Origin of the sequence: Streptomyces sp. NPDC020731, assembly GCF_044334705.1 — a bacterium.
Lineage (GTDB): Bacteria > Actinomycetota > Actinomycetes > Streptomycetales > Streptomycetaceae > Streptomyces.
In genome coordinates this window covers 115,020-161,128 of sequence record NZ_JBIRTN010000005.1, presented here as the reverse complement: position 1 = coordinate 161,128, position 46,109 = coordinate 115,020, and the positions used below count along the sequence as shown (strand labels likewise).

Here is a 46,109-nt window from a genome sequence, read left to right as displayed (position 1 = left end):
GGCGGGCGGCAGCCGTTGTGCGGGGTCGGGGTGACGTCCTGGATGGAGCCGACCTCGAGGCCCGTGGCCTGCAGGGAGCGGATCGCGGTCTCACGACCGGAGCCCGGGCCCTTGACGAACACGTCGACCTTGCGCATGCCGTGCTCCTGGGCGCGGCGGGCAGCCGACTCGGCGGCCATCTGCGCGGCGAACGGCGTGGACTTCCGGGAACCCTTGAAGCCGACGTGGCCGGCGGAGGCCCAGGAGATCACGTTGCCGGACGGGTCCGTGATCGACACGATCGTGTTGTTGAACGTGCTCTTGATGTGCGCGTGGCCGTGAGCGACGTTCTTCTTTTCCTTGCGGCGCACCTTCTTGGCAGCGCCCTGACGACCCTTGGGGGGCATCTATTACTCCTACGGGAGGTGGTCGGTCCTGCAGCAAGACCGCTGGATGAGCGTCCGCTGAGGACTACTTCTTGCCCGGCTTCTTCTTGCCGGCGATGGCGCGACGCGGGCCCTTGCGGGTACGCGCGTTGGTGCTGGTGCGCTGACCGCGGACAGGCAGACCGCGACGGTGACGGAGACCCTGGTAGGTACCGATCTCGACCTTGCGGCGGATGTCGGCCTGGATCTCGCGACGGAGGTCACCCTCGGTCTTGATGTTGCTGTCCACGAACTCACGGATCGCGACGAGCTGCTCCTCGGAGAGGTCGCGAACGCGGGTGTTCGGGTCGATGCCGGTGGCGGCCAGCGTCTGCTGCGAAAGGGTCCGGCCGATGCCGAACACGTAGGTGAGGGCGATCTCCACGCGCTTTTCGCGCGGGATGTCAACACCGGAAACGCGTGCCATTCAATGGCTCCAGTTGATTGTCGGAGGTCTTCCACAGGACCGGATCCCAGCCCGCCGTACCAGGTACGGACCGGGTCCCCGGCCTCCGAGCCGGGGGTGTCGAGCCGTGCGGCTCGGGACCTGCGTATGAACATGTACTGCTCGCGTCGCGCGAAGTTCTGCGAAAGTCGCAGAGGGTCGATCGTGCTGCGGTCAGCCCTGGCGCTGCTTGTGGCGCGGGTTCTCGCAGATGACCATGACCCGGCCGTGACGGCGGATCACCCTGCACTTGTCGCAGATCTTCTTGACGCTCGGCTTGACCTTCATGGGTGTGAGGTTCTCCGGGTCAGTGCCATCACCCCGGCGGACCGGGGAGCGGGCAAGATCTACTTGTACCGGTAGACGATCCGGCCACGCGTCAGGTCGTACGGAGACAGCTCCACCACGACCCGGTCGTCAGGGAGGATGCGGATGTAGTGCATACGCATCTTGCCGCTGATGTGTGCCAGGACCTGGTGGCCGTTCTGGAGCTCAACCTTGAACATGGCGTTCGGAAGAGACTCGACGACAGTGCCCTCGATCTCGATGGCACCTTGCTTCTTGGCCACGCTTCGCCCTTCGAATCGACTACCTTGATCGACTCTGGCGTACACCGTGTGTCATACATGCGGACATGCGGGTGCACGAGAGCCGACGAGTCAGTCTACGTCAGCGCACCCGGAAACACGAATCGAGAGATCCTGCCCCGCAGCGGCGATCCTTAACCGAGGGGATCGGGCGCGGCCGTGATCCCCATCTCCGCGAGCTTCGCCTTGCCGCCGTCGGGCGCCGTCAGGACCAGCGGTCCCTGCTCGGTGAGGGCGACCGAGTGCTCCCAGTGGGAGGACCAGGTGCCGTCGGTGGTGATGACCGTCCAGTCGTCGGAGAGGACCTTCGTCCTCGGGGTGCCCAGGGAGACCATCGGCTCGATGGCGAGGCAGAAGCCCGGGACCAGCTTGGGACCCTTGCCCCGCTTGCGGTCGACGTAGTTCAGCAGATGCGGGTCCATGTGCATCTCGGTGCCGATGCCGTGGCCGCCGTAGTCCTCGATGATCCCGTACTTGCCGCCGCCCGGCTTGGGCTGGCGGCGGATGTACGTCTCGACCGCGCGGGAGATGTCGACGAGCCGGTTGCCCTGCTTCATGGCCGCGATGCCGGCCCACATCGACTCCTCGGTCACCCGGGACAGCTCGACCAGCTCCGGGGAGTGGCCGGACCCGACGAACGCGGTGTACGCGGCGTCGCCGTGCCAGCCGTCGATGACCGCGCCGCAGTCGATGGAGATGACGTCGCCGTCCTTGAGGACGACGTCGTCGGAGGGGATGCCGTGGACGACGACGTCGTTCACCGAGGTGCAGATCGTCGCGGGGAAGCCGCCGTAGCCGAGGAAGTTCGGCTTGGCGTCGTGCTCCGCGAGCACCTTGCGGGCGACCTGGTCCAGATCCTTCGTCGTGGCGCCGGGCACGGCGGCCTCACGGGTGGCCGCGTGAATGGCGGCGACCACCAACCCCGCCTCACGCATCTTGGCGATCTGCTCAGGGCTCTTGATCTGCACCATGGGGACGACGGCCTTTCTAGGACCAGAAGGAGTACGAACGCTTCCAACGATACGGGGCCGCACCCCCGCGACCGCGGGCAGTCGCGCCTCCCGGAGCCCGAAGGGCCTGGGAAGGCACCCCGTGAGCGCCGGGCTGCGCGAACCCGCCCCCGTCAAGCCACAGCCGCGGCCCCCAGAACAGGGGAACCGCGGCTGCGACCGACAAAACGAACTACTTACCGCTCTTCAGCGCCTCCAGCGCACGACCCGTGACCTCGTCGACGGGCCCCATCGCGGAGATGGTCACCACCAGCCCCTGCGCCCGGTAGTAGCCGATGATCGGCTCGGTCTGCGTGTGGTAGACCTCCAGCCGGGTCCGCACGGTGTCCTCGGAGTCGTCGTCCCGCTGGTACAGCTCACCACCACAGACGTCGCACACACCCTCCTGCTTCGGCGGGTTGTACGTCACATGGAACACGTGCGCGGATTCCTTGCGGCAGGTGCGCCGCCCGGCGATCCGCTTGACGACCTCGTCCTCGGGGGCCTCTAGGTCGAGGACCGCGTCCAGCTTGATGCCCTCGGTCTGCAGCAGCTCGTCCAGCGCCTCGGCCTGCGACACATTGCGCGGGAAGCCGTCCAGCAGGAAGCCGCCCTCGGCGTCGGGCTGCTCCATGCGGTCCTTGGCCATGGCGATGGTGACCTCGTCGGGAACGAGGTTGCCCGCGTCCATGTAGGACTTGGCGAGCTTCCCGAGCTCGGTCTGCCGGCTGATGTTGGCGCGGAACAGGTCGCCCGTGGAGATGTGCGGGATGCGCAGTTTCTCGGCAAGTCGGGTGGCCTGCGTACCCTTACCGGCACCCGGCGGCCCGACGAGGACGATTCGCATCAGCGGAGGAACCCTTCGTAATTGCGCTGCTGGAGCTGGCTCTCGATCTGCCTCACCGTCTCGAGACCGACACCCACGATGATCAGGATGCTGGTCCCGCCGAACGGGAAGTTCTGGTTTGCCCCGAAACCAGCCAACGCCATTGTCGGCACGAGAGAGATCAGGCCCAAGTACAGCGAACCCGGCCAGGTGATCCGGTTGAGTACGTAGCTGAGGTACTCAGCGGTCGGTCGGCCAGCCCGGATGCCCGGGATGAAGCCACCATACTTCTTCATGTTGTCGGCGACTTCTTCGGGGTTGAAGGTGATCGCCACGTAGAAGAAAGCGAAGAACACGATGAGGAAGAAGTACAGGATGATGTGCGGCGTCGCGCCCGTGTCGGCGAGGTTCTTCTGGATCCAGGTCGCCCAGCCGGCCGTCGAGCTGGAGAACTGGACGATCAGCGCCGGGATGTAGAGCAGCGACGAGGCGAAGATGACGGGGATGACGCCCGCCTGGTTCACCTTGAGCGGGATGTAGGTGGACGTGCCGCCGTACGACCGGCGGCCGATCATGCGCTTGGCGTACTGCACCGGGATCCGGCGCTGGGCCTGCTCGACGAAGACGACCAGGCCGACCATGACGAACCCGACGAGCATGACGGTGCCGAACTCGATCCAGCCGTCCGCCAGGGTGCCCTCCTGCTTGATGGCCCACAGGGCGGAGGGGAAGGTCGCGGCGATCGAGATGAACATCAGGATCGACATGCCGTTGCCGATGCCGCGGTCGGTGATGAGCTCACCGAGCCACATGACGACGGCCGTACCGGCGGTCATGGTGACGACCATGGTGATGGTCACGAACATCGACCGGTCCGGGACGATCTGGCCGCCCACCGAGCAGCCCTGGAAGAGGGAGCCGCTGCGCGCGGTGGCCACCAGGCCGGTGCCCTGCAGGATGGCCAGCGCGACCGTCAGATAACGGGTGTACTGCGTGATCTTCGCCGTGCCGGCCTGGCCCTCCTTCTTCAGGGCTTCCAGGCGCGGGATCACGACGGTCAGCAGCTGCAGGATGATGCTCGCCGTGATGTACGGCATGATGCCCAGCGCGAAGATCGTGATCTGGAGCAGTGCGCCGCCGCTGAACATGTTCACCAGACCGAACAGGCCCTGGTTCGCCTCGGCCTGATCGAGACAGATCTGGACGTTCCGGTAGTCGACACCCGGAATCGGGACGTGTGTACCGAGCCGGTACACCACGATGATGCCGAGCGTGAAGAGCAGCTTCTTGCGCAGGTCGGGCGTCTTGAACGCCCGGGCGAACGCGGTGAGCACGGTGCCTCCTGCGACCCCCCGCGCGACTGCGTCAAGGGTGACGGTTTTGAGATTCCGACTAAGGACGAATACGTAACGGTCAACTGCCGCCCTGAGTGCCCGCACGGGCCCCCGAGGTCAGTGGGCAGCGCAGGCCACCTTACCGGCGACCATGCCGCCCTAGGAACGACCAACCGGGGATACCCCAAATGTGGGGTATCCCCGGTCGGGATCGCTCTACGTCATCGAGACACCTGAAAGGGTCAGACGAGCTCGGTGACGGTACCGCCGGCGGCGGTGATCTTCTCCTTGGCGGAGCCGGAGACGGCGTCGACCGTCACCTGCAGCGCCACGGAGATCTCGCCCTGGCCGAGGACCTTGACGAGGCTGTTCTTGCGCACGGCACCCTTGGCCACGAGACCCTCGACGGTGACCTCGCCACCCTCGGGGTAGAGCGCGGCCAGCTTGTCGAGGTTCACGACCTGGAACTCGGTCTTGAACGGGTTCTTGAAGCCCTTCAGCTTCGGGAGACGCATGTGGAGGGGCATCTGGCCACCCTCGAAGCGCTCCGGAACCTGGTAACGGGCCTTGGTGCCCTTCGTACCACGACCGGCCGTCTTACCCTTCGACGCCTCACCACGACCGACACGGGTCTTGGCGGTCTTGGCGCCGGGGGCGGGACGGAGGTTGTGGATCTTGAGCGGGTTGTTCTCCGCCATGATCAGTCGACCTCCTCGACCGTCACGAGGTGGCGGACGGTGTGCACCATTCCGCGGAACTCGGGGCGGTCCTCCTTGACGACCACGTCGTTGAGCCTCTTCAGGCCGAGCGAGCGCAGCGTGTCACGGTGGTTCTGCTTGCTACCGATGTAGGACTTGACCTGCGTAATCTTGAGCTGCGCCATGATTACGCACCCGCCCCGGCACGCGCACGCAGCAGGGCCGCGGGAGCGACGTCCTCGAGCGGCAGACCACGGCGGGCCGCGATCTCCTCGGGACGCTGCAGGCCCTTCAGGGCCGCCACGGTCGCGTGCACGATGTTGATCGCGTTGTCGGAGCCGAGCGACTTCGACAGCACGTCGTGGATACCGGCGCACTCGAGCACGGCACGCACCGGACCACCGGCGATAACGCCGGTACCCGGGGACGCGGGCTTGAGCAGGACGACGCCGGCAGCCTTCTCACCCTGGATGGGGTGGGGGATGGTGCCCTGGATGCGGGGGACCTTGAAGAAGTGCTTCTTGGCCTCCTCAACGCCCTTGGCGATGGCGGCCGGCACCTCCTTGGCCTTGCCGTATCCGACACCCACGGTGCCGTCACCGTCGCCCACCACGACCAGCGCGGTGAAGCTGAAGCGACGACCACCCTTCACAACCTTGGCGACGCGGTTGATCGCGACAACGCGCTCAACGTACGCGGTCTTCTCGGCGGCAGCTGCGCCGCCGTCACGGCCCTTCCGGTCCCGCCGCTCGCCGCCACCGGCACCGCCACCGCGGCGCTGGGGTCCAGCCATTGGAATTACCTCTCTCTGTTTCCGCTAGCTACGGAACCGGCTCAGAACTTCAGTCCGGCTTCGCGGGCGGCGTCCGCCAGGGCGGCGATGCGCCCCGCGTACTGGTTGCCACCGCGGTCGAATACGACAGCCTCGACACCGGCGGCCTTGGCGCGCTCCGCGACCAGGGCACCGACCTGCTTGGCCTGCGAGGACTTGTCGCCCTCGCCACCACGGACCGACGCGTCCAGAGTGGAGGCCGACGCCAGGGTGTGCCCCTTCAGGTCGTCGATCACCTGCGCCACGATGTGGCGGTTGGAACGGGTCACGACCAGGCGGGGACGCTCGGCGGTACCAGAGACATTCTTGCGGATCCGGATGTGACGACGCTTGATAGCAGCACGCTTGTAGGCGTCGCCCTTGAGGATCTTCTGCCCGTATGCCATGGCTTACTTACCCGCCTTTCCGACCTTGCGCCGGATGACTTCGCCCTCGTACTTGACGCCCTTGGCCTTGTACGGGTCGGGCTTGCGCAGCTTGCGGATGTTGGCCGCAACCTCGCCGACCTTCTGCTTGTCGATGCCCTCGACCGAGAAGTGCGTCGGGTTCTCGACCTTGAAGGTGATGCCCTCGGGGGCCTCGACCGTGATCGAGTGGCTGTAACCGAGGGAGAACTCCAGGTTCGAACCCTTGGCGAGCACGCGGTAACCGACACCGCTGATCTCGAGCTTCTTCACGTAACCCTGGGTCACGCCGGTGATCATGTTCGCCACCAGCGTGCGGGACAGGCCGTGCAGGGCCTTGTTCTGACGCTCGTCGTTGGGGCGGGTGACGTTCAGAACGCCGTCCTCACCCTTGGCGATCTCGATCGGCGCCACGACGGTGTGGGTCAGCGAGCCCTTGGGGCCCTTGACCGAAACCGTACGGCCGTCGATGGTGACGTCCACGCCGGCGGGAACCGCGATGGGGAGCTTGCCGATGCGCGACATAGCTGTTTCCTCCGTTCCCTTCCGCTACCAGACGTAGGCGAGGACTTCTCCGCCTACGCCCTTCTTGCCGGCCTGCTGTCCAGTGAGGAGCCCGTGCGACGTGGAGATGATCGCCACGCCGAGGCCGCCCAGCACCTTCGGCAGGTTGGTGGACTTCGCGTACACCCGGAGACCGGGCTTGGAGATCCGCTTGATGCCCGCGATGGAGCGCTCACGGTTCGGGCCGAACTTCAGCTCGAGGACGAGGTTCTTGCCGACCTCGGCGTCCTCGGTCTTCCAGCCCGTGATGAAGCCCTCCTGCTGGAGGATCTCCGCGATGTGCGACTTGATCTTCGAGTGCGGCATCGCCACGGTGTCGTGGTACGCCGAGTTCGCGTTCCGCAGACGCGTAAGCATGTCTGCGATCGGATCAGTCATGGTCATGAATTGGCCTTCGGCCTCTCTCGCCGGGGTTTCCTGGTGCGCCATCCCTCTCCCCGATCCGAGACGGGACGGGTGCGGCGCGGTGGACCTACGGCGTAGTAAGCAAACATGAGCGGGCGTTGCCCGCGTGCGTACGGGCACGGCAGGTGCCCAACCCCGCAAGCCTAAGCCATACGGAGCGGGCCTCCTGCCGTTCCCATTGCTTACCGAGAGCCCTGGGAGTCCGGAATTACCCGGATTACCAGGAGCTCTTGGTCACGCCCGGCAGCTCGCCACGGTGAGCCATCTCACGAAGGCACACGCGGCACAGGCCGAACTTGCGGTACACGGAGTGCGGGCGGCCACAGCGCTGGCAGCGGGTGTAGCCACGCACACCGAACTTGGGCTTGCGAGCAGCCTTCGCGATCAGAGCCTTCTTCGCCATCTCGCTCACGCCTCCTTGAAGGGGAAGCCGAGGTGACGGAGAAGGGCGCGGCCCTCTTCGTCGTTGGTCGCCGTGGTCACCACGGTGATGTCCATACCCCGGGTGCGGTCGATCTTGTCCTGGTCGATCTCGTGGAACATGACCTGCTCCGTGAGACCGAAGGTGTAGTTGCCACGGCCGTCGAACTGCTTGGGGGACAGACCACGGAAGTCGCGGATGCGCGGCAGCGCGAGCGACAGGGTGCGGTCCAGGAACTCCCACATGCGGTCGCCACGGAGCGTGACGTGGGCACCGATCGGCTGGCCCTCACGCAGCTTGAACTGCGCGATGGACTTGCGGGCCTTGGTGACGGCCGGCTTCTGACCGGTGATCGTGGTGAGGTCGCGGATGGCGCCCTCGATCAGCTTGGAGTCGCGGGCTGCGTCGCCCACACCCATGTTGACCACGATCTTGACGAGGCCGGGAACCTGCATGACGTTCTCGTAGGAGAACTGCTCGCGCAGCTTGCCCGCGATCTCCTCGCGGTACTTCGTCTTCAGACGCGGGCTGGTGGTGGTCGTCATCAGATGTCCTCACCCGTCCGCTTGGCAACGCGGATCTTGTTGCCTTCGTCGTCGAAGCGGTAACCGACGCGCGTGACGACCTTGTTGCCGTCCTTCTCCACGACCAGCTGGACGTTGGAGACGTGGACCGGGGCCTCGGTGGTCACGATGCCACCGGCCTGCGAACCACCGGCGGTGGGGCCGGCCTTGGTGTGCTTCTTGACCCGGTTGACACCCTCGACCAGGACACGGTCCTCACGGGGGAAGGCCGCGATGACCTTGCCCTGCTTGCCCTTGTCCTTACCGGTGATGACCTGGACCAGGTCGCCCTTCTTGATCTTCATGCTCACAGCACCTCCGGCGCGAGGGAGATGATCTTCATGAACTTCTTCTCGCGCAGCTCACGGCCCACGGGGCCGAAGATACGGGTGCCGCGAGGGTCGCCGTCGTTCTTCAGAATGACGGCGGCGTTCTCGTCGAAGCGGATGTACGAGCCGTCCGGACGGCGGCGCTCCTTGACGGTGCGAACGATGACCGCCTTGACGACGTCACCCTTCTTCACGTTGCCACCGGGGATCGCGTCCTTGACGGTGGCGACGATGACGTCACCGATGCCCGCGTAGCGGCGGCCCGAGCCGCCGAGCACACGGATGCAGAGGACTTCCTTCGCACCCGTGTTGTCGGCGACACGCAGCCGCGACTCCTGCTGGATCACGTCTATCTCCTGTTTGTCTGCCGGTTCCCCGGGAGCCGCTCAACCGCTTGAGCGGCTCCCGGAGCCTGGCGGAACTGCCCTGCGAGGGATGCCCCGCAGGAACGTACTTTTGGAATTCCCTCGCGGGAATTACCTACTTGGCCTTCTCGAGGATCTCGACGACGCGCCAGTGCTTCGTGGCGGACAGCGGCCGGGTCTCCATCAGGAGGACGCGGTCGCCGACGCCGGCGGCGTTCTGCTCGTCGTGGGCCTTGAGCTTGCTCGTGCTGCGGATGACCTTGCCGTACAGCGCGTGCTTCTTGCGGTCCTCGACGGCGACGACGACGGTCTTGTCCATCTTGTCGCTGACCACGATGCCCTCGCGGGTCTTGCGGTCGCCACGAACCTCGGGGTTGGTCTCAGTCACGTTGTTCTCGCTCATCAGGCGTTCTCCACCGTTTCGATGCCCAGCTCACGCTCGCGCATCAGGGTGTAGATCCGCGCGATGTCCTTGCGGACCGCCTTCAGACGGCCATGGTTCTCGAGCTGCCCCGTCGCCGCCTGGAAGCGGAGGTTGAACAGCTCTTCCTTGGCTTCGCGGAGCTTCGCCAGAAGCTCCTCGTCACCCAGCTCGCGCAGCTCGGACGCCTTGGTACCGGCCGACATCACGCTTCACCTGCCTCGCGCTTGACGATCCGGCACTTCATCGGCAGCTTGTGCGCTGCGCGAGTGAGGGCCTCACGGGCGATCTTCTCGTTGGGGTAGGACAGCTCGAACATGACCCGGCCCGGGTGCACGTTCGCGATCCACCACTCCGGCGAACCCTTACCGGAACCCATGCGGGTCTCGGCAGGCTTCTTCGTGAGCGGGCGGTCCGGGTAGATGTTGATCCAGACCTTGCCACCACGCTTGATGTGGCGGGTCATCGCGATACGGGCCGCCTCGATCTGGCGGTTGGTCACGTACGCCGGCGTGAGGGCCTGGATGCCGTACTCGCCGAACGCGACCGTCGTACCGCCCTTGGCCTGGCCACGGCGCTTCGGGTGGTGCTGCTTGCGGTGCTTGACCCTACGGGGGATCAGCATGTCGGTCAGGCCTCCGTTCCGGTGCTCTCAGCCGGAGCGGCAGCCGGAGCCTCGGCCTTGGGGGCCTCGGCAGCGGGAGCCTGCTGCGGCTTGCGGCCGCGACCGCCACGCTCGCCACCGCGGCCACCACGGGCCGGGCGGTCGGCGCCGCCGCCACCACGGGCCGGGCGGTTGCCGGCGCGGGCAGCGGCGTTCTCGGCGCGGACCTCGGCGATGTTCTTGACGTCGCCCTTGTAGATCCAGACCTTCACACCGATGCGGCCGAAGGTCGTCTTGGCCTCGAAGAAGCCGTAGTCCACGTTCGCGCGGAGCGTGTGCAGGGGCACACGGCCCTCGCGGTAGAACTCCGAGCGGGACATCTCGGCGCCACCGAGGCGGCCACCGCACTGGATCTTGATGCCCTTGGCGCCGGCCTTCATCGTGCCCTGCATGCTCTTGCGCATGGCACGACGGAAGGAGACGCGGGAGGAGAGCTGCTCGGCGACGGCCTGGGCCACCAGCTGAGCGTCCGTCTCCGGGCTCTTGACCTCGAGGATGTTCAGCTGGACCTGCTTGCCGGTCAGCTTCTCCAGGTCACCGCGGATGCGGTCGGCCTCGGCGCCGCGGCGGCCGATGACGATGCCGGGACGGGCGGTGTGGATGTCCACACGCACGCGGTCACGGGTGCGCTCGATCTCCACCTTCGAGATGCCGGCGCGCTCCATGCCGGACGTCATCATCCGACGGATGGCGACGTCTTCCTTGACGTAGTCCTTGTACAGCTTGTCGGCGTACCAACGCGACTTGAAGTCGGTGGTGATGCCGAGCCGGAACCCATGCGGGTTAACCTTCTGGCCCATTACCGGGTTCCTTCCTTGCTGCTGACGACCACGGTGATGTGGCTGGTCCGCTTGCGGATCCGGTAGGCGCGGCCCTGGGCACGCGGACGGAACCGCTTCAGGGTCGGGCCCTCGTCGACGTACGCCTCGGAAATGACGAGGCTGCCGGCGTCGGTGTGGTCGTAGTTGTGCGCGGCGTTGGCGATGGCGCTGTCCAGCACCTTGCCGACCGGCACGCTCGCGGCCTGCGGGGCGAAACGCAGGACCGCCTGAGCCTCCGTGGCATTCATGCCACGGATGAGGTCCACCACGCGGCGGGCCTTCATGGGCGTGACGCGGATGTACCGCGCCTGGGCCCTGGCTTCCATGGTTGTCCCTTCAGTGTCTGTCATGGTCGATTGCACCCCGCCGACTAGCGGCGCTTCGACTTCCGGTCGTCCTTGACGTGGCCCCGGAAGGTGCGGGTCGGCGAGAACTCGCCGAGCTTGTGGCCGACCATCGACTCGGTGACAAACACCGGGATGTGGGTCTTGCCGTTGTGCACCGCGATCGTGTGGCCCAGCATCGCCGGGACGATCATCGAGCGACGGGACCAGGTCTTGATGACGTTCTTGGTACCGGCTTCGTTCTGGACGTCCACCTTCTTGATCAGGTGGTCGTCGACGAAGGGTCCCTTCTTCAAGCTACGAGGCATCTCAACCCGTCCTTAGCGCTTCTTGTTCGTCTTGCGGCGGCGGACGATGTACTTGTTCGACGCCTTCTTGGGCGAACGAGTACGGCCTTCCTTCTTGCCCCAGGGGGACACGGGGTGACGGCCACCGGAGGTCCGGCCCTCACCACCACCGTGCGGGTGGTCGACCGGGTTCATCACGACACCACGGACGGTCGGGCGGACGCCCAGCCACCGCTTACGGCCGGCCTTGCCCCAGTTGATGTTGCTCTGCTCGGCGTTGCCGACCTCGCCGACCGTGGCGCGGCAGCGCTGGTCGACCAGGCGGATCTCTCCGGACGGCATGCGGAGGTGGGCCATCGTGCCCTCCTTCGCGAGCAGCTGCACGGAGGCACCGGCGGAGCGGGCGAACTTGGCACCGCCACCGGGACGGAGCTCGATCGCGTGGATCGTGGTACCGACCGGGATGTTGCGGAGGGCCAGGTTGTTGCCCGGCTTGATGTCGGCCCCGGGGCCGTTCTCGACGCGGTCGCCCTGCTGCAGGTTGCGCGGGGCGAGGATGTAGCGCTTCTCGCCGTCGGCGTAGTGCAGCAGCGCGATGCGCGCGGTGCGGTTGGGGTCGTACTCGATGTGCGCGACCTTCGCCGGCACGCCGTCCTTGTCGTGACGACGGAAGTCGATCACGCGGTAGGCGCGCTTGTGGCCACCACCCTGGTGGCGCACGGTCACACGACCGGAATTGTTACGGCCGCCCTTGCTGTGCAGGGGACGGACCAGCGACTTCTCCGGCGTGGACCGCGTGACCTCGACGAAGTCGGCGACGCTGGAGCCACGACGGCCCGGAGTCGTCGGCTTGTACTTGCGGATACCCATTGTCTCTCAGTCCTCGGAAGTGATCCCGAAATCTGGACGATCCCGACCGCTTACGCGGTCGGACCGCCGAAGATGTCGATACGGTCGCCCTCGGCGAGGGTCACGATCGCGCGCTTGGTCGCCGCACGCTGACCGAAGCCGGTCTTGGTGCGCTTGCGCTTGCCGATGCGGTTGATCGTGTTGACCCCGGTGACCTTGACCTCGAAGACCGCCTGGACGGCCTGCTTGATCTGGGTCTTGTTCGCGTTGGGGTCGACGATGAACGTGTACTTGTTCTCGTCGATGAGCGCGTAGCTCTTCTCCGACACGACCGGCTTCAGCAGGACGTCACGGTGGTCCGTGTACGCCTTGCTCGCCGGGGTGACGACGGTGTTCTTGCCTTCGGCCTCGTGGCGGCGCGCCTTGGCGACGCGTACGGCCTTGGCCTTCTTGGCCGCCTTGGAGGCGATGGAGGGGTGACGGGCAGCCATCAGACCTCGCTCCCTTCGTTGTCGTTGGCCTTGTTCGGGCCGGCGACGAAGGACTCGAAAGCGGCCTTGGTGAAGACCACGTCGTCCGAGACGAGAACGTCGTACGTGTTCAGCTGGCCCGGCTCCAGAATGTGGATCTGGGGCAGGTTGCGGGCGGACAGCCACGCGGCCTCGTCGGCGCGGTCGACGACCAGGAGCAGGTTCTTGCGCTCCGAGATCTTGCCGAACAGCGTCCGAGCGGCCTTCGTGGAGGGCGTCTCACCCTCGATCACGCCGGTGACGACGTGAATGCGGTTGTGGCGGGCCCGGTCGGTGAGGGCGTGGCGCAGGGCCGCGGCCTTCATCTTCTTCGGGGTCCGCTGCGAGTAGTCACGCGGCTGCGGGCCGTGGACGACGCCACCGCCGGCGAACTGCGGGGCGCGGGTCGAGCCCTGACGGGCGCGGCCGGTGCCCTTCTGGCGGTACGGCTTGCGGCCGCCACCACGGACCTCACCGCGACGCTTGGTCTTGTGCGTGCCCTGGCGGGCAGCGGCGTTCTGCGCGACGACGACCTGGTGGATCAGCGGAATGCTGATCTTCTCCACGCCGAAGATCTCCGCGGGGAGCTCGACGCTTCCGGTCTTCTCGCCGGCAGGCGAAAGGATGTCAACAGTGCTCATCGGTTACCTCAGGCCCCCTTGGCCGCGGTGCGGACCAGGACGAGGCCGCCGTTCGGACCGGGAACCGCGCCCTTGATGAGCAGCAGACCCTTCTCCGCGTCAACGGCGTGGACGGTCAGGTTCTGGGTGGTGACCCGCTCGTTGCCCATGCGACCCGCCATGCGGAGGCCCTTGAACACGCGGCCCGGGGTGGCGCAGCCACCGATGGAGCCCGGCGAGCGGTGCTTGCGCTGGGTGCCGTGACCGGCGCCGAGGCCCTTGAAGTTGTGACGCTTCATGACACCGGCGAAGCCCTTGCCCTTGCTCTTGCCGGTGACGTCGACCTTCACGCCGGACTCGAAGACCTCGGCGGTGACTTCCTGGCCGAGCGTGTACTCGGCGGCGTCGGCCGTGCGGATCTCGACGAGGTGACGACGGGGGGTGACGTCGGCCTTGGCGAAGTGGCCCTTGAGGGGCTTGTTCACCTTGCGCGGGTCGATCTCGCCGAAGGCGATCTGGACCGACTCGTAGCCGTCGACGTCGTTCGTACGGACCTGGGTGACGACGTTGGGGCCGGCCTTGACGACGGTGACCGGAACAACACGGTTGTTCTCGTCCCACACCTGCGTCATGCCGAGCTTCTCGCCCAGGATGCCCTTGATCTGCTTGGTCATCTTCAGATCACCGCCCTCAGAGCTTGATCTCGATGTCGACACCGGCCGGGAGGTCGAGTCGCATCAGAGAGTCAACGGTCTTGGGGGTCGGGTCGAGGATGTCGATCAGGCGCTTGTGCGTGCGCATCTCGAAGTGCTCGCGCGAGTCCTTGTACTTGTGCGGCGACTTGATGACGCAGTACACGTTCTTCTCAGTGGGCAGCGGCACCGGGCCCGCGACCGACGCACCAGTGCGAGTCACCGTCTCGACGATCTTCTTCGCCGAAGAGTCGATGACCTCGTGGTCGTAGGCCTTGAGCCGGATGCGGATCTTCTGTCCCGCCATGGCTACTCCGTAGTCCTGTCTCTCTTTACGCTCTGGAACCCGGCGTTCCAGGTCTCGTCCTCCGACCCACGCGGTCGGGCGTGTCGCACTCCCGCTGACATGAATGTCCCCTGTTCGAACATCCCTGCGGGATTGACACGGCCCTACCAGAACCGCGGACCGGGGGCGAAAGGCCCACCGGGTGCCTGGCCTGCGCTGCACATACGCTTCCCGAAAGATTCCCGTACGTCCGCCCCTCATCAGGGACGACGAGTACTGTGGGACTCGCTTCCGGTCCTCCCGACGGGAGGCGCGCAGCATCAACACTCGACCGAGCAACTCCGACAGTTTGCCATACGGGGGCCGGGGCTGGCCAATCGGGCGGAAGAGATTACCCCGCGAGTGACCTGAATCAAACGCGGAAGCGCCCGTAGCCCGGCCCGCTGGCGTGATGCCCCGCCGGACAACTCGTGGATCCATTGGCTGCCGGACCGTTCTCCCCTCGGGTGATCTCACCGGGTTGCGGCACGCAGCTGGGGACGAACAGGGCGGACCGCCCCCACGGATCACGAATGCCGAGAGGGCCCATCATGGTCGGAGTGAGACCGGGGACCAGCCGTGAGCATGTCGCCGAACCAGCACGTCTGAGGGATCCGGTCGGCGCGGTCGAAGAGCTGTTGTGGAATGCCCTCGACGGCGTATGCGTCGTCGTCACCCTGGAACGCAATGACCTTGGCGGCGTGGACCGTGTCCGGATTCAGGACGACGGCTACGGCATGTCCGCCGAGGACTGCGAAGAATACTTTCGCCACCTACCTGGAGAAGTACCCGGACGTCTGTATCGAGTACGACGGCCGTGCCCTCGACCCCGCGGCGGAACAGCTGCACGCCGGCGACTACCTCCTCGACGCGCCCTCCAGCAGGAGCGATGGGCCCGCGAGGCTCAGAGTCGTCGAGTGGCGCAGGCCGGTCCCCCGGGCCCTCTTTCTGTGTGACGCCGAGGGCATGTCCCGTGCGTCAGCCCCGCGGTCCTCAGTCCACGAACCGGAACGTCGACGTGATCGCGTCGAAGATGTCGAAGAAGGAGTCCGCGAGGTCGAGAACCTGGCTGCTGCCGGCGACCAGGGCGACCTTGCCCTCCTGGCCGGGCACGGGGACGAAGGTCTGCATCAGTACGGCGCGGACGGTCCGGTTGAGCTCGTCGCCCGGGACGGGGATGTCCTCGATGCCGTACGTCCGCGCGGCCGGGCCCACGCCGGGGATGTCGACGGTGGTGACCTTGCGCCAGGAGTCGCCCGCCCTCTTCGCCTCCTTCACGGCGAGCTGGGCGACCACGGCGGCCGGGTCGGTGGGCAGCGGGTCGCCCTTGCTCGTCCGGCCGCCGACCAGGGACACCGTCACCGAGCCGGTGATGGGGGTGTCGCCGCCGAAGCTCTCCGCCATGCAGCCGCAGTACAGCGCGCCGGACTTCCAGGCGTCCGCGGCGGCCTTCCGCAGGAAGGAGATGTACGTGTCCCGGTGCGGGGACAGCTCCGGGTGCTCGCGCAGTCGTTCGTTCACCATCCGGTGGATGGAGTCGTCGCGCGACTCCGGCCGCACGTCGAACTCCCACCACGACTCCGGCACCTTGATCCGGAAACCGCCCCGTTCGACGGTCAGCGCCTCCATGTAGCGGGCCATGACGCCGGTGTCCCCCTTCGGTCGATGACTCGATCATCTGTTCCGCCATCGTCCCACTGGGCGACACCGCCTCGTTCAACCGGGCGGCTTTCCTCAGCCCGTCTTGGCCACCGTGAGGAGTACCGCCGCGTCCTCCAGGGCCTCCAGGCCGTGGCGGGCGGGAGGGATGACGACGAGGTCGCCGGTGCGGCCCTCCCACTCGGTGTCGCCGCTGGTGAGGCGGACGCGGCCGCGCAGGACCAGCAGGGTGGCCTCGCCGGGGCTGTCGTGGTCGGCGAGGGACGTGCCGGCGGTCAGCGCGAGGAGGGTCTGGCGCAGGGTGTGCTCGTGGCCGCCGTGGACGGTGGTGGCACTGCGGCCGTTGGAGGCGGCGGCGCGTTCCAGGTGCTCGCGGGCGAGGGCGTCGAGGGAGAGCTTCTGCATGGCATCGAGCTTTCCCGAGGGGCCTCGCGGTCACCAGGGCCATGTGGGCTACATCGTGGCGTCCGTGGGGCCCGTGGTGTCCGCCACGTCCACTCGTGGTGCCGTACCGCTGTCGGTGCCCTCCGCGATACTGGCGCGGTGCCGCCGACACCGCCGCCCCCGCAGCCCATAACGCCCGACCCGCCGGAGGCGATCGCGCGTCCGCTGCTCACCCAGTCGTGGCTGGACCTGACGTTCGTCCACTGGGCGGTGGACCCGGCCGACGTGGCCCCGCTGCTGCCGCCGGGCACCGTGCCGGACACGCTGGACGGTGTCACGTACGTCGGTCTCGTCGCGTTCCGGATGCACCGGGTGGGGTGGCTGCGCCTGCCGGGCGTCCCTTATCTCGGCGACTTCCCGGAGACCAACGTCCGCCTCTACTCGGTGGACGCGCACGGGCGGCGCGGGGTCGTCTTCCTGTCCTTGGACGCCTCCCGGCTGATCCCGGTGGCGGTCGGCCGCCTCGGGTTCCGGATGCCGTACCTCTGGTCCCGGATGAGCGTCGACCATCTCGACGGCGGCACGGTGACGTACACCGCTTCCCGGCGCTGGCCCGGACCGCGGGGCGCCGGCGGCCGTATCACCGTGCGCAGGGGCGAGCGGATCGAGGAGCCGACCGGGCTGGAGCACTTCCTCACCGCCCGCTGGGGCATGCACGGCGCCTTCTTCGGGCGGTCGATGTACCTGCCCAACGCGCATCCGCGCTGGCCCCTGCACCGGGCCGAGCTGCTGGAGTGCGAGGAGGACCTGGTCACCGCGGCCGGTCTGCCGAGGCCGGCCGGGGAGCCGGTGAGCGTGCTGTACTCACCGGGCGTCCCCGCCCGCTTCGGACGGCCGGCCCGTCCGGCCGGCATCCCCACTCCGTGACGGCGTGACGGTGTGACGACGGGGGCGCCGTAGCGCTCGGCGGTTTCGTGGCAGGTGGTGTGGATGCCGGTCAGGATGTCTGCGGCCTCCGGGCTCGTCAGGCGCCGCCGTTCAGCATCGCAGCCGTGAGGACGTTGCCGGCGACGCCCCAGCCGCCATCGGGGACCTCGTCGACGAGGACGACGGTGGTGGGGCGGGCCCGCTCCCCGTAGATCTCCGCGTAGAGGTCGGTGGTGCGTTCGACGAGCTTCTTCTTGTCCTCGGCGGTGAGGGTGCCCGCGGGAACCTTGAACTGGGCGAAAGGCATGGGTGTCTCCTGACAAGGGGGTACTGGTGGGTTTGCCGTCGTGCCGTCGTGCCGTCGTGCCGTCGTCAGACCATGCCGCCGTTGGCGCGCAGGACCTGGCCGTTCACCCAGTGCCCGGCGGGGCTGCCGAGGAAGGCGACCACGGCGGCGATGTCGTCCGGTGTGCCCAGTCGCTCCAGCGGCGGCGTCTTGGCCAACTGGTCGATCTGCTCGGGGCTCTTGCCCGTGAGGAACAGGTCCGTGGCCGTCGGGCCGGGGGCCACGGTGTTCACGGTGACGTCCCGGCCGCGCAGCTCACGGGCCAGGATCAGCGTCATCGCCTCCACTGCGCCCTTGCTCGCCGCGTACGCACCGTAGGCGGGGAACTGCGTGCCCACCACGGAGGTCGAGAACCCCACGAACGAGCCTCCCGCCCGCACGCGCCGCGCGGCCTGCTGGGCGACCACGAAGGTGCCTCGGATGTTGGTGCGGTGCATGGCGTCGAGCGCCGCCAGGTCCAGGTCGGCGATGGGCGACAGGGTCATCCGCCCGGCCGCGTTCACGACCACGTCGACACCTCCGAACTCCGCCTCCGCCCGGTCGAACAGCGCGGCAACCTCCTTCTCCTCCGCCACGTCCGCCTGTACGGCGATCGCCCGCCCGCCGGCCTCGGTGATCGCCGCCACCGTCTCGTCGGCGGCCGAGGCGTCGCGGGCGTAGTTCACGACGACGGCCAGGCCGTCCTCGGCGAGCTTCCGTGAGACCGCCCGGCCGATACCGCGGGATCCGCCGGTGACGACGGCGACCCGTGCGGCCTCCGGTGCGGGGGTGTGCTGGTGCTTGTTGTCCGTGGTCATGCCTCCACGATGCGCCGGGTCGGCCGGCGCATCCAGGGGATGGCATCCCCTGGGTCACCGGCCCCGCCGGGCGCAAGATGGAGGGCATGAGCGCTGTGAAGTACGCGGAGCTGGGGGCGTTCCTACGTTCGCGGCGCGGGCGCATCCGCCCGGCCGACGTCGGACTCCCGGCCGGACCACGCCGCCGGGTGCCGGGGCTGCGCCGTGAGGAGGTCGCCCAGCTCTCCGGGGCGTCCGTGGACTACTACAACGAGCTGGAGCGCGGCGCCGGGTCCCAGCCGTCCGAGCAGATGATCGCCGCGCTGGCGAGGGCACTGCGGCTGTCCGTCGACGAGCGGGACTACCTGTACCGGCTCGCGGACCGGCCGGTGCCCGTGCAGGGCGGGCCCGCCTCGCACGTGCACCCCGGCATGCTCGACCTGCTCGACCGCATGACCTCGACGCCCGCGCAGGTGATCACCGACCTGCACGTCACCCTCGTACAGAATCCGCCGGCGGTCGCGCTGCTCGGCGACCAGTCCGGTCTGCGGGGGGCCCGGGCCAGCTTCGTCCACCGGTGGTTCACCGAGCCGGAGGCGCGGAGCCTGTACCCCGAGGCCGACCACCGGAGGCAGTCCCGCTCCTTCGTCGCGGATCTGCGGGCCGCCGCCGCGAGGCGGGACCCGAAGGACGCCGAGGTCGGGACGATGATCCGTACGCTGCTCGACGTCTCACCGGAATTCGCCGCGCTGTGGGCCGACCATGACGTGGCCTTCCGGCGGGACGACCGGAAACGGCTCAACCACGCCACGCTGGGTCTGATCGAGGTCAACTGTCTGAACCTGTTCAGCGAGGACGGGCGTCAGCGGCTGCTCTGGTTCACCCCGGCCGTCGGGACGGACAGCGCGGGGTTGCTGGATCTGCTGGCGGTGGTCGGGACGCAGGAGGTCGTCGAGTCGTCGGGCTGACGCCCTCGCCGGGTGTCGGTTCCTGATCGTCCAGGCCATCGATCGCCGAGGGTGACGACGCCTCACGGCTCAGGTCACACGCCCCCGGCGTTCCGTATCCGTGCGAACGACGTGTCCAGTCCTCTGCGGGGCGGGCCGGAGCCGGCCCGCAGGGCCGAGGCGAGCGGAGTCGCGGGGGGGGGGGGGGGGGGGGGGGGGGGGGGGCGGCCCCCCCCCCCCCCCCCCCCCGCGGGGCCCGTCAGAATCCCCGAAGTTCCCGGATTCCGCGGCGCCTCCTTCCCCGGTCCGCAGCCCCAGTTGCGCCGACGGGTCACCGAGCGCGCGGGCCAGGGCCTCCTGCAGACGCCGCAGACCGGGGCCGGCGGCTGCCTCCGTGACCAGGTCGGCGATGGCGGCGCGACGCAGCCGCATCCGCAGCAGCCCGGCGAGGAACGCGAAGGGTACGGCGATCTGGCTCAGGTCGGAGGGCAGGGCCAGAGCGGTCGCGGCGGGGCCCAGCGCGCCGGGCGTCAAAACGTAGAGCATTTCCCAGCCGATGAACGCGACGGCCACGGCGACCGCGATCCAGACGGGTATCAGCGCGCGACGGCGCGCCGGTCCGCCGCCGCGCCAGCGGCTTACGAGCCGGGCGACGCAGAGCGCGGTGAGCACCACGCCCAGCCACCGGTATCCGAGGTCGACATCGGCGAAGAGGCCCGGGTCGGAGTGGAGCAGCAGCGCGTTCGGACCACAGGTGCGGCAGTTGAGGTAGCTGGCCGTGCCGGCGGCCGCCGGATCGTAGAGGAGCGTGCGGATCAGCCCGCCCACGCCGACGAGGAGGTAGCCGGCGGAGACGATGCACCGGTCCGAAGCCGTCGTCAGGCGCCCTTCGGGATAAGCCAGGAGGAGATGGGCGAGGACAGCCAGATTCAATGCCTCCGTCCAGGCGCCGAGGGCGAAGAGGACCGGTACGGCCGTGCCCTGCAGATTGCCCAGGAACCAGGTCAGTCCCTCGGCGAGCATCAGCGGGCCGGTGCCGTTGGCCGGTCTGCGCCACCAGGCGACGAGCCCGGCAGCGGCGTAGGACCAGCCCACTGCCAGGTCCCGCAGCACATCGGTCCAGGAGGCCCCTGTTCTCCCGTAGGCCCAGGCTCCGCAGCACCCCACCGCCAGAGCCGCCACCACGCCGGCGGGCAGCTGCCACCAATGCCGCTCCGCCGGCGTCACGGCCATCGCTGCCACCGCCGCCAAAGGCCCTCCCCCGCACCCGTCGTCCGGAGCTCCGCGCCCCACTCCGGCCGATGACAGAGCGACCATACGAACCTGAGCGTCGGCACGCCAAACAGGAGCGGAAGCATCCGGACACCGGTGCCGTGACACCCCCGGTGACGGCCGCGATGCGCGACGGACGGCTGGATGTGTCGCGTCGGGTGGCCGGTTCCCGCCTCAGGGCCTGCCCCGATGTCCGCCCGGGCGGTGGTGCGTACGTTGTGCCTGTCGCGATGACCCGGGCCGTACCCAGGCCGTACCCGGGCCCTGTGCGGGCCCGGAAGCCGAACGGGCATCGATCGTCCTGCATACACGAAGGGAGACAGTGCGTGAAACGCCTTTTGCTGGGAGTCGCCGTGGTCGGCCTCGTCCTCGGAGCCTCTGTTCCTGCACAGGCCCACGACACAGACGACTGGATCAAGATCAGCGGCTGGAGCGGTCTGTCCAACAGCCGTGCCACGGGCTGGGTCAGCTATCCCGCCAGCGGTGAACAGGCCGACGGGTGGGGCAGGGTCGACTGGAGCGGCGGGAACGTCGAGGTCCACGCGGGCGCCAGGGACCTGGTCAACGACGGCTGGTGCGCCGTCACCGAGGTGCGGTACAAGGTCAAGACCGGCGGTTCCTGGGCCGACCACTGGCACTATCGCTCGCCGGCGGTGGACTGCGACATAGACGACGGCCAGGTGATCTCGTCCTACTACAAGTCCCGGTACCCGACGAAGGACGTCCACTTCCGGGTCTGCCTGGGCTGGCGGGACGGCACCACCTTCCAGTGCTCGGGCTGGAAGTGAGCACGGGCCGGCGGCGTCGGGGGTGATGTCCGGGGATGCCGACGGTCGGGCCGATCCGGCTGAGGTCGTTTCCACTGCACCGGATCACCGGCTTCGTCGGTACCGGCACCCGCGTGGCTGTGACGTCGTTGCCGACGTCACAGCCACCCGTACCGGATCGGCGACAGGGACCTGCCGGGCTACGGCCACGGCACGCACGGCGGCAGCCAGGAAGGTGCCCCGTACCGCACGTGGCCGCAGCCGCTCGCCCGTTCCGGTCGTGATACGGCCGGCCCACCGGGGCACGTCGACCGCGTCCCGCTCGCCCTTGTCATCGACATGACGGCCCGGTCGGTACGCCCATACAAGCAGACCGGTGTCGGCGGGCCCGCGCGGACAAGGCCCGGGCAAGTGCTGCGTCGGCGGCGAATGCGTCGGCGAAAGCACACTGCTGCAGCGCCCGATTACCGGTGAGGTGCTTGCTTTCGGCAGGATGGGGGCATGACCGAGATCCGCACACCCCGTCTTCTCCTCCGCAGCTGGCACGACGACGACCTCGCACCGATGGCGGACATCAACGCGGACCCACAGGTCATGCACTGGATCGACGACGGCTCGGTGCGCGACCTGGACCACACGGCCGGGGACATCGAGCGGTGGGAGGAGGAGTGGGACGAGGAGGGCTTCGGACTCTTCGCCGTCGAGCTGCTGGCTTCGGGCGAACTGATCGGTTTCGCGGGGCTGTCCGTGCCCGAGTTCCTGCCGGAGGTGATGCCCGCCGTGGCGATCAGCTGGCGGCTCGGCTCACAGTTCTGGGGCCAGGGGTACGCGTCCGAAGCCACGCACGCCACGCTGGAGTTCGCGCTCCAGGACCGCGGCCTGGACCGCGTCATCAGCATCAACCGGGTGGGGGACGACGCCTCCGAGAACGTCGTCCGCAAGCTCGGCATGGTGTCCGAGCGGGAGACGGCACATCCGGTGTACGGCTACCCACTGCATGTTCACACCATCGATCTCACCGAGTTCCAGGCGTGAACCGGCCGAGCCGCCGATCACCGCACGACAGCCGGCCACTGTCCCTACGTCCCTGAGCGCATCGATCGCGGCGGTGCGGACACCGAGGGAGGGATTGTCGTAGCCGACACGGTGGCCGACTCCGGTGACGTCGCCCGGATCGTCGTCGCAGGTGCCAGCGCGGGCGGCGGCCTCGCGGCCGGTGTCACCCTGTTGGCCCGCGACCTCGGCACCCCGGCGATCGCCGCGCAGATGCTGATCTGCCCCATGCTCGACCACCGCAACACCAGCACTTCCAGCCGTCAGTGCTCCGGCGGCCCGGCGTCTGGACCCGCGAGATGAACGAGTTCGGATGGCGCGCCGTCCTCGGCGACAGCACCGACGAGGAGGTGTCCGAGTACGTCTCGCCGGCATTGGCCGAGGATCTCTCGGGCCTGCCGACCACCTACGTCGACACCGGCTCCGCCGAAGTCTTCCGTGACGAGGACGCCGACTACGCCACCCGCGTCTGGGCGGCCGGCGGCCAGGCCGGGCTTCACGTCTGGGCCGGCGGCTTCCATGGGTTCGACGCCTTGTACCCGCAAGCGCACATCTCGGCCACAGCCCGCCGGACCCGTACCGACTGGCTCGCCCGGCTTCTGTCCCCGAACTGCGCCGCACAACGCCGCTGACGCCTCAGGAGGCCACCGCGACCGGCGCTCAGTATGCCGCCGTGCGCAGGGGATGACCGGTTCCTTGCACGCCTGGGCTTCCGACACGACTGGACGACGAACTGCGTCGCCTCGGCGTCCCTGCCGAGTGGTTGCCAGGCACGTTCCTGTACGCCGGCCCGCCGGAGAGTGTCCCCTTCCATATTCCGCACCCCGTCGACGGCTCCCCGGAGATAGGCCGACTCCCGTTGGCTCAGGCCAAACCGGCGGCGGACGCCTACCGCGCGGTCTTGGACCGGGTGCCCGGCGACTTCACCTATGAGCTGGAGCAGCTCGCCTCGAACCTCCAAACGGAGCACGACGAATGGCAGACCGCCCTGAAGTACGGATGGAAGATGGATACGATTTTCTTCTCGATCAGGGGCTGAACCGAGGGGCGTGCCCCGGTCTCAGACCTGGACGATCGATTCCAAGGGGCTCACCGGGTCTTCCTCGTCCTGTCCTGGCAGGGTGAAGAGCCAGGTCGGTGGGGTGGTGCGACGAGACAGGGCTCTTGGTCGTTGCGGTGGCGTTCTCCGCATACCCGCGCAACGCCCAAGGAGCCTCGCTCGGCACCGAGGGCCTGTGCCCGTGTCACCTCGTCGCGCTCGGCCTCCAGCGCGGCAGACAACGGGATCCAGGAATTCTGCGGCTTTCCCATCGTCCCGGCGGCCGGTCGCACTTCGCGGAGCTGAAGGCCGGCCCGGGGGCGCCGGATCTGGAGAGCCTGCTGGCAGAGGTGAACAAGCTTCAGCGGCCGACGTTCATGGCGGTCTGCTCGAGTCCACCGATGCCCCGGCGTGTCCGGTCTGCGCCTCGCCCACGACGGTGGCGGTGACCATGTCGGTGGCGAATCCCGCGCCGGTAACCGCCCACGTGCCGACCGCGCCGAGCTGGGACAGACCCGCTATGCCAAGGACGACGAGGACCGTACCGAGGGTCGCGGTGCGGCGTGGGCTGTACCGGCGCGGCACGGCGCCGGCGACGGGCGCGCCGAGGACCATGAGTGCGGTCAGCGGGAGTACCCTCAGGCCGCTGGCAAGCGGGTCGAGCCCGAGTACCGTCCTGGAAAAGGAATGTGGTCACGAACAGCGCGCCGAACATACCGCCGGTGGCGAACAGCAGGATCGCTACCGATGCCTTCACCGGTACGGACCGCGGTGCACTGGATCGGGAGCTCGCGGACCCGCGCGCTCCCTCGTCATCCGGCACGGCGGGCCCTCCGGGCTTTCAGGCGTGGCCCTCGCCGTAGAAGCGGACGTGGTCGACGGTCATCGTCGCGGGGGACGGCGTCGAGGCGTCGGGCGGACCCGGCCAGTCGCCTCCGACGGCGACGTTGAGCAGCAGGTGCATGTCCTGTTCGAAGACCCAGTCGCGCGGTGAGGGGAGCTTCGACGGGGTCAGGGTGAAGTACGGCTTTCCGTCGACGGACCAGGTGATGCGGTGCGGCTGCTTGTCGACGGCGTAGGTGTGGAAGGCCGCCGAGGCGTCGGCGGTCAGGGTGGCGGCTTCGCCGATCCCGTTCTCGTTGTAGTAGGTCGGTCCGTGGGCGGTGCCGTACACCGTCCGCGGTTCTCCGCCGACCACTTCGCAGATGTCGATCTCACCCTGCCCGGGCCATTCGACTCCGTTGTCGCCCAACATCCAGATCGCGGGCAGCAGCCCCGTGCCCGTGGGCATCTTCGCGCGGATCTCCGCCCGTCCACGGGTCAGTGCGACCTTTCCCTCCGTGGTCAGGCGGGCCGACGTCCAGGGGCAGGACTTCTCGGTGAAACAAGGGAGTTCGGTCCCTGGTGGAGCCGGACGCGCCGAGACCTCGAGGTGACCCGCGCCGTCAAGGGCGGAGTTGGCCGCGTCGTCCGTGTAGTACTGCAACTCGTTGTTGCCCCACCCCTCGGCCTCCCGGTTCCCGGTCTCGGTGTTCCAGGACCTCTCCGACGGGCGGGTTCCCGCCGCTCCGTCGAACTCGGCCTGCCAGAAGGGCTTCTCTCCGGCCGGCGCCGGGCGGTGCGTCTTTGTCGGAGCCGTGCCGCAGGCACCCAGCAGGCCGCCCAGGGCCAGTACGAGTGCCAGGCCGGTCCGTCGGTTCACCGCGCTGCTCCTGTGTAAGCCCTCACCGGAAAAGTGCACATTACATGAATCTTACAAAAGGTCTCGTGCACCTGGCCGGGCGGGACGGCGACGCGGCCGTGACCGCCCACGGCCTCACGGAACGACACCGGCCGAGGCGTCCGCTGGTGGACCGGCACCTGCACCACCTGCCGACAGCCCCTTCCGTTCCGTCCAGGCCCTGACCGACCTGACCGACCTGGACCGCGCCAACGACAGTGTGCTGTCCGAACGGCTGCTCGCACAGTGCGGGCGGCCCCTCGCCGAGCGGTGGACCCGCCACGGACATTGCCGCCGGGTCCAGGTCGTCCCTTTCGGATCCTGCCGGTTGAATTCGCGGAGGCCGGTGCCGTGCCCCGCAAGGCGGAGGGAAGCGCCCCCGCGGGGTGGCGCCCGGGTCGAGGCCGATGTCACCGGGTTCGCCGAGAAGGGCGACGTGCTCGAACGTCTCGCTCAGCGTGGCTGCTTCGGCACGTGCGAAGGCCAGATCACCGTGGTCGATGAGGTTGGCGACGTACAGGCCGTCCTCGTCGAGCACTCTCCGCACATCGGTCATCGCTTCCACCGTGGTGAGGTGCCACGGGACGCTGACGCTGCCGAAGGCGTCGCCGACGACGAGGTCGCGGCTGCCGGTGCCGAGTCGCCGCAGGCCCAGGCGGCCGTCCTCAGCGCGTACGTCGATACCCTGCTCCGGCCTCAGACCGAGTCGGTCGTGATCGATGCGCACGACCCCACTGTCGATCTCTGACACAAGGCTGCGCGTTCCGGGGCGCGTGGCCGCGAGGTAACGGGGCAGGGTGAGCCCGCCGCCGCCCAGGTGGTGGGCGGCGAGTGGCTCCCCTTCGGGGAAGACGGCATCGACCACCGACGCGATGGCACGCACGTATCGGAACTTCAGGAACGTCGGGTCGTTGATGTCGACGTAGGAATGTCGCACACCGTCCAGGACAAGTGTGCGGCCGCTGTCCCGGTCGGGGTCGGCGACAACCCGTGCACAGTGGTACCTGGTCTCGACGTCGCAGCCGCCCGGCGCGACCATGGTGGCGAGGCCGCCGGCAACGACCACCAGCGTCAGGGCGGGGGGCCGCTCCATCTGCGCATCCGCCATTCGACCAGCGCCGAGCCGACCATCAGCAGTGTTCCCAGACCCATCAGGATGCCGCTGACCGGTAACCGGGACATGAGGACGAAACCGGTCAGAACGGTTCCGACGCCGGACAGCCGGCCGACGACCGTTCCGGTTTCGGCAAGGCTGGTGAGGCGGAGCTTGGTCACCATGGGCGTCACCGCGGACAGCAGAACGCCCGGCACGAGGATGGTCAGCGACGCGATCAACAAGAGCACTGCGGGTGCCCACTCCGCAGCGCTGCGCAGCACGGCAGGGGTGAGCGCCACGACCGCTCCCGACACTCCCAGCGAAGGCCCCAGGAGCCGACGCGGATCGACCTGATCGGCTGTGCGCCCACCCAGCCATGAGCCCAGAGCGATCGCGGTGAGGGCGATGCCGATCACCACGGTGCTGGTCTCGAGAGTGAGGCCGAGGTAAGGAGCCAGCAGTCGCAAGGCAACGATCTCGACCACCAGGACTGCGGCCGAGGACCCGAACACGAGCACGGCGGCACCACGCGGACCCGGGCCGTGGTTGCGAGGCGTGCCCTCGGCAACGGGCGAGGAAGGCGATCCGGTCACGGGCGACATCCTTCCATGCGACTCGTCGGCCGAGCGCTGCAGCGGAAATCCCGCAGCCTTCAGGGCGCCTGACGAGGTGCTGTCCGGCCGGCGGTGACACGTCGATCACGGTTGCGTCGTTCTCCGCTGCGGCAAGCCGCGTTCAGCGGACTTCGCGGATGGTTCGATCACGACGGCCTCGTCCCCGCCCCTCTGACTCCACGACCGCACGCCGGCGCCGCGGATGACGCGGGCCCGCGCGTCACCCCGAGGATCGAGCTACTGCTCCGCCCCGGTGCGCCGGCGGCGCACGGCGACGGCCGCGATGTCGTCGTCGAGCCTCCCGCCCGCGTAGTGGAGCAGGTCCGCGTGCAGCCGGTCCAGCAGCTCCCGGGGCGGCGCCTGGTGGTGCTGCCGCGTCCAGTCCGCCAGCGGGAAGAACTCGCCGGCTCGGTCGCGGGTCTCCGTCACGCCGTCGGTGTAGAGCAGCAGTTGGTCACCGGGGACGAAGGCGACGGTGTCCACGTAGTAGTGGTCTCCCAGGAGCGCCGAGAGATTGAGGGGGGTCGAGATGAAGGTGGGCTCGTGAACGTGGATCTTCTCTCCGCGCACGAACACCGGTGGCGGATGCCCGCAGTTGAGGATTCTGACGTGCCCGCCGCCGTGCGGAATCTCGGCGATCAGGGCAGTGGCGAAGTGCTCCGCCTGATCATCGGCGGGGACCGCGGCGCTGTAGCGGGAAAGGGTGATCTGGAGCCGATGGACGATGGCCCTGAGGTCGGGCTGGTCGTACGCGTTCTCCCGGAAGCAGTTGATCACTGCGGAGGCGACCCCCACCGCCGACAGGCCCTTGCCGCGCACGTCGCCGATGAGCAGCCGGACTCCGTACGGCGTGTCGGCGGCCTCGTAGAAGTCGCCTCCGATCCGGGCCTGCTCCTGGGCCGCCAGATACAGCGACTCGATCTCGACATCCTGGACTCGATGCGGCAACGGCCGCAGCAGCACCTTCTGAGCCGCGTCGGCGACGAGCCGGACCTGGAAAAGCGTCTCCTCCCGCTGGAGTCGCAGATGGCTCGCGTATGCGGCCGCCAAGGTGACGGCGGTGATCGCGGCGGCTGTGTACGGCGTCCCCAGATCGGAGTAGATGAAACTGAGACTGATCATGATCAGCAGGCAGAACGCCCCCAGCAGGACCGTCGGGAGCACGGGCCACAGTGCGGCGGCGAGGGCGGGTGCCGCGGGCAGCAGACGGCTGAAGGCGATCTCTCTCGGAGTGGAGAACGCCAGGCCGGCGACGAGGAGGGTGACGATCACCGGTGACAGCAGTACGGCTTCCCGCCGGCCGTCGTCCGGACGATGCCGGCGCCGGAGCCTTTCTGGGATGATCACAAAAGGGATCTTATCTGGATGATACGGGCACCGATCCGCGACAGCACAGGCGCTCGTGTCCGGTGATCCGCTGCTCGTACGGTTTTCCGGCACGGTCGGACGGCGGCGCACGGGCTTTCCTCGCACGTCATGGGGCCCCGAGGGCGAGTTCCGTCAGGAAACCGGCACCGCGGCCCGGCAGCCGGGGCACAGGCCCCAGAACGTGACTGCGGCCTCCTGGGTGTCGTATTCCTCCGGCAACCGCGGCTCCATGCAGGGGGCCGCGCCCACCGCGCACTCCACGTCGCGGATGGAACCGCAGGCGCGGCACACGAAGTGGTGGTGGTTGTCGTGGCGCTCGGTCTCGTAGCGGGTGGGGTGGCCCGCGATCTGGGTGGATCGGACCAGACCGGCGTCCGTGAGGGCGCGCAGCACGTTGTAGGTGGCCTGCAGAGACAGGCGGCCGGTGATCCGCCGAGCGCGCCCACGCAGGGTGTCGGCGTCGAGGTGACCGCCCGAGTCCGAGACGGCCACCAGCACCGCCATACGCGGAGCGGTTACTCGCATACCCGCCGTACGCAGCCGTTCGGCGGCCAGCGCCATCGGTTCATCGGCCGTGCTGGAGGTCGTCATGCCGCCTCGCCCTTCGTGTCACCGTCGAGACCGGGTGCGCAGGGGTCACCGGAGAGCTCGAACCACACACTCTTGCCCTCGGGCCCGCCCTCGCACCCCCACCGTGCGGCCAGCATGTCCACGAGGACAAGTCCGCGGCCGCACTCGTCCTCCGGGCCCGCGTGGGCCGGGCGGGGAAAGTCCGCGGTGCCGTCACTGACCAGACAGCGCAGGCCGGACACCCGCTCGAGGGTGAGGCACAGCGGGCCGGAGGCATGACGCAGTGCGTTGCTCACCAGCTCGCTGACCAGCAGCTCGGCGGTCGGTACGAGGTCGTCCAGACCCCACTGCTGCAGCACGTCACGTATGACGGTCCTCGCCGAGGAGCACGCGGCCGGCGACCACGGCAGGGACCAGGGCCCGCCCACGAACGATTCCACGCGGGTCCCGGCCGCCACACCGGACGGCAGGGCGGTAGCCGGTCGCCGAGGGCCAGGGGCGGCCGCATCGGCGATCGTTCCACCCGGGAGGGTTTCCCGGGGAGCTGTGCGATCCATAGAAGCGCGCTTTCGGGGACGGTTGCGGTCTCCCTCACGACCGTACGCCTTTTCTTGAATCGGTCAAGTCTATGGAAGACATCCTTTTTCATGATTCCATACAGTTCCTGGTGCGCGTACTGCTGCCGCCGCCCCGCGATGCCAGCCGGACGGTGCGGCTGCCTCGCCTTCGGCAGCGTCTCCTGCACCTGATCTGCTGTCGCCGTATCGTGTGGTGACCTCGCCACGTCGGCCTCGCCCCGGACCATCGGCCTGTTCCTCGCTGCGGACATGAGCGCCGAGGGCCCGCCTCACATGGAGTCGGTCGGGCGTTGGCTGCGCGCCTGGCCGTTCCACGACCGTTTCCGCACAGTGGAGTTTGCCGGCCCACGTCATCCACCAGCACGGCAGCGGGCACAGGGTTCACGCAAGCGGCCGCCCGCCGCTACGTGGCACGTGCACCCGGCCGCTCCTGCACCTGACACCGCTGCAGGCCGGGCATACGAGCACGTCGGAACCGAGCCGCACCGCCCCACCGCGTGAGTCTCCGCAAAACCCGTTGGCGGACCACGGCGACCGTTGCTAATCTCCCGGAAGCCGTGCGAGAGAACGAGGAGGTGGTACCCGTGAACGCAGTATCGACACGGGTGCTCCCCTCCGGGGTCACGGTCGGGCGATAGGTCGTCCGGGAGCGCCGTTCACGAGCCCTCCCGAAAGGCACGACCGTGCAGTTCACCTCCGAACAGCGCCTCGACGACGGCGTCCTCGAGCGCGAATTCACCCTCGGCGAGATCCCCGGCACCCTGTGGACGCCTGGATCCGCACCGGCCCCGCTGGTCCTGATGGCCCACAACAACGGCCTGCCCAAGGCGGAACCCCGGCTGGTGGCCCGGGCCCGGTACACCGCGGCGCGCGGCTACGCGGTGGCCACCATCGACGCCGCCGGGTGCGGTGACCGGCCCCGTTCCGCCGCCGACGAGCAGGCCCGCGCCGAACTCCGCCGGGCGATGCAGGCCGGCGAGCCGGTCGACGAGATCTTCGAGTCCTTCATCGGCCCGCTGGTCGAGAACGCGGTACCGGAATGGCGGACCACTCTGGACGCCCTCCTCGAGCTGCCCGGGATCGGCGGTCCGGTCGGGTACTCCGGGGGATGGGCCGCCCTCGGCATCCGGCTGGCAGTGGTCGAACCGCGCATCGCGGCCGCCGGTTTCTTCGCCGGGGGGTACGTGCCCCGCGCCCAGCGCGAGGAGGCCCGGCAGGTCACCGTTCCGCTGCTCTTCCTGCTGCAGTGGGACGACGAAGGCAATCCCCGGCAACGGGCCCTGGACCTGTTCGACGCCTTCGGCAGCAAGGAGAAGACGCTGCACGCCAATCCGGGAGGACACACCGGCACCCCGTGGTTCGAGCTGGAGGACGGGTGCCGGTTCTTGGACCGACACCTGAAGTGAGGCCGAACCGTCCGGCGGACAGCGGACGGCAGACGGTGCCGGCCAGGACGCCGCTCATCGAGGACAGGTCCCGGACCTCCTCGGTGGCGGTGGCCGGCAGATGCACAGCCGCCCGGATCGCGAGCGACGGCGAGGTGCTCCGACTCTGTGTCCACGCACTGACGTCGGACTGCCTCCTTCCAGCCGCGCGGACGATTCCGCGGACTCAGGCGCCCACGGTCCCGTCGATACCCTCACGCAGAAAATCTGCGTGCCCGTTGTGCCGGCCGTACTCCAGGAGGACGTGGACCATCACCATCCGCAGCGACACCTCCTCGCCCCACCTCGGCTGATACCCGGCCCGGTCCAAGGACTCGGCCTCCCGCTCGACACGGCGCGAGTTCCTCACCTCGGCCTCCCAGGCCACGAACGCCTCCTCCCTGGTCGACGCGCTCGCATCGTACGCAGCCTGGAAGTCGATCCTGTCGGACCAGACCATGGGCGCGTCGCTGTCCTCGAACACCCGACGGAACCAGGCACGCTCAACCTCTGCCATATGCCGCACCAGACCGAGCAGCGAAAGCGTGGACGGTGGCATCGACCGTTGCCGCAGCTCCTCGTCGGTAAGCCCTTCGCACTTCATGGCGAGGGTCGCGCGGTGGTAGTCGAGGAAGGCCCGCAGCATGTCGCGTTCGCTTCCGAAACCGGGCGGTCCTGTGCGGTTGTCGCTGGTCACTGACAGTGCTCCTCGTCCGTACCGGTATTCAGGGCCAGTATCCGCTCCCGACGGTCCTGACCCGTCACCCACCCGGCACGTCCCCGGAGCATTGCCAGGCCGCTCACCGGCCGATCACTCCTTCCCGCATCAGCGCCTCCAGCTCCGCGTCCGACAGCGGGTGCAGAGTGTCCGGCAGACGGCGCAGACCGGGTTCGTCCAGGGTCTGGCCGGTGACCTCGGCCTCCGCGTCGTGGTGGCGGCGGGTAAGGGTGACGCGGTGGCCTCCACCGGGGAAATCCCGGACCACACGCATCTCGCCGTGCCCGTCCACCGTGCAGGTCACCCCCTCCTCCACGAGTTCGGGGTTCCGGGGTGAGCGGCGAGCGCACCACAGGGGCCACGTACCCCTCCTGCCGGACGGAGTGGTACTCGACGCTGAAAACGGCGGTGCCGACCGCTCGCATGCCGGGCGGCGTATCGATCACACGCAGCAGTTCCGGATGCTCCCGGTACCGCGCGACCTCCGTCGCGTGCCGGTGCTGCTGTGACTGCGCCGGGCCGAGGAAGCCTCCGTAAGCCACCCCTGCGGCCAGAACGGCCACCGCCCCCAGCCGTCCCACCGGTTCGGTACGAAAAGCGCCGCGGCCACGGCGTACGGCGCCCCCGTCAGCGCGATCCGGGTACCGGCGCTCCCCAGGTCGACGTTCTCGGCGTAGGCAGCCAGGCCGGCCAGGACGCCGAGTGTGCCGAGGACGAAGACCGAGGTCGCCCAGCCGAGCCGCTGCGGTACGGAGCCGCAAAGCGGCACCACGTTCTTCGCCGGTATGCCCGCCGCTGCCGGCAGGCCCACCGTCAGCGGCACGGAGACCACGAAGATCGGCACCGCCGCCCCGGCACCGCCGCCCCCGGCCGTCACCAGCAGTCCGAACCCGAGCGCCGGCACCACGGCGGCCGTCGTCGCCCAGACCAGGAAGAGGTGGAGGGCCGTCAGTGCCCCTCTGTCACTCGTCATGCCGCAGAGCCTGCCGGCCCGCGGCCCGGCGCACATGAGTTCCCCTACTGCCGCATCAGGTGGTGTTCGCCCTGTTGTGAGGGTGGCTGAGCACCTCGGGGCGCGTACCGGGTCGTGATCGATGAGCACCGCGGTTTCCGGGGCGGGCGCCCCGTCCGGGGTGCGGGGCCCGGCGATCTGCGGCCGGGCCGTGCGGGCGCGAATGGCCGGAGGCGCTCCCACAGGCAGGCAGCCGCGCCCCAGGACCCCGGCTGCGTGCCCGCCGGGACGGTGCGTCAGACCATGGCGAGCCGGTCCACCAGCAGCTCCACCCTGCGCCCGGTCTCCTCCGGCGGCAGCCGTCGCGCCCGGGTCAGGGTCGCCAGCCCGTGCAGGGCCGCCCAGAACACCTCGGTGAACAGTCCCGGATGGACGCCGTCCCCGGCAACCTCCCCGAGGCTCTCCAGCAGGGCGGCGAAGGCGTCCTTCAGAGGCTCCGGGGTGTCCTCCTTCGCGAACGCCAGGCCGCCGTCGAGCTGGAACATGGCGTCGTAGACCGCCGGGTTGTGTGCGGCGAAGTCGAGGTAGGCGCGGGCGAGCGCGGTGACCCGGGCGCGCGGGCCGTCCGCGGCAGAGGCCGCGGCCCGCAGCGCCACGGCCATCTCGGCGGCGCCCACGAGGGCAACGGCGCCGATGATCTCGCGCTTGCCACGGAAGTGGCTGTAGAGGACGGGCTGGCTGTATTCGATGCGCTCGGCGAGCCGACGGGTGGTGACCGCGTCCCAGCCCTGCTGCTCGGCGAGTTCGCGGGCCGTCGCCACGATGAGGCGTTCGCGCTCCGCCCGTTCGCGCTGCTTGCGTTCCTGTACCGACATGACTCGATCCTAGCATTGCTAGACAATCAAGCAGCGGCAGTACTAGCGTTGCCTCATCAGCTAGCGACACTAGATACCAGGAGGGGTCATCATGCTCAACGCACTCGAGGTGTTCACCACCGTGGTCGTCGGCGTGATGGTGGGGGTGGAGTTCTCCGTCGCCTTCGTCATCAACCCGATCCTCAACGCACTCCCCGAGGACAGTGGCCAGCTCGGCCGCTCCCACGGGGGCCGGATGCTCGGCGCCGTGATGCCGGTCTGGTACATCACCTCGCTCGTCCTCGTCGCGGTCTGGGCCATCGCCGGATGGCACCACCACGGCACCGGCCTCGTCGTCACCGCCGGCGCGCTGCTGGTCCTCAGCGTGATCATGTCGATCCTGCTGCTCGTTCCGATCAACAACCGGGGCAGGACATGGACCCCCGACAACCGGCCCGAGGACTGGAAGGAGCAGATGAACCGCTGGGACCGCTTCCACTACGTCCGCGTCGCCGTCATCATCGCCGCCTTCGCCCTGCTGGTCGCCGCCCTCACCTGAGTCCGCGGGCCGACACCGCGCAGGCGGCTCATCATCCCCGCTCCCCGGGCGGCGGCGGCCACCGAAATCCCGGCACCCGGGAATGCAGCTGCCGCGTTCGTGACGGCGTCGTGGTGGGCCCGGGCGGTGGTGGAGTCGGTACCGACCAGCGACAGGTCCACCTCGCCCCGCTTCGCGGCCTCGACCATCAGCCCCTCCAGCAGGGCCTCGAGGACACCGGCGTCGTGCCACTGGCGGAAACCGTTGCGGACGGTCGGCCAAGCACCGGATACGGGCCGCACTCGCCGATCGGCGGGTACAGGTCGGTGAACTCACGGTCCGCATGGGCCGGTTGCGTACGCGTCATGCAGGCAGTTGCTTCCGCGCGGCCTCAACCACCTGTTCGTACGGCAGGGTCGCGATCAGTGCACCGAGTTCCTCGTGTCCGTCCAGGTAGCTCACGTGGAGGAGGTCGGTGGGACTGTGGGACAGGTCCAGCTCTGGCAGCTGCTCATCCGGTGCGGGAAGGGGCTCGTCGGCACTGCACTCCGGCCTGGCAGGCGGAGGCCCCTCCCAGAACAGCCGGCCGTTGAAGGTGACGACACCAGCTTCCTGGCCGCGCTCAAGCTGGCCGGCCAATTCGGCCAGATACCCACCCAGCGAGTCGGCCTCCCCGAAACCGGTGCCGGTCTCGTCGAAGAGCCGCCCGATCGCACCGCCGGCATCCTTGCCCGGGCCGGACAGCCTCGGCTGACCGAGCTTCGCCTCCTTCAGCGTCCACTCCACCAGGGACGGCAAGGTCTTGGCGGGCACGTCCAGGACCAGGCCGCCGGTGCAGTACGCCAGCACCCGGTCGTCCGTGTCGACGTCGACGACCGCGAGCGGTCCGTTGGCGGAACGCGGATCGGCGCCGCCCGTCATGGTGCCCGCGGGGGTGGCCTTCCGCGCGGCCGGGCGCCGCGACGTCGGCCTGGCGGTGGCCACCGGACACGGTGCGGCGGCCGGGCCCGCGGGGCGAAGTGCGGTGTTCGCAGACTCCGCGGTGACCCGTCACCCGCCCACGACTGACGTCGCTGTGCGTGGGCACGTGCCTCCCCGTTTGTCGCAGTCGACGCAGAGCAGGTCTTCTCCGGACCACGGGTTCGAGAGGCGAGCGGGGCCGTCTTTCGCGTCGGGCCGCCGACGGCTAGGATCTGGGCGCAGCGAGTTGTCCACGAGGGGCTGAGACATGGTCGGTTTTCCGAGCGCGCGTTGACGTTGTGGGCCGTGACCGGCCTGTCATCGCGTGCTGCCCTTGATACTGCGGCACAGCGAGCCTTCCCCTGCCCGAACCGCCGGCGCACCTTCGTGTGCTCGGTGGCGGGCCTCGTTGTCGGCAACCCAAGGGATTCCCGTGCCGTCCGCTTCCTGTGCTGTATCCGATTCCGGTCGGCCTGTTCCGTCAAGCCTGTGGCGGAACGCCGATTTCCGCAGACTCTGGATGGGTCAGACAGCCTCCCAGCTCGGCGAACACACAAGTCTGGTGGTTCTGCCGCTCTTCGCCGTCCTGGCACTCCACGCCGACGCCGGCCAGCTGGGCGTCCTTCGCGCGGTGGGTCAGGCGCCGATCCTGCTGCTCTCGCTCTTCGTCGGCGCGTGGGTGGACAGGTGGCGCACCCGCACGACGATGGTGCTCACGGACGCCGGTCGGGCCCTGGTCCTGGGCGCCGCCGCCGTGGCCGCCCTCTTCGGCCGGCTCGGCCTGCCCGCCCTGATCGCGGTCGCCTTCGCCGTCGGGGCCCTGTCCGTGTTCTTCGACGTGGCATACCAGACGTCTCTCGTCCGGCTGGTGGGACGCGACCAACTGGTGCGGGGCAACAGCGCGCTCGAGGGCAGCCGGTCCGCGGCACAGATCGGTGGTCCCGCTCTCGGCGGTGCGTTGGTGTCCCTGCTGTCGGCGCCGATCGCTGCCGCGTCCGGCGCGCTGTTCTTCGCTCTGTCGTTCCTGTCGATCCGGCGGATCCACCGGGCCGAATCCGTGCCGGAACGCCCGGAACATCTCCCTCGGGTCCGGCAGCGCATTCATGAGGGCCTGCGATTCGTCGCCGGCGACACCCTGCTTCGGACCGTGTGCCTGGCCTCGGCCGCCTTCCAGTTCTCCTTCGCGGCCATGATGACCGTCTACCTGCTCTTCCTGCCGCGGGAACTGCATCTGTCGGGCGCCGTCGTCGGGCTGGCGCTCGCGGCGGCGGGACCGGGCGCGCTCCTGGGCTCACTGCTGGCCGCCCGCCTGCCGAGCCGGTTCGGTCATGGCCCGGTACTCGTGTGTGCGGCGGCACTCGGCGACGGCGTGTTCCTGTGTGTGCCCGCACTGCGCGGCTCCTCCGCGGTGACGGTCCCCGCGCTCCTCGCTGCCGGCTTCGTGTTCGGGCTCGGCGGCCAGTTGGTGAACGTCACGGTCATGGCCGTCCGGCAGGCCGTCACTCCGGACAGCATGCAGGGCCGCACGGCCGCGACCATCACGTTCGTCGGGATGGGGCTGACCCCGCTCGGTTCTCTGGCCGGCGGATTCCTCGCGCAGGAGTGGGGGCTGCGCACCAGCCTCCTGGCGACGGCCGCAGGCATGACGCTGTCCCCCGTGGTGATGGCCTTCTCCCCGCTCGCACGCCTGGGACGGAAGCTTCCGGCCCCACACGACGCGCCGCCGACGGCCGCCCACCCCTGACGGACGGGACGAGAACGCGCTTGGACATGGTGGATCCCCCCTGCTTGCGAGTGGAGCGTCGAGGTGCGGGAAAGTGCGGAGGAACCGGTGGTCGGCTGCTTTCCCGATGTGATCGAGTCTGTGGCCGGGGTATGGCGCGATCCTCACACCACGGAAGGATTACGGTGTCGAACCACGGGTGCAGCACCTGCCCCCGGGGTGGAGAACGGGGTCCGCCTGCAGCCCGAGGACAGCCGCTCATCTGCGGTCATAATCTTGATCTCTTATGAAGAACACCGACGACCGGCTCCTGCCCCTCGTGCTGCTCGGCGCCCAGGCCACGGTGTGGCCGGGAGCGGACGTGATCCGCGGGACCGTTCCGGCAGGGTCCGCCCTTTTCGTGGCGGCCCTGGTCGCCGGCCTGGTGACGGCCGCGCTTTCCCTGCGCCGTTCGAAACCGGTGGTCACCCTCGTCCTGGTCGCCGCAGCGTGCGCGCTGGGGGCCGGTCCCCTGCCCGCCGGCGCCATGGCGGTGCTGGGGACAGCGGGCGTGGCCGTGGCCCTGTTCACCGTGGCCGGCGAACGCGACACCTTCACCGCCCTGTTGTGCGTGATGGCGCTCGTCTCCTGGCAGTTCCTGCAGAACCTCAGCCTGCACGGGCTCAGTGACCGCAACGGACTCGACCTCGTCCTGACGGCCGTGCTGTACGCCGCCGCGTCCGCCACCGGAATGCTGGTACGGCGGAGTCGGCACACACGGCTGGCCGCCGAACAGCGGCTGAAGCGGGCCGAGATCGAACGTCACCGGCTGCCGACGGTCGAACTGCAGCGGATGGGACGGGAGTTGCACGACGTCAGCGCCCGCCGTCTGACGGCCGTGGTCGTCACGGCGGGTGCGGCACTCGGGCTGCGCGACCGTCGCCCCGAACTGGCCGGCGAGGCCCTTCGGTTCGCTGCCGAGACGGGCCGTGAGGTCACCCGGGCGCTCGGTGCGGTGAGGGCGCCGGCGCCCTCACCGGACTCGCCCCGCTCTTCGCCGTCTCACCCACGACCGTGCACCGGGTCATCCAGCGGACGGGCGGCGCTGGTGAACCGCGGCCCGGCTACGGCAGAGCGGCCTTTCGCTCCGCCTCGGTGAGGGGTGCACCTTGCAGGTGCGGCTTTCTGGGACCGATGAGCATGGGGAGGAGCATGTCGGGCGAGAACAAGCGGGTCGCGGGTTTCTCCAGGCTCATGACGTCCAGCAGCGCCGCCATGGCGCGTGGATTGCGTGCGCCGGTCTCGACCGCTTTGTCGACGAAGCGGGCAAGGACACGCTCGACGCTGTTGGGCGGGATCTCGGCGGCTCCCGGATACAGGGCGTCCTGGCCGACGGCCAGGTCCCAGGCGGCGGCTACCGGTCGGGCGGCGGCGCGTTGCAGACGACGCGAGAGGCCTGGCTGTCCTGGCCCGGTTGTGCGCAGCACGTCCCGGACGGCAAGAGCGCACTGGGCGGCGACGGTGAGGCCGTGGCCGTAGACGGGGTTGTAGCCGGCCACGGCGTCACCGAGGACGACGAAGCCGTCCGGCCAGCGTTCGGCCTGCTCGTAATAGCGACGGCGGTTGGCCGTGGCCCGGGTGGTGGTGACGTCCCCGAGGGGCCGGGCGTCCTTGATGAGTTCGCCGATGACGGGGTCGTCCAGGCCGAGTGCGAAATCGACGAAGCCGTCGGGATCGTCGGTGGGTTCACCGCCGCGGGTGCCGGACAGCGTGACGATCCAGCGGTTTCCCTCGACGGGCAGGATGATGCCGCCCCGACCTGGCGCCTTGGCCGGGTTGGCCTGCACGTTGACCAGGGGAAAGTTGATCTCCCGGGTTGCCTCGGGGGCGTCGTAGACGCGGGTGGCGTAGGCGACGCCTGCGTTCACCACCCGCTCCGAAACGGCCGGCACCCCCCGTTCGGCGAGCCACTGCGGTGTGCGGGAGCCCCGCCCGGAGGCGTCGATGACGAGGTCCGCGTGGAGGATGCTTTCCTCATCGGCAGTGCGTATGCGGACGCCGGTGACGACTGTGGCGTCACCTTCCAGGTCGAGTGCGGTGGCCTCTTGGCGGAGTGTGACACGTTCGTCGGCCAGGACGCGGCTGCGCAGGACGAAATCGAGGAGGTCCCGGGTGCAGACCAGGTTGCGGTGAGGGGTGGCGGTGAAGCGGCGGAACCACACTTCGTTGGGGGCCCGGGAGACCATGTCACCCATGATGTGGACCAGGCGGCCGCCGTGGGCGACAACCGCATCGGTGAGGCCGGGGAGGAGGTCGTCGAAGGCTTTGACCCCTCCGCTCCACACCAGGTGGGCGTGGCGGGCCTGGGGAACACCCCGGCGCGGTTCCGGTCCGTCGGGGAGGCGGTCGCGTTCGACGATGGTGACGTCGGCGAAGTCCGTGAGGGCTGCCGCGGCGAACAGGCCGGTGGCGCTGGCGCCGATGACCACGGCCGTGGGACGGCGGGGGACGGGCTTTTCAGGCATGGTCGTTCGCGCTTCCTGTCGTGGCCATTCGTCGGCGGACGTCTTCGAGGACGTGGGGGTGGTGCAGGGCGGACGCGATCGCCTCGATGCGGTCGCTCACGATCGTGCCTCCCTCTGGCTCTCGGGGGTGTTCGGTGGGAGGTCCGTCCTGCTGGTAAGTGCTGATGGCGGCGCTGATCGTTATGGCTCCGGCGATACCGTCCGCGTTCGGGGTGCCGTTCCCGGCTTGCGCGGCCTCACGGGCCCGCCGGTGAAGGGCCGTGTCGAAGTAGGGGCCGAGTACGCGTAGAGCGTCGTGAACCCGCTGCTGGCGTTGCATGAGGCGCAGATCGAGAGGGGTCCATGGTCCGAAGCGTGCTGTGGCCGCCGCCGGGGTGAGGACGCGGAGCGCGCGCCACAGAGGGCCGAGCCGACGGTAGTCGCGTTGGTCTCGGATCCATTTCTGCAGGAACGGTCCGGCTTGGGGGACGATGAAACCGAGTGCGACAAGGGCGGCTTCCATCAGCGCGAAAGAGGGCGCGGCCTGGGTGCTCAGCACGTCCCAGTTCTGTCCTGACCAGCGCGCGCCTATCGCAGCGATCTTCGCCACGTCGAAGACGAGTCCTGACGCGAAGCCGAGTTGCAGGAGGACCACACCTGCCTTCAGCCAACGGTTGGCGACTTCGGGGAACCACTTCCAGAGCATGGAGACCGCCACGAGCGACGAGACCATGTGCGCGGCGATGTAAAGGAGGATGTGTTCGCGCATCCAGGGGGTGTCGGCGTAGTAGGTGTCCAAGTCGTAGATACGTGGCGTCGGGACGTCCGCCAGGACGAACGTCAGCCACAGGACGCCGATGATGCCCGCGTAGAGCCAGTAGATGCGGCGGAGTCTGCGTCGACGTCTTTCCGACGGCTCCTCCCGCCAGCGCATGATCATGGTCAGACCGGTCGCGCAGAACGCGGTGAGAAAGGAGTAGGCCCAGGGGGCGGCGATGTTCGGTATGCCCGTGAGGACGTTGAGCCGCTCGATGTTGACCGGGGTGATCACGACGAGTACGGCGGTGGCCCAGGTCAGCAGGAGGGTGGTCGCCCTGACATCGGGGTCGCGCGAGGCCCGCAGGAACGTGGGGAGCTTCAGCAGGAGGGCCAGCGCCAGGAGCACTGTGGGCAGAATGTACGGCACGTGGAAGGAAGGGCTCATGACAGGATGCGCCCGACGCGGTTGCTCAGGGACAAGTTGATGCGGCCTTCCACCGTGTCCGCGCTGACCGGGCCTTGCGCGTAGCGGCCCTTCATCCAGGTGCGGACCTCGCGGCCGAAGAGCAGCCCGAACGTCTCGGCGTCGGCCTCATGGTCGTCTGCCGACTCGGCACGGGCCGCAACGGCAAGGAGCGCGTCCCGGGGCACCTCGTGCGCCGTGAGGATCTGTTCGACGGCCCGCTCGATCACCCCCGTGACGTGTTCGGTGGGCAGCGCACGGGCGGCTGTCGGCATTCCCGCGACATGGTGACCGCAGTCACCCTGCTCCTCATGCCACAGCTCATGGCCGAGGATGACCAACTGGGCCTCGGGAACCGTACGGTCCTCCACGACGATGATGGAGTGGTCCCCGCAGTCCAGTCGCATGCCGGAGACGGGAATGTCCGGCGGAAACGCCCTGAACAGGAGGCGGATCGGCTGACCGGTCCGTGTGCTCATGGCCTTGCAGAACGCCTCCATGACCTCCTGCGGCTCGGCCGGCCGTCGAACGGCTCCTGCCGCCTGCCGGCCCAGGACGGCGAGTAAAGCCTTCATCGCCTTGGTGCTCACTGGTCGCGGCCTCCTTCCGGAGGCACAACGGACCGGAGGACCCCTTCGAGGAGACGCTCCAACTGCTCACGGGTCAGGGAGCCGTGCACGCGCAGGTCCGCGGACCTCACCCCGTAACGGTCCATCAGGGCAAGCACGGGATCGCTCTCGGGATGTTCGAGCTTGTGCAGGAGGGGGAGCAGGGCGCGGTTGAGCGCGTCCGCGGCCGAGGCGGTGAAGAACGCCTCCCCCTCCTCGACACCGAAGTACTCGACGAGCCCGTGGAGAAGTTCGACGCTGGGCACCTTCTTGCCGTCGCAGACCTGACGGGCCCAGTACCCGGACACACCCAGCCGCTGGGAGATGTCCGAAGCCAGGTCGGACATGCGCTTGCCGGTTGCCGCCATGTCGGCTCTGGCGAGCGCCGTGATCCGCGCCCGGACCCGGTCGTTGACGGAGTCGGCCGGCGGTGTACCGCCCCGGAGCAGGGTTCGGACCGTGGGTGCCGGCAGGGCCGTCCTGGCGGCCAGTTCGGCTACGTCCAGCAAGTCCGAATGGATGTCCTTCTCTTGCATGACCGCATCAAGGCGCCGCAAGGTTTCGGCGAGAGGAGGGGGTGATGTCACCGTTGCACTCCCGAGTTCGGGGGACCGACACCTCGTGTCACTCGCGGGACCATACGTGACGAACACGCCCGGCAGCAACGATCGTTGAGCACGGGCAATCGATGATTGCCCAGATCGAGCCAGAAGACGGTGCCCGCGCCCGGCTCCCGGAACACCGCCCGTGCACGGAGACACCTCATCCCTTTGAGGCGGTTCAACCGACAAGCGCCGGAAACGATCGGACGGCGGGCGCCCGGTACACCCCTCCCGGGCGGCCGGACACCGAAATCAATGATCGGTGAGTAGCCGAAAACGATAGTTGACAGTCCTTCACGCCCGTAGCGGCATCTCGAACAGCGGTGCCGCCCTTTCCGGTTTCTGCAAGCGGCCGGGGCAGGCGGCCCACCGCGACACCGTGCCGGACGAACACATGGCCAAGAGGCCCGCGGGCGGGTGCGGCGGACGGATTCGCCGGCCGAAGCACACGGAGCCCCGAGGGGGAACTGTTGGACACACCGCCGATCCTGCTTCCGGAGGACCTCACCCGCGCCGAGACGGACGAGTTCCTACGACTGATGACACATCTGGTCACCGTCTGCCGGTCCGTCGCCGAGGAGCACCCCGACGGGTGGCGGCCTGCTTCACCCGACAGGCCCGTCGACTTCGGCGCGTCCATGGCGCTGGTCTCCGACATCTCCCGCACGCTCCGCCAGACGCGACGCGGTATCCGCCGCATCGGCGACGGCGCCCGCTACCGGCTGCACTCCCCCGGGGCACCCGTCGGTCGGCCTCACTAGTCCGGCCACGGTGCGAGCGGCTCCCGGCTGTCGGCCCGGCGCCGGCAGCGAGCATGCCGGCCGGCCCCTACCCGGCACAGGACCTCGACATGCCGAGAGTGAACCGGTACGTCGGAAAGAGAGGGCGTGCCCGGTCACCGCACCTGGCCGAACGGGCCATGCGCCCCCTTGCGCGGCGGTGCGTCGGTCAACGCGCGCGGCGGCTCCGCCCGGCGCAGTGGCCGCGTCCGGCCGGCCGCAGGTACGGCCGAGTGCCCCAGCACTGTGGGGGGACTCCGTTGTCTGCCGCAACGGGCGAGAACCCGAAGACCGGCCGGCCACCTGAACAAACGGCACGACGGGCCGAGACGACCACCACGAGTGTGTCTCCTGAAGCCGCGGACTCCGCAGAACCAAGGTCCCGCGCACGATGCCGTGTGCGGACGGGGACAACCGCGACGACTCGGAGCACGAGGTGCGGGGGCATTCGCCCGGGCGCACCATGGGAAGAGGGGGTGACCAGTCGTACGGGTGGGCCATGGCCGTAGCGATCTGCAGACATTCACCGTTGAATCCGCAAGGAGTCGCCATGCCCATGCTGCTCATCAAGGGTTTCTACGACGTCAAGGGTTCGCAGCCGGACGGGGACACGGTTCATTTCACGGCCGAGAACCCCGCGGAGTGGGGCCTGGTCGGCGGCGGGCCGGGACGCGCCGTCGAGCACAGTGTGGTGGGGCGCGCGAAACTGCGGCTGGACGCGGTCGACGCACTCGAGACACATTACGGCGCGAACCGTGTCCACCAGCCGCTCCGGTTCGCTCACGCCGCACGCGACGAGTTGTTGAGCCGGCTGGGCTTCACCGATGTCCGGCGCCGCCCGGACGAGACCGTGACCGCCACCACCCCGGACACGGTGCCCGGGTTCGTGCTCACCCGCGGTACCGATGTCCACGGCCGCTGCATCGCCCTGGCCGGACACGGAACGGCCCCGGCGGCCAGCGGCCGGGAGATCGACGTCGACGTCACGGTGCTGAGGACGACGGTCAACCACCATCTGCTCACGACGGGCCTGGTGTACCCGACGTTCTACCGCAGCCTGTTCACCGGCCTGCGGGGGGAGATGGCCGCCGCGGCCAAGGAGGCTCGAGACGCGGGGCGGGGCCTGTGGCCCAGTGATGTCACCACGACCGGGGCGAAGATCACCGGACTGGCCTCGTTGACGGACAATGTCGTGGTTCTCCCCAAGCTGTTCCGCCGACTGGTGGACCACCTCCACCTCGGCACCATGCCGCCGGCGTGCTTCCCGGCCTTTCTGGCCGGTGTCGGGGACCGCTTCTCCATCCTGTCGACAGGCGAGCGGTGCCTGGGCCTGCACCGTGTCGTGGAGGTCACGAACGGCCGGACCGTGAGGATGACGCAGCCGCCCGAGGACCTGCTCTTCGAGGACGCCTGACACCATCACCCGTCCGGTCAGCGGCAGGTCCCCGGATTCCTCGATGCCCTCACGCCACCGTCCGGCGGGGCATCACGGGAGACGCCCCCCGGGGTCCACCGAGTCGCAGCGCGGTCGATCCGTGCTCCGCCGCCCTCCACCCACGTGTGCTGAACGTGCGTGTGGAACACCGCGAACCGTGCCCGCCTGGATAACTCCACGCCGTCTGGGCGCTGCTGCGGCGCTGTACGCCGTCTTCGTCGGCGGTTGGCACCTCGGGCGGCCCCTCCCCCATGTCGGCTGCGCCACCTCCGAAACAGCGCCCGCCTACGATGCGGCGGTGTTCGGGGAACCCGGCGACGTCTCCGACGACCTGTACCGGTCGATCGGGCAGCTCGAGCAGGTCGTCACCACCGAGTTCGTCTCCACCGACGCGATCGTGGCGTGCGAGCCGTGGACGGGCCGTCCCCGCCTTGTCGCCTGGCTGATCGGCGACTGGCGCTGAAGCCGGTGGGCGCCCCGCACACCCGTGGGGCGCTCGCCGTCCCCGGCGACGCCGCTCCCTGCCTCGACTCGAGCAGGTGACAGCGCGACATGGCGTCGTTCCCACGCAGCGCGGCGTGCAGCGGGGCCGGGTGGTACCGCTCGCTCGGGCGGTCTCGTCGCCTGGCTTGTCGGAGGACCGGCCGCTGGTGGAGCCGTTCTTGCCGGCCGGCTGAAAGGTGTCGTCGTAGGTGCAGGTCGTGCCGCCGGGGCAGGTGTTCCTGCCGCCGTTCCACCGGTGAGGTCGCCGGCCTTGTCCCAGCGGTGCCGCCAGGAGGCCTCGGTGCCCGCGGAGTTGGCCTCAAGGGCGTGGGAGAGGCCGTCCTGCGAGTTGTTGGCCGCCTGGCTGCGCGCCGTCGTCCGCCGGCCCCGTGGAGGACGGCTCTCGCCCGCCGAGGGCCGCGTCGGCGGCCCGCAGATGGTGAGCGACCGGGCCGAAGGAGACCAGGCCGCTGCCGCCGCCGGCCGACTCGCCGTCAGCGGCGGCGAGTTCGTCACGGGCGCGGCGCAGGACCTCCTGGTGTCCCACGGCGGCGGCGGTACGGGCCAGTACGCACCAGAGCGCCTCCTGGAGAAGGTCGTGGGGTGGCCGGGGAGCCGTGGTGAGTGCCTGCCGGGCTCGCTCGGTGGCACCGGAGGAGGCCAGCAGCAGGGGGACGAGCCACGGCCGGTAGGGGCCGGCGTCGAGGTCGGCGAAGTCGTCGGGGTCGGGCAGGGTGTCGTCCCGCATGACCGGGACGAGCGCGACGAGGACGGCCGCTCCCCGGGTGAGTCCGGGCATGCCGTAGCTCGCGGTCTCCGCGAGGAGCTTCGCGTACCGGGGGCGGGCCGCCGCCCATCCGTCGGTCTCGCAGGTGCGCAGGGCCCGGTACCAGGAGGTGAACACCGCGGCGAGTGGCCGTTCGTTGCGGTGTGCCAGCCGGTCGATCTCCTCGGCCTCCGCGTCCGCCGCCGCGAGGTCACCGAGACCGGCGAGGGCCTGGACGCGGACGAGGCGGCCCAGAACCTCGGGGCCGGGCAGTTGGTGGTCGACGGCCAGCCGGGTCAGTTCGGCGCCGAGAGCGTCCCGGCGGGCGGCCGATCCGCAGGTGGCGAAGGACTGCATGAAGGCGCCGTTGAGGGCGAACGCGAGCACCGCGGGGTCGCCGAGGCGGCGAGCGAGGCGGACGGCCTCCTCGGCGGCGCGTTCGGCGCGCAGCCGCCACGGTTCGGCGGCGGACGTGGCGGCCGCCCGGGGAAGCGGTGCGTCCGCGGCGGCGTCACCGCGTGACTCGACGGCGACGACCGACAGCAGCCGGGCCCGCAGCGCGGGCGGTCCGCCGGGGCCGAGCCGGGCGGCGGCGCGGGCGGCGGTCCGGACGAGTTCGCCGGCGCCTGCGGGGTCGTCGGCTCGGGTCCAGACCGCCGGGACGTCGTAGGAACCGATGATCCTCGCGGCCAGCTCCGTGTCCCCGGTCGTCTCGGCCGCGGCGACGAGCTCGCGCCGGTGCTCGCGC

The 46,109-nt window shown here is 69.2% G+C and carries 61 protein-coding genes and 3 pseudogenes (1 of these 64 only partly in view); 14 read left to right on the top strand and 50 right to left on the bottom strand.

What is annotated here, in order from left to right:
* The 28 genes from rpsK to rpsJ form a co-directional block, all read right to left on the bottom strand.
* On the bottom strand, nucleotides 1-386 hold a 386-nt coding region (gene rpsK / locus ACH4VX_RS09670), incomplete at its 3' end, for a 30S ribosomal protein S11 (RefSeq protein ID WP_398366797.1).
* Between the two features lie 64 nt (nucleotides 387-450).
* Nucleotides 451-831 (bottom strand): 30S ribosomal protein S13, encoded by a 381-nt coding sequence (gene rpsM, locus ACH4VX_RS09665; protein WP_030221030.1) that lies wholly within the window; start codon nucleotides 829-831, stop codon nucleotides 451-453.
* Between the two features lie 192 nt (nucleotides 832-1,023).
* Nucleotides 1,024-1,137, bottom strand: a complete 114-nt coding sequence (gene rpmJ, locus ACH4VX_RS09660) for a 50S ribosomal protein L36 (protein ID WP_003998809.1) — start codon at nucleotides 1,135-1,137, stop codon at nucleotides 1,024-1,026.
* 59 nt (nucleotides 1,138-1,196) lie between these two features.
* Nucleotides 1,197-1,418 carry a translation initiation factor IF-1 gene (gene infA, locus ACH4VX_RS09655; RefSeq protein ID WP_003948620.1) on the bottom strand — a complete coding sequence of 74 codons (222 nt, stop codon included), beginning with the start codon at nucleotides 1,416-1,418 and terminating at the stop codon, nucleotides 1,197-1,199.
* A 152-nt stretch (nucleotides 1,419-1,570) separates the two neighbouring features.
* A complete protein-coding gene (gene map, locus ACH4VX_RS09650; protein WP_398366796.1) occupies nucleotides 1,571-2,407 on the bottom strand; it encodes a type I methionyl aminopeptidase in 837 nt (278 codons plus the stop codon).
* Nucleotides 2,408-2,618: 211 nt separating this feature from the next.
* On the bottom strand, nucleotides 2,619-3,272 hold the full coding sequence (locus ACH4VX_RS09645; RefSeq protein ID WP_398366795.1) for an adenylate kinase: 654 nt from the start codon (nucleotides 3,270-3,272) through the stop codon (nucleotides 2,619-2,621).
* On the bottom strand, nucleotides 3,272-4,585 hold the full coding sequence (gene secY, locus ACH4VX_RS09640; protein WP_398366794.1) for a preprotein translocase subunit SecY: 1,314 nt from the start codon (nucleotides 4,583-4,585) through the stop codon (nucleotides 3,272-3,274). The genes ACH4VX_RS09645 and secY overlap by 1 nt, the downstream gene beginning before the upstream one ends.
* Nucleotides 4,586-4,827: 242 nt before the next feature.
* Nucleotides 4,828-5,283, bottom strand: coding sequence for a 50S ribosomal protein L15 (gene rplO, locus ACH4VX_RS09635; RefSeq protein WP_003974249.1), 456 nt, complete (start codon nucleotides 5,281-5,283; stop codon nucleotides 4,828-4,830).
* Nucleotides 5,284-5,285: 2 nt separating this feature from the next.
* Nucleotides 5,286-5,468, bottom strand: a complete 183-nt coding sequence (gene rpmD, locus ACH4VX_RS09630; protein WP_037747988.1) for a 50S ribosomal protein L30 — start codon at nucleotides 5,466-5,468, stop codon at nucleotides 5,286-5,288.
* Between the two features lie 2 nt (nucleotides 5,469-5,470).
* On the bottom strand, nucleotides 5,471-6,076 hold the full coding sequence (gene rpsE, locus ACH4VX_RS09625; RefSeq protein ID WP_003992370.1) for a 30S ribosomal protein S5: 606 nt from the start codon (nucleotides 6,074-6,076) through the stop codon (nucleotides 5,471-5,473).
* Between the two features lie 41 nt (nucleotides 6,077-6,117).
* Complete coding sequence (rplR, locus tag ACH4VX_RS09620; RefSeq protein ID WP_311642544.1) at nucleotides 6,118-6,501, bottom strand: 50S ribosomal protein L18; 384 nt, start codon at nucleotides 6,499-6,501, stop codon at nucleotides 6,118-6,120.
* A 3-nt stretch (nucleotides 6,502-6,504) separates the two neighbouring features.
* Nucleotides 6,505-7,044 carry a 50S ribosomal protein L6 gene (gene rplF / locus ACH4VX_RS09615; protein WP_398366793.1) on the bottom strand — a complete coding sequence of 180 codons (540 nt, stop codon included), beginning with the start codon at nucleotides 7,042-7,044 and terminating at the stop codon, nucleotides 6,505-6,507.
* 24 nt (nucleotides 7,045-7,068) lie between these two features.
* The gene (rpsH, locus tag ACH4VX_RS09610; protein WP_030221010.1) at nucleotides 7,069-7,467 is read right to left on the bottom strand and encodes a 30S ribosomal protein S8; all 399 of its coding nucleotides are present in this window, start codon (nucleotides 7,465-7,467) and stop codon (nucleotides 7,069-7,071) included.
* Between the two features lie 238 nt (nucleotides 7,468-7,705).
* Complete coding sequence (locus ACH4VX_RS09605; RefSeq protein ID WP_003948630.1) at nucleotides 7,706-7,891, bottom strand: type Z 30S ribosomal protein S14; 186 nt, start codon at nucleotides 7,889-7,891, stop codon at nucleotides 7,706-7,708.
* Nucleotides 7,892-7,896: 5 nt separating this feature from the next.
* Nucleotides 7,897-8,454: a 50S ribosomal protein L5 gene (rplE, locus tag ACH4VX_RS09600; protein ID WP_384722778.1), complete on the bottom strand. Its 558-nt coding sequence runs from the start codon at nucleotides 8,452-8,454 to the stop codon at nucleotides 7,897-7,899.
* A complete protein-coding gene (gene rplX / locus ACH4VX_RS09595) occupies nucleotides 8,454-8,777 on the bottom strand; it encodes a 50S ribosomal protein L24 (protein ID WP_384722775.1) in 324 nt (107 codons plus the stop codon). The genes rplE and rplX overlap by 1 nt, the downstream gene beginning before the upstream one ends.
* Nucleotides 8,778-8,779: 2 nt before the next feature.
* Nucleotides 8,780-9,148 (bottom strand): 50S ribosomal protein L14, encoded by a 369-nt coding sequence (gene rplN, locus ACH4VX_RS09590; protein WP_030831680.1) that lies wholly within the window; start codon nucleotides 9,146-9,148, stop codon nucleotides 8,780-8,782.
* 133 nt (nucleotides 9,149-9,281) lie between these two features.
* Nucleotides 9,282-9,569, bottom strand: a complete 288-nt coding sequence (rpsQ, locus tag ACH4VX_RS09585; protein ID WP_398366792.1) for a 30S ribosomal protein S17 — start codon at nucleotides 9,567-9,569, stop codon at nucleotides 9,282-9,284.
* A complete protein-coding gene (gene rpmC, locus ACH4VX_RS09580; protein WP_030831683.1) occupies nucleotides 9,569-9,793 on the bottom strand; it encodes a 50S ribosomal protein L29 in 225 nt (74 codons plus the stop codon). Before rpmC ends, rpsQ begins: the two co-directional genes overlap by 1 nt.
* Nucleotides 9,793-10,212, bottom strand: a complete 420-nt coding sequence (gene rplP, locus ACH4VX_RS09575) for a 50S ribosomal protein L16 (protein ID WP_004927269.1) — start codon at nucleotides 10,210-10,212, stop codon at nucleotides 9,793-9,795. Before rplP ends, rpmC begins: the two co-directional genes overlap by 1 nt.
* Before the next feature lie 5 nt (nucleotides 10,213-10,217).
* Entirely contained in the window at nucleotides 10,218-11,051 is an 834-nt protein-coding gene (gene rpsC, locus ACH4VX_RS09570; RefSeq protein ID WP_362451346.1) for a 30S ribosomal protein S3, read from the bottom strand.
* Nucleotides 11,051-11,398, bottom strand: a complete 348-nt coding sequence (gene rplV / locus ACH4VX_RS09565; protein ID WP_037839423.1) for a 50S ribosomal protein L22 — start codon at nucleotides 11,396-11,398, stop codon at nucleotides 11,051-11,053. Before rplV ends, rpsC begins: the two co-directional genes overlap by 1 nt.
* A gap of 44 nt (nucleotides 11,399-11,442) precedes the next feature.
* Nucleotides 11,443-11,724 (bottom strand): 30S ribosomal protein S19, encoded by a 282-nt coding sequence (rpsS, locus tag ACH4VX_RS09560; protein WP_003948639.1) that lies wholly within the window; start codon nucleotides 11,722-11,724, stop codon nucleotides 11,443-11,445.
* 12 nt (nucleotides 11,725-11,736) lie between these two features.
* The gene (gene rplB, locus ACH4VX_RS09555; protein WP_030220992.1) at nucleotides 11,737-12,573 is read right to left on the bottom strand and encodes a 50S ribosomal protein L2; all 837 of its coding nucleotides are present in this window, start codon (nucleotides 12,571-12,573) and stop codon (nucleotides 11,737-11,739) included.
* A gap of 50 nt (nucleotides 12,574-12,623) precedes the next feature.
* Nucleotides 12,624-13,043 carry a 50S ribosomal protein L23 gene (rplW, locus tag ACH4VX_RS09550; protein ID WP_398366791.1) on the bottom strand — a complete coding sequence of 140 codons (420 nt, stop codon included), beginning with the start codon at nucleotides 13,041-13,043 and terminating at the stop codon, nucleotides 12,624-12,626.
* Complete coding sequence (gene rplD / locus ACH4VX_RS09545) at nucleotides 13,043-13,702, bottom strand: 50S ribosomal protein L4 (RefSeq protein ID WP_398366790.1); 660 nt, start codon at nucleotides 13,700-13,702, stop codon at nucleotides 13,043-13,045. Before rplD ends, rplW begins: the two co-directional genes overlap by 1 nt.
* Nucleotides 13,703-13,710: 8 nt before the next feature.
* Nucleotides 13,711-14,355, bottom strand: a complete 645-nt coding sequence (gene rplC / locus ACH4VX_RS09540) for a 50S ribosomal protein L3 (protein WP_121748660.1) — start codon at nucleotides 14,353-14,355, stop codon at nucleotides 13,711-13,713.
* A 16-nt stretch (nucleotides 14,356-14,371) separates the two neighbouring features.
* A complete protein-coding gene (rpsJ, locus tag ACH4VX_RS09535) occupies nucleotides 14,372-14,680 on the bottom strand; it encodes a 30S ribosomal protein S10 (protein WP_003948644.1) in 309 nt (102 codons plus the stop codon).
* A 551-nt stretch (nucleotides 14,681-15,231) separates the two neighbouring features.
* Here rpsJ and ACH4VX_RS09530 point away from each other — a divergent pair.
* Nucleotides 15,232-15,654: an ATP-binding protein gene (locus ACH4VX_RS09530; RefSeq protein WP_398366789.1), complete on the top strand. Its 423-nt coding sequence runs from the start codon at nucleotides 15,232-15,234 to the stop codon at nucleotides 15,652-15,654.
* Between the two features lie 37 nt (nucleotides 15,655-15,691).
* Here the strand turns inward: ACH4VX_RS09530 and ACH4VX_RS09525 are convergent, their stop codons facing one another.
* Together ACH4VX_RS09525 and ACH4VX_RS09520 are read right to left on the bottom strand one after the other, a co-directional pair.
* A complete protein-coding gene (locus ACH4VX_RS09525) occupies nucleotides 15,692-16,339 on the bottom strand; it encodes a hypothetical protein (RefSeq protein ID WP_398366788.1) in 648 nt (215 codons plus the stop codon).
* 93 nt (nucleotides 16,340-16,432) lie between these two features.
* On the bottom strand, nucleotides 16,433-16,762 hold the full coding sequence (locus ACH4VX_RS09520) for a cupin domain-containing protein (protein WP_398366787.1): 330 nt from the start codon (nucleotides 16,760-16,762) through the stop codon (nucleotides 16,433-16,435).
* Between the two features lie 138 nt (nucleotides 16,763-16,900).
* On the opposite strand from ACH4VX_RS09520, the gene ACH4VX_RS09515 reads away from it, so the two are divergent.
* Complete coding sequence (locus ACH4VX_RS09515; protein ID WP_398366786.1) at nucleotides 16,901-17,668, top strand: YqjF family protein; 768 nt, start codon at nucleotides 16,901-16,903, stop codon at nucleotides 17,666-17,668.
* A gap of 97 nt (nucleotides 17,669-17,765) precedes the next feature.
* Here ACH4VX_RS09515 and ACH4VX_RS09510 read toward each other — a convergent pair whose 3' ends face one another.
* Both ACH4VX_RS09510 and ACH4VX_RS09505 read right to left on the bottom strand, forming a co-directional pair.
* On the bottom strand, nucleotides 17,766-17,975 hold the full coding sequence (locus ACH4VX_RS09510) for a 4-oxalocrotonate tautomerase family protein (RefSeq protein WP_398366785.1): 210 nt from the start codon (nucleotides 17,973-17,975) through the stop codon (nucleotides 17,766-17,768).
* Nucleotides 17,976-18,040: 65 nt separating this feature from the next.
* The gene (locus tag ACH4VX_RS09505; protein WP_398366784.1) at nucleotides 18,041-18,811 is read right to left on the bottom strand and encodes an SDR family oxidoreductase; all 771 of its coding nucleotides are present in this window, start codon (nucleotides 18,809-18,811) and stop codon (nucleotides 18,041-18,043) included.
* 77 nt (nucleotides 18,812-18,888) lie between these two features.
* Here ACH4VX_RS09505 and ACH4VX_RS09500 point away from each other — a divergent pair, with 77 nt between their 5' ends.
* The gene (locus ACH4VX_RS09500; RefSeq protein WP_398366783.1) at nucleotides 18,889-19,758 is read left to right on the top strand and encodes a helix-turn-helix transcriptional regulator; all 870 of its coding nucleotides are present in this window, start codon (nucleotides 18,889-18,891) and stop codon (nucleotides 19,756-19,758) included.
* Between the two features lie 69 nt (nucleotides 19,759-19,827).
* On the opposite strand, the gene ACH4VX_RS09495 is transcribed toward ACH4VX_RS09500, so the two are convergent.
* Nucleotides 19,828-20,970, bottom strand: coding sequence for a hypothetical protein (locus ACH4VX_RS09495; RefSeq protein ID WP_398366782.1), 1,143 nt, complete (start codon nucleotides 20,968-20,970; stop codon nucleotides 19,828-19,830).
* 365 nt (nucleotides 20,971-21,335) lie between these two features.
* On the opposite strand from ACH4VX_RS09495, the gene ACH4VX_RS09490 reads away from it, so the two are divergent.
* From ACH4VX_RS09490 to ACH4VX_RS09475, 4 genes and pseudogenes are all read left to right on the top strand, one after another.
* A complete protein-coding gene (locus tag ACH4VX_RS09490) occupies nucleotides 21,336-21,797 on the top strand; it encodes a hypothetical protein (RefSeq protein WP_398366781.1) in 462 nt (153 codons plus the stop codon).
* Between the two features lie 480 nt (nucleotides 21,798-22,277).
* Nucleotides 22,278-22,811, top strand: a complete 534-nt coding sequence (locus ACH4VX_RS09485) for a GNAT family N-acetyltransferase (RefSeq protein ID WP_398366780.1) — start codon at nucleotides 22,278-22,280, stop codon at nucleotides 22,809-22,811.
* Nucleotides 22,812-22,934: 123 nt separating this feature from the next.
* Nucleotides 22,935-23,461 (top strand): annotated as a pseudogene (locus tag ACH4VX_RS09480) (alpha/beta hydrolase fold domain-containing protein); the annotation flags it as partial.
* 227 nt (nucleotides 23,462-23,688) lie between these two features.
* A complete protein-coding gene (locus tag ACH4VX_RS09475) occupies nucleotides 23,689-23,868 on the top strand; it encodes a hypothetical protein (protein WP_398366779.1) in 180 nt (59 codons plus the stop codon).
* Between the two features lie 375 nt (nucleotides 23,869-24,243).
* On the opposite strand, the gene ACH4VX_RS09470 is transcribed toward ACH4VX_RS09475, so the two are convergent.
* The 6 genes and pseudogenes from ACH4VX_RS09470 to ACH4VX_RS09445 all read right to left on the bottom strand — a co-directional run bounded on the left by ACH4VX_RS09470 (nucleotide 24,244) and on the right by ACH4VX_RS09445 (nucleotide 29,793).
* On the bottom strand, nucleotides 24,244-24,483 hold the full coding sequence (locus tag ACH4VX_RS09470; RefSeq protein WP_398366778.1) for a hypothetical protein: 240 nt from the start codon (nucleotides 24,481-24,483) through the stop codon (nucleotides 24,244-24,246).
* A gap of 226 nt (nucleotides 24,484-24,709) precedes the next feature.
* Nucleotides 24,710-25,570, bottom strand: coding sequence for a family 16 glycosylhydrolase (locus ACH4VX_RS09465; RefSeq protein WP_398366777.1), 861 nt, complete (start codon nucleotides 25,568-25,570; stop codon nucleotides 24,710-24,712).
* A 394-nt stretch (nucleotides 25,571-25,964) separates the two neighbouring features.
* Nucleotides 25,965-27,277: pseudogene (locus ACH4VX_RS09460) on the bottom strand (fused MFS/spermidine synthase); the annotation flags it as partial.
* Nucleotides 27,278-27,535: 258 nt separating this feature from the next.
* Nucleotides 27,536-28,645 carry a PP2C family protein-serine/threonine phosphatase gene (locus ACH4VX_RS09455; protein ID WP_398366776.1) on the bottom strand — a complete coding sequence of 370 codons (1,110 nt, stop codon included), beginning with the start codon at nucleotides 28,643-28,645 and terminating at the stop codon, nucleotides 27,536-27,538.
* A 153-nt stretch (nucleotides 28,646-28,798) separates the two neighbouring features.
* On the bottom strand, nucleotides 28,799-29,257 hold the full coding sequence (locus ACH4VX_RS09450) for a Fur family transcriptional regulator (protein ID WP_398366775.1): 459 nt from the start codon (nucleotides 29,255-29,257) through the stop codon (nucleotides 28,799-28,801).
* Nucleotides 29,254-29,793 (bottom strand): ATP-binding protein, encoded by a 540-nt coding sequence (locus tag ACH4VX_RS09445; RefSeq protein ID WP_398366774.1) that lies wholly within the window; start codon nucleotides 29,791-29,793, stop codon nucleotides 29,254-29,256. Before ACH4VX_RS09445 ends, ACH4VX_RS09450 begins: the two co-directional genes overlap by 4 nt.
* 704 nt (nucleotides 29,794-30,497) lie before the next feature.
* Here ACH4VX_RS09445 and ACH4VX_RS09440 point away from each other — a divergent pair.
* Complete coding sequence (locus tag ACH4VX_RS09440; protein ID WP_398366773.1) at nucleotides 30,498-31,220, top strand: dienelactone hydrolase family protein; 723 nt, start codon at nucleotides 30,498-30,500, stop codon at nucleotides 31,218-31,220.
* Nucleotides 31,221-31,425: 205 nt separating this feature from the next.
* Here the strand turns inward: ACH4VX_RS09440 and ACH4VX_RS09435 are convergent, their stop codons facing one another.
* From ACH4VX_RS09435 to ACH4VX_RS09420, 4 genes are all read right to left on the bottom strand, one after another.
* Nucleotides 31,426-31,935, bottom strand: coding sequence for a DinB family protein (locus ACH4VX_RS09435; RefSeq protein WP_398366772.1), 510 nt, complete (start codon nucleotides 31,933-31,935; stop codon nucleotides 31,426-31,428).
* Nucleotides 31,936-32,038: 103 nt separating this feature from the next.
* On the bottom strand, nucleotides 32,039-32,260 hold the full coding sequence (locus tag ACH4VX_RS09430; RefSeq protein WP_398366771.1) for a hypothetical protein: 222 nt from the start codon (nucleotides 32,258-32,260) through the stop codon (nucleotides 32,039-32,041).
* Nucleotides 32,261-32,398: 138 nt separating this feature from the next.
* A complete protein-coding gene (locus ACH4VX_RS09425) occupies nucleotides 32,399-32,929 on the bottom strand; it encodes a hypothetical protein (protein ID WP_398366770.1) in 531 nt (176 codons plus the stop codon).
* A gap of 275 nt (nucleotides 32,930-33,204) precedes the next feature.
* Nucleotides 33,205-33,783 carry a TetR/AcrR family transcriptional regulator gene (locus ACH4VX_RS09420; RefSeq protein ID WP_398366769.1) on the bottom strand — a complete coding sequence of 193 codons (579 nt, stop codon included), beginning with the start codon at nucleotides 33,781-33,783 and terminating at the stop codon, nucleotides 33,205-33,207.
* Nucleotides 33,784-33,874: 91 nt separating this feature from the next.
* Here ACH4VX_RS09420 and ACH4VX_RS09415 point away from each other — a divergent pair, with 91 nt between their 5' ends.
* On the top strand, nucleotides 33,875-34,321 hold the full coding sequence (locus tag ACH4VX_RS09415; RefSeq protein WP_398366768.1) for an anthrone oxygenase family protein: 447 nt from the start codon (nucleotides 33,875-33,877) through the stop codon (nucleotides 34,319-34,321).
* Here ACH4VX_RS09415 and ACH4VX_RS09410 read toward each other — a convergent pair.
* Both ACH4VX_RS09410 and ACH4VX_RS09405 read right to left on the bottom strand, forming a co-directional pair.
* Nucleotides 34,261-34,602, bottom strand: coding sequence for a hypothetical protein (locus ACH4VX_RS09410; RefSeq protein WP_398366767.1), 342 nt, complete (start codon nucleotides 34,600-34,602; stop codon nucleotides 34,261-34,263). The genes ACH4VX_RS09415 and ACH4VX_RS09410 overlap by 61 nt on opposite strands.
* Before the next feature lie 418 nt (nucleotides 34,603-35,020).
* Nucleotides 35,021-35,305 (bottom strand): annotated as a pseudogene (locus ACH4VX_RS09405) (transcriptional regulator); the annotation flags it as partial.
* Nucleotides 35,306-35,693: 388 nt separating this feature from the next.
* Between ACH4VX_RS09405 and ACH4VX_RS09400 the strand changes: the two are divergent.
* Together ACH4VX_RS09400 and ACH4VX_RS09395 are read left to right on the top strand one after the other, a co-directional pair.
* Nucleotides 35,694-37,004, top strand: a complete 1,311-nt coding sequence (locus ACH4VX_RS09400) for an MFS transporter (RefSeq protein ID WP_398366766.1) — start codon at nucleotides 35,694-35,696, stop codon at nucleotides 37,002-37,004.
* A 265-nt stretch (nucleotides 37,005-37,269) separates the two neighbouring features.
* Nucleotides 37,270-38,121: a histidine kinase gene (locus ACH4VX_RS09395; protein ID WP_398366765.1), complete on the top strand. Its 852-nt coding sequence runs from the start codon at nucleotides 37,270-37,272 to the stop codon at nucleotides 38,119-38,121.
* Here the strand turns inward: ACH4VX_RS09395 and ACH4VX_RS09390 are convergent.
* Genes ACH4VX_RS09390 through ACH4VX_RS09375 form a run of 4 tightly spaced genes read right to left on the bottom strand, consistent with a single transcriptional unit; the run spans nucleotide 38,087 to nucleotide 41,832 of the window.
* Nucleotides 38,087-39,487, bottom strand: coding sequence for an FAD-dependent oxidoreductase (locus tag ACH4VX_RS09390; RefSeq protein ID WP_398366764.1), 1,401 nt, complete (start codon nucleotides 39,485-39,487; stop codon nucleotides 38,087-38,089). The genes ACH4VX_RS09395 and ACH4VX_RS09390 overlap by 35 nt on opposite strands.
* Nucleotides 39,480-40,670, bottom strand: coding sequence for an MAB_1171c family putative transporter (locus tag ACH4VX_RS09385; protein ID WP_398366763.1), 1,191 nt, complete (start codon nucleotides 40,668-40,670; stop codon nucleotides 39,480-39,482). Before ACH4VX_RS09385 ends, ACH4VX_RS09390 begins: the two co-directional genes overlap by 8 nt.
* Nucleotides 40,667-41,278, bottom strand: coding sequence for a toxin (locus ACH4VX_RS09380; protein WP_398366762.1), 612 nt, complete (start codon nucleotides 41,276-41,278; stop codon nucleotides 40,667-40,669). The genes ACH4VX_RS09385 and ACH4VX_RS09380 overlap by 4 nt, the downstream gene beginning before the upstream one ends.
* Complete coding sequence (locus ACH4VX_RS09375) at nucleotides 41,275-41,832, bottom strand: hypothetical protein (RefSeq protein WP_398366761.1); 558 nt, start codon at nucleotides 41,830-41,832, stop codon at nucleotides 41,275-41,277. The genes ACH4VX_RS09380 and ACH4VX_RS09375 overlap by 4 nt, the downstream gene beginning before the upstream one ends.
* A gap of 536 nt (nucleotides 41,833-42,368) precedes the next feature.
* On the opposite strand from ACH4VX_RS09375, the gene ACH4VX_RS09370 reads away from it, so the two are divergent.
* The 3 genes from ACH4VX_RS09370 (at nucleotide 42,369) to ACH4VX_RS09360 (ending at nucleotide 44,575) form a co-directional block, all read left to right on the top strand.
* On the top strand, nucleotides 42,369-42,659 hold the full coding sequence (locus tag ACH4VX_RS09370; protein WP_398366760.1) for a hypothetical protein: 291 nt from the start codon (nucleotides 42,369-42,371) through the stop codon (nucleotides 42,657-42,659).
* A 568-nt stretch (nucleotides 42,660-43,227) separates the two neighbouring features.
* Nucleotides 43,228-44,091, top strand: a complete 864-nt coding sequence (locus ACH4VX_RS09365) for a nuclease (protein ID WP_398366759.1) — start codon at nucleotides 43,228-43,230, stop codon at nucleotides 44,089-44,091.
* Between the two features lie 319 nt (nucleotides 44,092-44,410).
* Nucleotides 44,411-44,575, top strand: coding sequence for a hypothetical protein (locus ACH4VX_RS09360; protein ID WP_398366758.1), 165 nt, complete (start codon nucleotides 44,411-44,413; stop codon nucleotides 44,573-44,575).
* A 339-nt stretch (nucleotides 44,576-44,914) separates the two neighbouring features.
* Here ACH4VX_RS09360 and ACH4VX_RS09355 read toward each other — a convergent pair whose 3' ends face one another.
* Nucleotides 44,915-46,109: the 3' portion of a BTAD domain-containing putative transcriptional regulator gene (locus ACH4VX_RS09355; RefSeq protein ID WP_398366757.1), read on the bottom strand. 911 nt of this gene lie beyond the right edge of the window; only the last 1,195 of its 2,106 coding nucleotides appear in the window; its start codon lies beyond the right edge, outside the window; the stop codon is at nucleotides 44,915-44,917.

What these genes read in the sequence shown, in the direction of transcription:
- rplF (WP_398366793.1), bottom strand. Translation starts at nt 7,044, where the DNA reads ATGTCGCGCATCGGCAAGCTCCCCATCGCGGTTCCCGCCGGCGTGGAC.
- ACH4VX_RS09375 (WP_398366761.1), bottom strand. Translation starts at nt 41,832, where the DNA reads ATGCAAGAGAAGGACATCCATTCGGACTTGCTGGACGTAGCCGAACTG.
- rpsM (WP_030221030.1), bottom strand. Translation starts at nt 831, where the DNA reads ATGGCACGCGTTTCCGGTGTTGACATCCCGCGCGAAAAGCGCGTGGAG.
- ACH4VX_RS09365 (WP_398366759.1), top strand. Translation starts at nt 43,228, where the DNA reads ATGCCCATGCTGCTCATCAAGGGTTTCTACGACGTCAAGGGTTCGCAG.
- rpsH (WP_030221010.1), bottom strand. Translation starts at nt 7,467, where the DNA reads ATGACCATGACTGATCCGATCGCAGACATGCTTACGCGTCTGCGGAAC.
- rpsQ (WP_398366792.1), bottom strand. Translation starts at nt 9,569, where the DNA reads ATGAGCGAGAACAACGTGACTGAGACCAACCCCGAGGTTCGTGGCGAC.
- ACH4VX_RS09505 (WP_398366784.1), bottom strand. Translation starts at nt 18,811, where the DNA reads ATGACCACGGACAACAAGCACCAGCACACCCCCGCACCGGAGGCCGCA.
- ACH4VX_RS09415 (WP_398366768.1), top strand. Translation starts at nt 33,875, where the DNA reads ATGCTCAACGCACTCGAGGTGTTCACCACCGTGGTCGTCGGCGTGATG.
- rplP (WP_004927269.1), bottom strand. Translation starts at nt 10,212, where the DNA reads ATGCTGATCCCCCGTAGGGTCAAGCACCGCAAGCAGCACCACCCGAAG.
- ACH4VX_RS09530 (WP_398366789.1), top strand. Translation starts at nt 15,232, where the DNA reads ATGCCGAGAGGGCCCATCATGGTCGGAGTGAGACCGGGGACCAGCCGT.
- rplR (WP_311642544.1), bottom strand. Translation starts at nt 6,501, where the DNA reads ATGGCATACGGGCAGAAGATCCTCAAGGGCGACGCCTACAAGCGTGCT.
- rpmJ (WP_003998809.1), bottom strand. Translation starts at nt 1,137, where the DNA reads ATGAAGGTCAAGCCGAGCGTCAAGAAGATCTGCGACAAGTGCAGGGTG.
- rpsJ (WP_003948644.1), bottom strand. Translation starts at nt 14,680, where the DNA reads ATGGCGGGACAGAAGATCCGCATCCGGCTCAAGGCCTACGACCACGAG.
- map (WP_398366796.1), bottom strand. Translation starts at nt 2,407, where the DNA reads ATGGTGCAGATCAAGAGCCCTGAGCAGATCGCCAAGATGCGTGAGGCG.
- ACH4VX_RS09425 (WP_398366770.1), bottom strand. Translation starts at nt 32,929, where the DNA reads ATGACGAGTGACAGAGGGGCACTGACGGCCCTCCACCTCTTCCTGGTC.
- rplX (WP_384722775.1), bottom strand. Translation starts at nt 8,777, where the DNA reads ATGAAGATCAAGAAGGGCGACCTGGTCCAGGTCATCACCGGTAAGGAC.
- rpmC (WP_030831683.1), bottom strand. Translation starts at nt 9,793, where the DNA reads ATGTCGGCCGGTACCAAGGCGTCCGAGCTGCGCGAGCTGGGTGACGAG.
- ACH4VX_RS09385 (WP_398366763.1), bottom strand. Translation starts at nt 40,670, where the DNA reads ATGAGCCCTTCCTTCCACGTGCCGTACATTCTGCCCACAGTGCTCCTG.
- ACH4VX_RS09445 (WP_398366774.1), bottom strand. Translation starts at nt 29,793, where the DNA reads ATGGATCGCACAGCTCCCCGGGAAACCCTCCCGGGTGGAACGATCGCC.
- ACH4VX_RS09470 (WP_398366778.1), bottom strand. Translation starts at nt 24,483, where the DNA reads ATGGTCCTCGGCGCGCCCGTCGCCGGCGCCGTGCCGCGCCGGTACAGC.
- ACH4VX_RS09520 (WP_398366787.1), bottom strand. Translation starts at nt 16,762, where the DNA reads ATGCAGAAGCTCTCCCTCGACGCCCTCGCCCGCGAGCACCTGGAACGC.
- rplW (WP_398366791.1), bottom strand. Translation starts at nt 13,043, where the DNA reads ATGGCTGCCCGTCACCCCTCCATCGCCTCCAAGGCGGCCAAGAAGGCC.
- ACH4VX_RS09420 (WP_398366769.1), bottom strand. Translation starts at nt 33,783, where the DNA reads ATGTCGGTACAGGAACGCAAGCAGCGCGAACGGGCGGAGCGCGAACGC.
- rplO (WP_003974249.1), bottom strand. Translation starts at nt 5,283, where the DNA reads ATGGCGGAGAACAACCCGCTCAAGATCCACAACCTCCGTCCCGCCCCC.
- rplD (WP_398366790.1), bottom strand. Translation starts at nt 13,702, where the DNA reads ATGAGCACTGTTGACATCCTTTCGCCTGCCGGCGAGAAGACCGGAAGC.
- ACH4VX_RS09525 (WP_398366788.1), bottom strand. Translation starts at nt 16,339, where the DNA reads ATGGCCCGCTACATGGAGGCGCTGACCGTCGAACGGGGCGGTTTCCGG.
- rplV (WP_037839423.1), bottom strand. Translation starts at nt 11,398, where the DNA reads ATGGAAGCCAGGGCCCAGGCGCGGTACATCCGCGTCACGCCCATGAAG.
- ACH4VX_RS09510 (WP_398366785.1), bottom strand. Translation starts at nt 17,975, where the DNA reads ATGCCTTTCGCCCAGTTCAAGGTTCCCGCGGGCACCCTCACCGCCGAG.
- ACH4VX_RS09485 (WP_398366780.1), top strand. Translation starts at nt 22,278, where the DNA reads ATGACCGAGATCCGCACACCCCGTCTTCTCCTCCGCAGCTGGCACGAC.
- ACH4VX_RS09395 (WP_398366765.1), top strand. Translation starts at nt 37,270, where the DNA reads ATGAAGAACACCGACGACCGGCTCCTGCCCCTCGTGCTGCTCGGCGCC.
- ACH4VX_RS09500 (WP_398366783.1), top strand. Translation starts at nt 18,889, where the DNA reads ATGGAGGGCATGAGCGCTGTGAAGTACGCGGAGCTGGGGGCGTTCCTA.
- rpmD (WP_037747988.1), bottom strand. Translation starts at nt 5,468, where the DNA reads ATGGCGCAGCTCAAGATTACGCAGGTCAAGTCCTACATCGGTAGCAAG.
- ACH4VX_RS09450 (WP_398366775.1), bottom strand. Translation starts at nt 29,257, where the DNA reads ATGACGACCTCCAGCACGGCCGATGAACCGATGGCGCTGGCCGCCGAA.
- rpsC (WP_362451346.1), bottom strand. Translation starts at nt 11,051, where the DNA reads ATGGGCCAGAAGGTTAACCCGCATGGGTTCCGGCTCGGCATCACCACC.
- rplB (WP_030220992.1), bottom strand. Translation starts at nt 12,573, where the DNA reads ATGGGTATCCGCAAGTACAAGCCGACGACTCCGGGCCGTCGTGGCTCC.
- ACH4VX_RS09390 (WP_398366764.1), bottom strand. Translation starts at nt 39,487, where the DNA reads ATGCCTGAAAAGCCCGTCCCCCGCCGTCCCACGGCCGTGGTCATCGGC.
- ACH4VX_RS09645 (WP_398366795.1), bottom strand. Translation starts at nt 3,272, where the DNA reads ATGCGAATCGTCCTCGTCGGGCCGCCGGGTGCCGGTAAGGGTACGCAG.
- ACH4VX_RS09495 (WP_398366782.1), bottom strand. Translation starts at nt 20,970, where the DNA reads ATGGCCGTGACGCCGGCGGAGCGGCATTGGTGGCAGCTGCCCGCCGGC.
- rpsS (WP_003948639.1), bottom strand. Translation starts at nt 11,724, where the DNA reads ATGCCTCGTAGCTTGAAGAAGGGACCCTTCGTCGACGACCACCTGATC.
- rplC (WP_121748660.1), bottom strand. Translation starts at nt 14,355, where the DNA reads ATGACCAAGCAGATCAAGGGCATCCTGGGCGAGAAGCTCGGCATGACG.
- rpsE (WP_003992370.1), bottom strand. Translation starts at nt 6,076, where the DNA reads ATGGCTGGACCCCAGCGCCGCGGTGGCGGTGCCGGTGGCGGCGAGCGG.
- rplE (WP_384722778.1), bottom strand. Translation starts at nt 8,454, where the DNA reads ATGACGACCACCACCAGCCCGCGTCTGAAGACGAAGTACCGCGAGGAG.
- ACH4VX_RS09605 (WP_003948630.1), bottom strand. Translation starts at nt 7,891, where the DNA reads ATGGCGAAGAAGGCTCTGATCGCGAAGGCTGCTCGCAAGCCCAAGTTC.